The organism is Pseudoalteromonas sp. M8 (assembly GCF_018141365.1).
Lineage (GTDB): Bacteria > Pseudomonadota > Gammaproteobacteria > Enterobacterales > Alteromonadaceae > Pseudoalteromonas.
In genome coordinates this window covers 1-57,671 of sequence record NZ_CP047240.1, presented here as the reverse complement: position 1 = coordinate 57,671, position 57,671 = coordinate 1, and the positions used below count along the sequence as shown (strand labels likewise).

The 57,671-nt window shown below is 44.8% G+C and carries 53 protein-coding genes, 2 tRNA genes and 3 rRNA genes (1 of these 58 running past the window's edge); 27 read left to right on the top strand and 31 right to left on the bottom strand.

The genetic code is table 11. The annotated features are described in order from the left end of the window. The 3 genes from GSF13_RS05520 to GSF13_RS05510 all read left to right on the top strand — a co-directional run. Positions 1 to 229, top strand: the 3' end of a protein-coding gene (locus tag GSF13_RS05520) for a thioredoxin-like domain-containing protein (RefSeq protein WP_206472092.1). It extends 284 nt beyond the left edge of the window; only the last 229 of its 513 coding nucleotides appear in the window; its start codon lies beyond the left edge, outside the window; the stop codon is at positions 227 to 229. 12 nt (positions 230 to 241) lie between these two features. Then, positions 242 to 706 carry a DUF2721 domain-containing protein gene (locus GSF13_RS05515; RefSeq protein ID WP_017219384.1) on the top strand — a complete coding sequence of 155 codons (465 nt, stop codon included), beginning with the start codon at positions 242 to 244 and terminating at the stop codon, positions 704 to 706. 101 nt (positions 707 to 807) lie between these two features. After that, on the top strand, positions 808 to 1,254 hold the full coding sequence (locus GSF13_RS05510; protein WP_206472091.1) for a cytochrome c: 447 nt from the start codon (positions 808 to 810) through the stop codon (positions 1,252 to 1,254). A gap of 178 nt (positions 1,255 to 1,432) precedes the next feature. Here GSF13_RS05510 and GSF13_RS05505 read toward each other — a convergent pair whose 3' ends face one another. After that, positions 1,433 to 1,618 (bottom strand): hypothetical protein, encoded by a 186-nt coding sequence (locus tag GSF13_RS05505; RefSeq protein ID WP_010604204.1) that lies wholly within the window; start codon positions 1,616 to 1,618, stop codon positions 1,433 to 1,435. Positions 1,619 to 1,906: 288 nt separating this feature from the next. On the opposite strand from GSF13_RS05505, the gene GSF13_RS05500 reads away from it, so the two are divergent. Beyond that, positions 1,907 to 2,692, top strand: a complete 786-nt coding sequence (locus GSF13_RS05500) for a YggN family protein (protein ID WP_206472089.1) — start codon at positions 1,907 to 1,909, stop codon at positions 2,690 to 2,692. A 38-nt stretch (positions 2,693 to 2,730) separates the two neighbouring features. On the opposite strand, the gene GSF13_RS05495 is transcribed toward GSF13_RS05500, so the two are convergent. Further along, the gene (locus GSF13_RS05495) at positions 2,731 to 4,182 is read right to left on the bottom strand and encodes a PLP-dependent aminotransferase family protein (protein ID WP_211867414.1); all 1,452 of its coding nucleotides are present in this window, start codon (positions 4,180 to 4,182) and stop codon (positions 2,731 to 2,733) included. Positions 4,183 to 4,288: 106 nt separating this feature from the next. Here GSF13_RS05495 and GSF13_RS05490 point away from each other — a divergent pair, with 106 nt between their 5' ends. Beyond that, positions 4,289 to 5,203, top strand: a complete 915-nt coding sequence (locus GSF13_RS05490; protein WP_039490974.1) for a DMT family transporter — start codon at positions 4,289 to 4,291, stop codon at positions 5,201 to 5,203. Positions 5,204 to 5,244: 41 nt separating this feature from the next. Here GSF13_RS05490 and GSF13_RS05485 read toward each other — a convergent pair whose 3' ends face one another. Further along, a complete protein-coding gene (locus GSF13_RS05485) occupies positions 5,245 to 6,087 on the bottom strand; it encodes a YegS/Rv2252/BmrU family lipid kinase (protein WP_174171010.1) in 843 nt (280 codons plus the stop codon). Between the two features lie 285 nt (positions 6,088 to 6,372). On the opposite strand from GSF13_RS05485, the gene GSF13_RS05480 reads away from it, so the two are divergent. From GSF13_RS05480 to GSF13_RS05465, 4 genes are all read left to right on the top strand, one after another. Then, positions 6,373 to 6,519 carry a hypothetical protein gene (locus GSF13_RS05480; RefSeq protein WP_017219379.1) on the top strand — a complete coding sequence of 49 codons (147 nt, stop codon included), beginning with the start codon at positions 6,373 to 6,375 and terminating at the stop codon, positions 6,517 to 6,519. Positions 6,520 to 6,743: 224 nt separating this feature from the next. Further along, a tRNA-Ser gene (locus GSF13_RS05475) sits at positions 6,744 to 6,834 on the top strand. Between the two features lie 18 nt (positions 6,835 to 6,852). Beyond that, positions 6,853 to 6,945, top strand: a tRNA-Ser gene (locus GSF13_RS05470). Positions 6,946 to 7,072: 127 nt separating this feature from the next. Then, on the top strand, positions 7,073 to 7,822 hold the full coding sequence (locus GSF13_RS05465; RefSeq protein ID WP_206472087.1) for an MBL fold metallo-hydrolase: 750 nt from the start codon (positions 7,073 to 7,075) through the stop codon (positions 7,820 to 7,822). Here the strand turns inward: GSF13_RS05465 and GSF13_RS05460 are convergent. Both GSF13_RS05460 and GSF13_RS05455 read right to left on the bottom strand, forming a co-directional pair. After that, on the bottom strand, positions 7,819 to 8,931 hold the full coding sequence (locus GSF13_RS05460; RefSeq protein WP_206472085.1) for an aminotransferase class V-fold PLP-dependent enzyme: 1,113 nt from the start codon (positions 8,929 to 8,931) through the stop codon (positions 7,819 to 7,821). The genes GSF13_RS05465 and GSF13_RS05460 overlap by 4 nt on opposite strands. Further along, positions 8,918 to 10,105 carry a monodechloroaminopyrrolnitrin synthase PrnB family protein gene (locus tag GSF13_RS05455; RefSeq protein WP_206472083.1) on the bottom strand — a complete coding sequence of 396 codons (1,188 nt, stop codon included), beginning with the start codon at positions 10,103 to 10,105 and terminating at the stop codon, positions 8,918 to 8,920. The genes GSF13_RS05460 and GSF13_RS05455 overlap by 14 nt, the downstream gene beginning before the upstream one ends. A 116-nt stretch (positions 10,106 to 10,221) precedes the next feature. Here GSF13_RS05455 and GSF13_RS05450 point away from each other — a divergent pair, with 116 nt between their 5' ends. The 3 genes from GSF13_RS05450 to GSF13_RS05440 all read left to right on the top strand — a co-directional run bounded on the left by GSF13_RS05450 (position 10,222) and on the right by GSF13_RS05440 (position 13,150). Next, entirely contained in the window at positions 10,222 to 10,689 is a 468-nt protein-coding gene (locus GSF13_RS05450; RefSeq protein ID WP_128725299.1) for an Lrp/AsnC family transcriptional regulator, read from the top strand. Between the two features lie 63 nt (positions 10,690 to 10,752). Next, positions 10,753 to 12,027: an alpha/beta fold hydrolase gene (locus tag GSF13_RS05445; RefSeq protein WP_211867412.1), complete on the top strand. Its 1,275-nt coding sequence runs from the start codon at positions 10,753 to 10,755 to the stop codon at positions 12,025 to 12,027. Continuing rightward, positions 12,020 to 13,150, top strand: coding sequence for a GNAT family N-acetyltransferase (locus GSF13_RS05440; protein WP_211867410.1), 1,131 nt, complete (start codon positions 12,020 to 12,022; stop codon positions 13,148 to 13,150). Before GSF13_RS05445 ends, GSF13_RS05440 begins: the two co-directional genes overlap by 8 nt. Here the strand turns inward: GSF13_RS05440 and GSF13_RS05435 are convergent. Next, positions 13,130 to 13,720 (bottom strand): DUF938 domain-containing protein, encoded by a 591-nt coding sequence (locus tag GSF13_RS05435; protein WP_174171016.1) that lies wholly within the window; start codon positions 13,718 to 13,720, stop codon positions 13,130 to 13,132. The two genes, GSF13_RS05440 and GSF13_RS05435, sit on opposite strands and share 21 nt — an antisense overlap. A 166-nt stretch (positions 13,721 to 13,886) precedes the next feature. On the opposite strand from GSF13_RS05435, the gene GSF13_RS05430 reads away from it, so the two are divergent. The 5 genes from GSF13_RS05430 to GSF13_RS05410 all read left to right on the top strand — a co-directional run bounded on the left by GSF13_RS05430 (position 13,887) and on the right by GSF13_RS05410 (position 17,141). Further along, positions 13,887 to 14,069, top strand: a complete 183-nt coding sequence (locus GSF13_RS05430; protein ID WP_010378070.1) for a hypothetical protein — start codon at positions 13,887 to 13,889, stop codon at positions 14,067 to 14,069. Positions 14,070 to 14,348: 279 nt separating this feature from the next. After that, positions 14,349 to 14,759, top strand: coding sequence for a hypothetical protein (locus tag GSF13_RS05425; protein WP_211867408.1), 411 nt, complete (start codon positions 14,349 to 14,351; stop codon positions 14,757 to 14,759). A gap of 8 nt (positions 14,760 to 14,767) precedes the next feature. Then, positions 14,768 to 16,144 carry a class II fumarate hydratase gene (locus GSF13_RS05420; protein ID WP_211867406.1) on the top strand — a complete coding sequence of 459 codons (1,377 nt, stop codon included), beginning with the start codon at positions 14,768 to 14,770 and terminating at the stop codon, positions 16,142 to 16,144. 107 nt (positions 16,145 to 16,251) lie between these two features. Beyond that, the gene (locus GSF13_RS05415) at positions 16,252 to 16,752 is read left to right on the top strand and encodes a hypothetical protein (protein WP_211867404.1); all 501 of its coding nucleotides are present in this window, start codon (positions 16,252 to 16,254) and stop codon (positions 16,750 to 16,752) included. An 8-nt stretch (positions 16,753 to 16,760) separates the two neighbouring features. Next, positions 16,761 to 17,141, top strand: coding sequence for a hypothetical protein (locus GSF13_RS05410; protein ID WP_206472075.1), 381 nt, complete (start codon positions 16,761 to 16,763; stop codon positions 17,139 to 17,141). Between the two features lie 17 nt (positions 17,142 to 17,158). On the opposite strand, the gene GSF13_RS05405 is transcribed toward GSF13_RS05410, so the two are convergent. From GSF13_RS05405 to GSF13_RS05390, 4 genes are all read right to left on the bottom strand, one after another. Further along, entirely contained in the window at positions 17,159 to 17,344 is a 186-nt protein-coding gene (locus tag GSF13_RS05405; RefSeq protein WP_010378060.1) for a hypothetical protein, read from the bottom strand. Positions 17,345 to 17,924: 580 nt separating this feature from the next. After that, a 5S ribosomal RNA gene (rrf, locus tag GSF13_RS05400) occupies positions 17,925 to 18,038 on the bottom strand. A gap of 239 nt (positions 18,039 to 18,277) precedes the next feature. Continuing rightward, a 23S ribosomal RNA gene (locus GSF13_RS05395) occupies positions 18,278 to 21,256 on the bottom strand. A gap of 266 nt (positions 21,257 to 21,522) precedes the next feature. Next, a 16S ribosomal RNA gene (locus GSF13_RS05390) occupies positions 21,523 to 23,054 on the bottom strand. Together the 16S, 23S and 5S rRNA genes form the textbook arrangement of a ribosomal RNA operon. A gap of 567 nt (positions 23,055 to 23,621) precedes the next feature. Here GSF13_RS05390 and GSF13_RS05385 point away from each other — a divergent pair. Then, positions 23,622 to 24,167, top strand: coding sequence for a gamma carbonic anhydrase family protein (locus tag GSF13_RS05385; protein ID WP_235368482.1), 546 nt, complete (start codon positions 23,622 to 23,624; stop codon positions 24,165 to 24,167). On the opposite strand, the gene GSF13_RS05380 is transcribed toward GSF13_RS05385, so the two are convergent. Together GSF13_RS05380 and aroE are read right to left on the bottom strand one after the other, a co-directional pair. After that, positions 24,153 to 24,386 carry a DUF1488 family protein gene (locus tag GSF13_RS05380; RefSeq protein WP_102055806.1) on the bottom strand — a complete coding sequence of 78 codons (234 nt, stop codon included), beginning with the start codon at positions 24,384 to 24,386 and terminating at the stop codon, positions 24,153 to 24,155. The two genes, GSF13_RS05385 and GSF13_RS05380, sit on opposite strands and share 15 nt — an antisense overlap. A gap of 2 nt (positions 24,387 to 24,388) precedes the next feature. After that, complete coding sequence (gene aroE / locus GSF13_RS05375) at positions 24,389 to 25,201, bottom strand: shikimate dehydrogenase (RefSeq protein ID WP_211867402.1); 813 nt, start codon at positions 25,199 to 25,201, stop codon at positions 24,389 to 24,391. Between the two features lie 29 nt (positions 25,202 to 25,230). Here aroE and GSF13_RS05370 point away from each other — a divergent pair, with 29 nt between their 5' ends. Both GSF13_RS05370 and GSF13_RS05365 read left to right on the top strand, forming a co-directional pair. Next, on the top strand, positions 25,231 to 25,680 hold the full coding sequence (locus GSF13_RS05370) for a group II truncated hemoglobin (protein WP_010379482.1): 450 nt from the start codon (positions 25,231 to 25,233) through the stop codon (positions 25,678 to 25,680). A gap of 105 nt (positions 25,681 to 25,785) precedes the next feature. Continuing rightward, positions 25,786 to 27,393: a methyl-accepting chemotaxis protein gene (locus GSF13_RS05365; protein WP_211867400.1), complete on the top strand. Its 1,608-nt coding sequence runs from the start codon at positions 25,786 to 25,788 to the stop codon at positions 27,391 to 27,393. Positions 27,394 to 27,441: 48 nt separating this feature from the next. Here the strand turns inward: GSF13_RS05365 and hemF are convergent, their stop codons facing one another. The 6 genes from hemF to GSF13_RS05335 form a co-directional block, all read right to left on the bottom strand. Further along, complete coding sequence (gene hemF / locus GSF13_RS05360) at positions 27,442 to 28,353, bottom strand: oxygen-dependent coproporphyrinogen oxidase (protein ID WP_211867398.1); 912 nt, start codon at positions 28,351 to 28,353, stop codon at positions 27,442 to 27,444. 8 nt (positions 28,354 to 28,361) lie between these two features. Next, positions 28,362 to 28,940 carry an L-threonylcarbamoyladenylate synthase gene (locus tag GSF13_RS05355; RefSeq protein ID WP_211868944.1) on the bottom strand — a complete coding sequence of 193 codons (579 nt, stop codon included), beginning with the start codon at positions 28,938 to 28,940 and terminating at the stop codon, positions 28,362 to 28,364. Beyond that, a complete protein-coding gene (locus GSF13_RS05350; protein ID WP_010604181.1) occupies positions 28,937 to 29,503 on the bottom strand; it encodes a type I DNA topoisomerase in 567 nt (188 codons plus the stop codon). Before GSF13_RS05350 ends, GSF13_RS05355 begins: the two co-directional genes overlap by 4 nt. A 197-nt stretch (positions 29,504 to 29,700) precedes the next feature. Then, positions 29,701 to 30,174, bottom strand: coding sequence for a DUF494 family protein (locus GSF13_RS05345; RefSeq protein ID WP_010376797.1), 474 nt, complete (start codon positions 30,172 to 30,174; stop codon positions 29,701 to 29,703). Between the two features lie 4 nt (positions 30,175 to 30,178). Beyond that, a complete protein-coding gene (gene dprA / locus GSF13_RS05340; protein WP_211867396.1) occupies positions 30,179 to 31,261 on the bottom strand; it encodes a DNA-processing protein DprA in 1,083 nt (360 codons plus the stop codon). 47 nt (positions 31,262 to 31,308) lie between these two features. Beyond that, complete coding sequence (locus tag GSF13_RS05335) at positions 31,309 to 32,448, bottom strand: LysM domain-containing protein (protein WP_174170118.1); 1,140 nt, start codon at positions 32,446 to 32,448, stop codon at positions 31,309 to 31,311. 117 nt (positions 32,449 to 32,565) lie between these two features. On the opposite strand from GSF13_RS05335, the gene def reads away from it, so the two are divergent. From def to trkA, 4 genes are read left to right on the top strand one after another with little or no spacing between them, the layout of a single operon-like run. Continuing rightward, entirely contained in the window at positions 32,566 to 33,078 is a 513-nt protein-coding gene (gene def, locus GSF13_RS05330) for a peptide deformylase (RefSeq protein ID WP_102055799.1), read from the top strand. A 33-nt stretch (positions 33,079 to 33,111) separates the two neighbouring features. Then, the gene (gene fmt, locus GSF13_RS05325; RefSeq protein ID WP_174170119.1) at positions 33,112 to 34,059 is read left to right on the top strand and encodes a methionyl-tRNA formyltransferase; all 948 of its coding nucleotides are present in this window, start codon (positions 33,112 to 33,114) and stop codon (positions 34,057 to 34,059) included. Beyond that, positions 34,056 to 35,339, top strand: coding sequence for a 16S rRNA (cytosine(967)-C(5))-methyltransferase RsmB (gene rsmB / locus GSF13_RS05320; protein ID WP_211867394.1), 1,284 nt, complete (start codon positions 34,056 to 34,058; stop codon positions 35,337 to 35,339). The genes fmt and rsmB overlap by 4 nt, the downstream gene beginning before the upstream one ends. A gap of 22 nt (positions 35,340 to 35,361) precedes the next feature. After that, on the top strand, positions 35,362 to 36,738 hold the full coding sequence (gene trkA / locus GSF13_RS05315) for a Trk system potassium transporter TrkA (protein WP_010604175.1): 1,377 nt from the start codon (positions 35,362 to 35,364) through the stop codon (positions 36,736 to 36,738). Positions 36,739 to 36,813: 75 nt separating this feature from the next. On the opposite strand, the gene GSF13_RS05310 is transcribed toward trkA, so the two are convergent. From GSF13_RS05310 to GSF13_RS05285, 6 genes are all read right to left on the bottom strand, one after another. Beyond that, positions 36,814 to 37,497, bottom strand: a complete 684-nt coding sequence (locus tag GSF13_RS05310; RefSeq protein ID WP_010604174.1) for a flagellar brake protein — start codon at positions 37,495 to 37,497, stop codon at positions 36,814 to 36,816. A gap of 128 nt (positions 37,498 to 37,625) precedes the next feature. Beyond that, positions 37,626 to 38,159 (bottom strand): hypothetical protein, encoded by a 534-nt coding sequence (locus GSF13_RS05305; protein ID WP_227387647.1) that lies wholly within the window; start codon positions 38,157 to 38,159, stop codon positions 37,626 to 37,628. Positions 38,160 to 38,316: 157 nt separating this feature from the next. Continuing rightward, positions 38,317 to 39,768 carry a TrkH family potassium uptake protein gene (locus GSF13_RS05300; protein WP_010604172.1) on the bottom strand — a complete coding sequence of 484 codons (1,452 nt, stop codon included), beginning with the start codon at positions 39,766 to 39,768 and terminating at the stop codon, positions 38,317 to 38,319. 63 nt (positions 39,769 to 39,831) lie between these two features. Further along, the gene (locus GSF13_RS05295; RefSeq protein ID WP_095729699.1) at positions 39,832 to 40,449 is read right to left on the bottom strand and encodes a YigZ family protein; all 618 of its coding nucleotides are present in this window, start codon (positions 40,447 to 40,449) and stop codon (positions 39,832 to 39,834) included. A 67-nt stretch (positions 40,450 to 40,516) separates the two neighbouring features. Beyond that, on the bottom strand, positions 40,517 to 41,839 hold the full coding sequence (gene pepQ, locus GSF13_RS05290) for a Xaa-Pro dipeptidase (RefSeq protein ID WP_211867392.1): 1,323 nt from the start codon (positions 41,837 to 41,839) through the stop codon (positions 40,517 to 40,519). 94 nt (positions 41,840 to 41,933) lie between these two features. Further along, the gene (locus GSF13_RS05285) at positions 41,934 to 43,823 is read right to left on the bottom strand and encodes a transglycosylase SLT domain-containing protein (protein ID WP_206473612.1); all 1,890 of its coding nucleotides are present in this window, start codon (positions 43,821 to 43,823) and stop codon (positions 41,934 to 41,936) included. A 280-nt stretch (positions 43,824 to 44,103) separates the two neighbouring features. On the opposite strand from GSF13_RS05285, the gene fadB reads away from it, so the two are divergent. From fadB to tusA, 3 genes are all read left to right on the top strand, one after another. Then, positions 44,104 to 46,266, top strand: coding sequence for a fatty acid oxidation complex subunit alpha FadB (fadB, locus tag GSF13_RS05280; RefSeq protein WP_206473606.1), 2,163 nt, complete (start codon positions 44,104 to 44,106; stop codon positions 46,264 to 46,266). Position 46,267: 1 nt separating this feature from the next. Further along, positions 46,268 to 47,437 (top strand): acetyl-CoA C-acyltransferase FadA, encoded by a 1,170-nt coding sequence (gene fadA, locus GSF13_RS05275; RefSeq protein WP_211867390.1) that lies wholly within the window; start codon positions 46,268 to 46,270, stop codon positions 47,435 to 47,437. 222 nt (positions 47,438 to 47,659) lie between these two features. Further along, positions 47,660 to 47,899: a sulfurtransferase TusA gene (gene tusA, locus GSF13_RS05270; RefSeq protein WP_010376829.1), complete on the top strand. Its 240-nt coding sequence runs from the start codon at positions 47,660 to 47,662 to the stop codon at positions 47,897 to 47,899. Positions 47,900 to 47,967: 68 nt separating this feature from the next. On the opposite strand, the gene GSF13_RS05265 is transcribed toward tusA, so the two are convergent. The 7 genes from GSF13_RS05265 to dnaA all read right to left on the bottom strand — a co-directional run bounded on the left by GSF13_RS05265 (position 47,968) and on the right by dnaA (position 57,671). After that, positions 47,968 to 48,414, bottom strand: a complete 447-nt coding sequence (locus GSF13_RS05265) for a hypothetical protein (protein ID WP_010604165.1) — start codon at positions 48,412 to 48,414, stop codon at positions 47,968 to 47,970. Between the two features lie 71 nt (positions 48,415 to 48,485). Continuing rightward, positions 48,486 to 50,555, bottom strand: a complete 2,070-nt coding sequence (glyS, locus tag GSF13_RS05260) for a glycine--tRNA ligase subunit beta (RefSeq protein ID WP_211867388.1) — start codon at positions 50,553 to 50,555, stop codon at positions 48,486 to 48,488. Then, positions 50,555 to 51,457 carry a glycine--tRNA ligase subunit alpha gene (gene glyQ, locus GSF13_RS05255; protein WP_010376835.1) on the bottom strand — a complete coding sequence of 301 codons (903 nt, stop codon included), beginning with the start codon at positions 51,455 to 51,457 and terminating at the stop codon, positions 50,555 to 50,557. Before glyQ ends, glyS begins: the two co-directional genes overlap by 1 nt. 176 nt (positions 51,458 to 51,633) lie before the next feature. Next, positions 51,634 to 54,051: a DNA topoisomerase (ATP-hydrolyzing) subunit B gene (gene gyrB, locus GSF13_RS05250; RefSeq protein WP_211867386.1), complete on the bottom strand. Its 2,418-nt coding sequence runs from the start codon at positions 54,049 to 54,051 to the stop codon at positions 51,634 to 51,636. Between the two features lie 12 nt (positions 54,052 to 54,063). Next, positions 54,064 to 55,152, bottom strand: a complete 1,089-nt coding sequence (gene recF / locus GSF13_RS05245; RefSeq protein ID WP_010604162.1) for a DNA replication/repair protein RecF — start codon at positions 55,150 to 55,152, stop codon at positions 54,064 to 54,066. Between the two features lie 4 nt (positions 55,153 to 55,156). Continuing rightward, entirely contained in the window at positions 55,157 to 56,260 is a 1,104-nt protein-coding gene (gene dnaN, locus GSF13_RS05240) for a DNA polymerase III subunit beta (protein ID WP_017218529.1), read from the bottom strand. A gap of 10 nt (positions 56,261 to 56,270) precedes the next feature. Next, the gene (gene dnaA / locus GSF13_RS05235) at positions 56,271 to 57,671 is read right to left on the bottom strand and encodes a chromosomal replication initiator protein DnaA (RefSeq protein ID WP_206473599.1); all 1,401 of its coding nucleotides are present in this window, start codon (positions 57,669 to 57,671) and stop codon (positions 56,271 to 56,273) included.

Here is a 57,671-nt window from a genome sequence, read left to right as displayed (position 1 = left end):
GTTAACCATCGTTGCTATTGGCCGAGAAGAAACTAACACTACACTTGAGCAATTCAACGAAACCATGCAATTGCCCATCCATTTTGTTGCCGATCCCAATCGAGATATCTACAGCACGTATGCCAACAAAGGTATTCCTAGAGTCATCTTGCTTGATGAACGCAACCGAGTGATGCAAACCCTCATCGGTGAGCAACCCAACACCTTATCAAAACTAAACTGGAATTAACGAGGTAATTATATGAATCCAGAGGTCGTTAGCATTCTCACGATGGCCAAAGTTATCCAAACCGCCGTTGCCCCTGTATTTTTAATTACGGGTATTGCTGCGACCTTAGGGGTACTATCAAACCGCTTAGCACGGATCACGGATAGGGCGCGTTTACTTGATCGCAAGATCAATACCACGCAAGATGAAGAGCTCAAAATGCACTTTAGCCGTGAAATGCGCGCACTGTTAAAACGGTCTCGTTTTATTCACGTTGCATTTAGCATGAGTGTACTCAGTGCGTTGCTTGTGTGTGCAGTGGTTATGCTGCTGTTCATGTCACACTTGTACAGTATGCCATTGGGCATTACGTTATCGTCTTGTTTTATCGCCGCTATGGTGCTGCTTATTGGCGCATTTGTCTCTTTGCTGGGAGAAATCTTTTTAGCCACCCGCAGTATGCGCAGAGGCATGATATTCAAAGACATCGAGAGTTGATTATTTAAAACTAGTTGCCTCCGTCACAGGGCACTTATCGCAATTGTTTGATTATATTTGTAATTTACATTGAAAATAGGGAAAAATATTAGGGGTTTACTATGAAGAAACTACTTACCGTCACACTATTTAGCTGTCTTGCAGCAACAGCGCAAGCTAACACTATGTTTGAATCGGCTGAAGATGCAATTGAATACCGCCAAGCGTCTTTCCAATTGATCCGTTTCCAGATTGGTAATATGGGCGACATGCTAAAAGGCAAAGTACCATTTGATGCTGAAGTATTTAAGCAACGTGCTCACAACGCTGCGCAATTATCGCAAATGCCTTGGGAAGCATTTATCGACGGTTCTGACAAAGGCAATACTGATGCCCTACCAGCCGTTTGGTCAAACAGAACTGAGTTCGATGGTAAAGCCAAGCAATTTGCCGAGTATGCTCAAGCACTGGCTGTTGCAGCTGACTCTGGCGACAAAAAGCTGATTGCTTCTGCATTTAAAGATTGGGCAAAAGGCTGTAAAGACTGCCATAAATCTTTTAAAGATTAATCAAAACAAAACAGCCGCATATTTGCGGCTGCTTACTATCTGAATATCTCGTCACTTGCTTGGCTATCACCAACGACACAATAACTCAGACATCGCATTGAGTAACCCACAGCCCTGCTTAATCACACAGCCAAATTGAATTACTGTCAGTGCTAGACTCGTAGATGACGTTTAATGATCAGTCATCAATATAGTCGAAATCATCATCGCCTAGATTTCTACGTAGGCGTTTTTGCTCTAAGTAGTCGTCTAGCTTTCTTTTGACTTTACGCTTTTGCTTGTCATGTTGGTTACGACCCAACTTTTCAAATTCATCGTCTGCAAAATCATCATCAAGCGCATCGTAAGAGAATGTCTTACCCACAACTAACTCCAAAATAAAATAGTCATTAATAAAATGAGAGCCGTCTCTCAAGATCACTATTTAGCGCTAAATTGTCATTCTGAAAAGTGAGAGTTTCTTATCCTTACAATAAAAATTTTTTATCGCCTAATTCATTTTGACAAAAACAACTATATTTTAGTCAATTTCATCACTTTTAGAGCACATTAACTTTCAACAATATAACACAATATATTGATTTTACTTGGGTTTATATTTGGCACTGTTCTTGTAACAACAATCATGAAACTGAGCCAATAAGGATCGACCATGAATAAAATTTTACTACTAACAGCAGCAACAATGATGACAACCACCGTCGCTGCACACGAAAAAAATAACATCACGTTTAGCGGTGACAATTGTGAAGTAGAATTTCAGAATGACGTTAGGATCACACCTGATAACTTGGTGATCACAACGGCCAAAAACAAAACAGCTGAGATCAACAACCTTGGCGAACTGACACTCAATGGCGAGCGCATCGCACTTAATACACAGCAAAAAAAGATGCTCACGCAATATGGTGATGAACTAAGAGGCCGCCTACCACAAGTGGCTGATATTGCTTTTGAAGGCATAAAACTAGCGGGCGTCGCCCTTAATGAAGTGGCACACACCTTTAATTTAACCAGTTTAGATAGCATCCATGCTGTGATCGATGATCTTGAAACAGAAGTGCAAAATACGTTTTATCAGCAAGGTGCGTTTGTGATGGGCAAGCAAACCTTTGATGAGTTTGGCCAAAATTTTGATAATCAGTTTGAAGAAAAAATCGAGACCGCAGTACAAGGTGCCATGATGCAATCGATAGGTAGCTTACTGGTTGCGATTGGCAACGAAATGTCAGATGCAAACGGTGATATGAGCAGCTTTGAACAACGTATGGAAAACTTCGCAACACAAATCGAAACCAAAGTTGAACAACAGGCAGAATCTATTGAGAAAAAAGCCGACGCACTGTGTGGCGACTTTGAGCAAATCGCGAAAAACGAAGCCATTGTCGCAAAGTCTATCCCCGCCATGTCAGAGTACCAACTGTTTAAATTTAAATAATCTGACGTTGGCATAACTTACATTTAATTAAGGGTACGTTATGCCAACCCTTTCCTTTGTGCATCAGCCAGCTGCCCCAGCGTTTTAATCGCTTGCTCTACCGACGCATCCCACGGCAAGCCATAACTGATACGTATACAATTTTGATACTTTTTGCTGGCACTAAATAGCGTACCAGGCGTAATACTGATCCCACACTCCAGGGCTTTTTGGAACAACAAGGCACCATCGACGTGCTTACCTAAGTCTAACCACAGCACACAACCGCCTTGCGGGCGACTGACTCTTACCTCACTACCAAATGCAACATTCACCGCTTGGATCATACGGTCTCGATTCTCAATTAACCGTTTACGGACCAACTTTAAATGGCGCTCGTAGCCTCCGGAGCTGAGAAAATCCGCCAGTGCCCATTGATTCATTAAAGATGATGAGCAACTCAACGCACGTTTTATGCGCTTTGCTTTTGCACTAAATTGACTGGCGACCATCCAACCCACCCGATAGCTAGGCGCTGCGGTTTTTGAAAATGACGCACATGTGATCACTAAGCCCTTTTGGCTAAATGCTTGTGCCGGAATGCCACGCTGCTCGGTAAAATATAAATCGCCATACACATCGTCTTCTATCAACACCACGTCACGTTGCTCTAATAGCGCCACCAGCTGCGCACGTCTCGTATCAGGCATAAAACTACCAAGCGGGTTACTAATACTGGTAGAAAACACACACGCTCGAATATCATGCTTTTCAAGTGCCCGTTCAAGGTCGCTCAGCCAAATGCCATCATCTGGGCAAACAGGTATTTCAATGGCCTTTAACCCTAAGTTTTCAGCCAGCTCAACAATGCCAAAATAACAGGGAGATTCAATCGCTATCACGTCTCCGGGCTTGGTTACCGCTTGTAACGCAATCGCCAATGCTTCTTGCGCGCCATTGGTGATCACCACTTCATCCATGTCTATTGCTAAACCCATATCCAAATAACGCCGCACGATTTGCTTTTTTAAGCTATCTAAACCGTCCATAGGGCCATAATTAATGAGTTCGTTCCCTGCTTCTTTCATTGCGCGGCGCATAATTTTGGCAAGAACCTGCTCAGTACCAGCAATGGCGATGGGGTTGGCGATACCTAAGGGGATTGCATGTGGCTGATGGATCCCCTTATACACTTGTTCAATCAACGCCTGCTTGTTCACCACTACAGGTTTGGCGGGCAATCGTGCACGCTTCGGTGAGTCGTTGTGCGAAGCTCTGTGGCATAAAAAGTAGCCGGACTTCTCTTTGGCAATGACTTTTCCTTGATCTTCAAGTGCTTGATAGGCCTGCTTTACCGTTGGGATACTGACATTTAAGTTTTGCGCCATAACACGCAATGAGGGAAGCTTTTCGCCCGGTAAAATAGACTCTTGTTCTGCCATCGACAAGATCATTTGGATCACCTGCTGATAGAGAAAGGCGGAATGTTGGCGTTGAATAACGGTACTCATAAGCAATCATCTGTATAGGTATAAATTAGCAAATTCTGTATATAGCTTATACAGAATAACAGCGTAAACTACAGACTTCCACTGCTGTTTGAATCTAGAGCCGATCATGAAAAATCTATTTCTTTACGCCATCACTGTGTTGATTTGGGGATCAACATGGCTTGCCATTGAATATCAACTTGGCAGCATCAACGAGTTTGTGTCGCTGTTTTACCGCTTTGGCCTCGCCGCGGTTTGTATGTGGGCGTTTGTCATCTATAAGCGTGTGCCAATGCGATTTTCTCGCCGAGATCACGGCTTTTTCATCCTCTTAGCGCTGTGTAATTTTGGTGCTAACTATCTCTTCTTATATTGGGCTCAGGCACATTTAACGTCAGCGATGGCATCAATTGCATTTTCATTATTATTGGTCGTTAACATCGTCAACACTAAGTTGTTTTTTGCCAAACCGATTGCAAAGCGAATTTACTTTGGTGCATCACTGGGCACGCTTGGGATAGTCAGCTTGTTTTGGCACGACTTGGTCGCATTTGATTTGCAAAGCGAGGCCTTCTTGGGATTATCATTAGCTCTATTAGGAACGGTGGTCGCGTCACTCGGTAATATGGTGAGCGTACGCAATTCTAATCAGCAAATTGATGTTATGGCGGGAAATGCGTGGGGCATGCTTTACAGCGCTGTCATGTTAGCAACCTATGTTGCCTTTAGTGAACATCAGTTTATCAACCAAGCGCCGGCATCATATTGGTGGTCTCTGATTTACCTCAGCGTGTTTGGCACCGTCATTGCCTTTGGTTGTTATTTCTCACTACTCAAAAATATTGGGCCTGAGAAAGCGAGTTATTTGATAGTGTTATTTCCTTTTGTTGCCGTGGCCTTGAGCACCTTATTTGAAGGCTTTGAGTGGCAGCAAAACACCTTTATTGGGTTTATTTTGGTCATCCTAGGTAATGCGATTGTACTCACGCCTTTAGATCGCATCTACGCTTGGTTGTCCATTCGGTCCCCAGTTAGAAGTTGAAGTCTTACCAATGCTTTAGCTTCTTACTTTTCAGCGCCATTTTATAATGGCGCTTTTTTTATGTTCAGAGCTCGGCGACAGCAAGTTATCGTCGCAGGCGTGCGCCCAACAATCTCGCCATCAGCCTCAATGTCATACCCCTCTTGTGCGATATAAAGCTCTGCAATGCGGCCGTGGTGCACATTTCTTGTACCCATATGGCGTTTAAGTAGCATATTGACAAACAATACCATCCGCTGCCAATGCGTTTGCGGCGTGAACCATAGTAGCTCCAGCTGACCGTCATCAAGGCAAGCCATAGGAGCAGGAGTTAACCCTGCCCCAAAGTGTTTGCCATTCGCAAGTAACAACATCATACCCTGCTCAGGCCACGTATTGCTGTGATAGCGAATGAGTTTGGCAGTAAATAGCGACATTAATCCCGCATAGGTATAGCTCAGCTTTCCTAGCCGTTTGGTTTGTCCTAAGTTATTCATGACATGCGCGTTAAAGCCAATCCCAGCAACATTGACAAACCAGCGCCCGTCGACTTTACCCAAATCAATACTCGAGATCTTGTCTGAAAATACAGCTGCTCGCCACTGTGCTTTGGAATAATGAAACTGCCGAGCAAAATCGTTGCCCGTCCCCGCTGGCAGCAGCGCAAGCGTGTTATCCCGTTCAGCAATGGCATTGGCGACTAGGTGCAAAGTGCCATCCCCCCCAATCACCACCACGCTCACTCCCGCCGTAGCTGCTTGAGCAATTGTGTCCCTATCTGCGACAAAGTTTCCAGTGGTATTAAACCAAGTTGCCGTCAACTGTTGTTGTGTTAATTGTTGCTTTAACCATGCAATTTGCGCTTTCCCCTCAGCACCCGCTAAAGGGTTGACTACCACCAGCATAAAAACCCTTAAATACAAAAACTCAACTTATATGAATAAAAAACCAAAACTAAAACCAAAAATCAAAAACAAAAACCACAAACACACATATTAATTGGGTTACAGCCTAATCAAGACAATCGCAACCATGCATAAACATGCAAAGAACCCATTAAAACAAAAATGAACAAACCATTAATTCATTAGTTATTTTTATCCGAAAACATCAATTTTTATCGTTTTAAATTTAAACAAGTTGCGTGCAAAATAGCCTTGTTTTCAATCATAGCTTATTAGGAGCCAGACATGCTTAATTCAGCTGCACCTTGCAGCCCATCACAAAACACGTTTAACCAAACACAACCAACTAAACAACGTCGTATCAATTGGACGAAGTGGTTGGCAGTATGTGGTCAACACTTAGCGTTAAAAGACGTGATTATGTATAAGTAAGTCTGCACAGAGCATGGCGCCCCAACCCGCCATGCTCTCGTCAGCATTTGTTTCAATAGACCATAAAAGCACCACTTCAACCAGCATTTTTGTACAAAACCTCTTCGTCAAACCGCTAATTTCTAGCACAATTTTAAAAAAACCTCACTTTTAGCACATTTTTTAAGCAAACAGTTTAAAAACGGTTTACAGCGCCTAAATCGCTAAGTATTATCTTTGCCCATGGAGAGATGGCTGAGTGGTTGAAAGCACCGGTCTTGAAAACCGGCATACGTTAATAGCGTATCTAGGGTTCAAATCCCTATCTCTCCGCCATTTTTAAAGTATTGCGCCGGAGAGGTGGCCGAGTGGCTGAAGGCGCTCCCCTGCTAAGGGAGTATAGGGTTTGTAGCCCTATCGAGGGTTCGAATCCCTCCTTCTCCGCCATCACTTATAAGAAAACCGCTTAATTGCGGTTTTTTTATGTCTGCGATTTATCACTTCCACACACAACTGGTCAGATGTCTTTAACCTATGCTATGTTGAGATCTGATTGGAGAAATGAGTGTGACTAATGAAAATCCATGTCTTAGAAGGCTATATTCAACATATTTATCTGGTTGAGCACGAAACGGATCTGCTGTTACTCGATGGTTGCTGTCGTGCTGATGTTGAGTTGGTCTGCAACTACATCCTACAACTGCAAAAGCCACTAAGCGCACTCAAGCTGATTGTGGTCACGCATATGCACCCAGATCATGCTGGTGGCGCGCATAAACTCAAAAAACTCACGGGCGCAAAGATTGCGGCCGCAAATGCTCCCAGTCAGTGGTATCGTGGTATTGATGGTGTCATGATGCACCTCTCCGATATGGCGCTGGCACTTTGGGTTGCTGGGAGAAAGCGCAAGGCCAAGCGTAACCTTTGGTATCCAAGACAATTATCACCAGATTTTTTCCTAGCCGACGGTGATAGCTTGCCCTACTTTAACGAATGGCAAGCGATACACACACCCGGTCATACGGATAGAGATTTGAGCTTGTATCATCTCCCCAGTAAGCGCATCTATGTAGCGGACTTGACGGTAAAAGTAAAAGGGCAATTTGTTGCGCCTTTTCCGGTATTCTATCCACGCTTGTATCGCCAATCTCTTGCCAAAGTAAAGGCACTACAACCCCACTCCGTGATCTTGGCGCATCAAGGAGAGGTACTTGCAGAAGAAATTGATTTCAACGCATTGATAGCGCGCGCGCCCAAGCAACCAATGACACATTGGCGCTCGGTGAAGAAGAAGACCAAAAAAGCACTAGGGCTAGGAAGCTAACTTTCGTTGATAACCTGCACCAACTGCGCGATGTCCTCCTGACTATTATAAATATGTGGTGAGACGCGAATACCGTAGCGACGATTATCCACAGCAATGCCTGCTCGCTTAAGCTGCTCCATCACTGCCTCATGCCGCGAGCCAAAATGCAGAATAGCGGTCCCAGAGCAAGCACTCTGCGCTGTAGGAGAGCGATAAAATTCAGGCAATGCCGCTTGTAACTCAGATAACAAAGCAAAGTTGTACGCTCTTACTTGCTCAACCCCAAGCTCGGCAAAATAGCCAAGGCTGTGCCCCGCATAGATATAAGGTGCCACACTTGGTGTACCGCCCCAAAAACGCAGCGCACTTTCACTCAGCGCAAAATGGTGAATATCAAACTCGAATGGATTTTGATGCGAAAACCAGCCAACGTCTTTTGGTTCGCAATAAGGCAAGACATCCTCATTCACCCAGATGAAACCGGTGCCAGGGCCACCGCAACTCCATTTCACACAAGAGCCGATAACGCAATCCGCGCCCCACTCGCTTAAATTTATTGGTAATACGCTAAGTGACTGAGCAATATCGATAATACTTCGACAACCATATTGGTTAGCAAGGCTAATGATGTCAGCGACAGGCGCTTGCTGACCGCTGTTCGAATAAACATGACTGACAAATACCCAGTCAATTTGCTCGTCAATATATTGCTGCCACACGCTCAGGTCGTGCATATTCATCGCTTCGGGAATATAAACAATCTCAATATTGTCCAGCGCATTTTGTAACGCAAACCCCATGCTGGGGAAGTCTTGCTCACTCATCAATACGCGTACTTTGCGAATGCCACTTTCGGGCAAACTCATCGCCCATTTCGTTAAACCACTGGAAAGGTTTGTTTGCGGACAAAACAGGCGCGCATCAGTGTGTAATAGAGAGGCTAAGGCTGAGGTAAAGCGATCAATACCGCTTAGCCACTGCTGCCAAGGCTCTTGATTTTGTTGTTGCCACGGCACCATAAATTGCTGATGGAAATCTTCCTCTGCAGATTTCAACATACGACCAACGGAATGACTCAATAAATAGCGACCCGTAGGCAAGTGAAAATCATCCCTATATTGCTTCATGCTTAACCCCTATTGCTTGACGTAATCGTTTTAAATCATGATGTCGAGTAAAGATATCAGCGCGCTCAGCAGCGGCTCGCCTATCTCTTAAGTCTGCGAGTTCTTTGAGTAAGACTTCAATCGGTGGACCACTGGCGGTCACTTTGCTTAAGTGCTGTTGCTGCATCGCCTGCGAAGGTTTGGCGATATACTTTTCGACGAGTTGATTGTGATGTTGTATGGCCGTATCTCCATGCAGCTTACACACTTGTATAAACAAGCTACAGGCAGGGCCAAACCAATCACTTTTCGGTCCTTTCAATGCACTCAGAAACGCATCCATTAAATTAGGCGTACGCATGCATTCACGCAGGGTTGCTTGGTCTTCTGGCATCATATAGAGGAATTTTTCCACCAGCATTTGACCGTAACTAATGTCATTAGCCGGGCATAACCCCAACATCATATCGATAACATTGATACCCGCAAAATCTCCAGCGTTTGCGCCACGATAGACCTCTTTACCAACTCGGTATGGTTTGTAATAGGGTCGTACAACGTAAAAGAATGCCTCGGGATCTAGTTCCTTAAATAACTCTCGATTAGACTCTATCACCTCAAGCAGCGCTTGCTTAACTTGTTTGAGTAGCACCAATGACATGGGATGGGAAATTCCCAAATGATGCACCTTCATTAACGATTCGGACGCGCGTTTATAGGCAAGAATGGCCTGAGTATTGTAGTCGATGAATAAGCGCTCTGCCGGATGAGAAGTAAAGCGCTTATACACGCCGTTGATTGCGCGGTTGTGTGTGGTGAGATGAGCCGTTGCGAAGCGCGGCGTAACTCCCAAAGAGGCACCAATGTGCATGGCCAGTGCCGATGCTTGCGTTAGTGGAGACACCTTTTCACGGCTTGGCTCGGTAATTTCGTGGCGTCTGCATGCAGCCATAAATAGACCAACGTTACCGAGTAAGTCGAATGCTTGCTCAAAGCCCTCGTCGGTATTGCCTTCTTCTAGCAAGGCTTGGACTAGCTGATTACCTTCTTCTAATAACTGTGCTTTTAGCGTTTCACCAACGCCTTCAACATTTGCTTTATCCTGTTGCTGCCAATAAAGATGTTCAAGCTTGTCGTTAAGGTCGACAAACGGACCTCTAATCCAAGCGTCAAATTGTACGGCTAATGGACTCATGATTACTTCTCGTGATTATTCCACAGTTAAGGCTAGCAAATCACCACGAGCATAATTTGCCAATTTTCTCTAAAAGTTTAATACTGATTAGCAAGAATCACTCTTTTATTTGGTTTATGTCGGTAAATCTAGATGCCAAGGACAAATTGCTCCTTAACGCTTTGCAACATAATGCACGTTTGAGTAATGCCTCACTCGCCGAAAAGGCAAACCTTTCCGATACTCCCTGTCTTCGACGCGTAAAACGCTTGCAAGATACAGGAGTAATTTCAGGCTATCATGCGGCACTTGATAGAGCGCAAGTTGACCTAAGTATTTTGGTTTATGCATTTATAAAGCTCAGTGAAAATACCGCAACTGCAGCGCATTTATTCGAACAACACGTGGAATCTGAAGATCAGGTGATCAGCTGTTCGGTGATCTCCGGAAGTTATGATTACCTGTTGGAAATCGTAGCAAAGGATTTGCCCAGCTATGAACAGTTCGCCAAACATCAACTGGGGGCCTGTAAGGTGATTAGCGGGATTGAATCAACGATTGTACTCAAGCAAACTTTTGCAAAACGCATATTACCGATCCGCTAACCATTTTTATCGTCATCCGTTCTCGCTATACTGCATGTGATTTTATGCTCATAAGGACCGACTATGCGCCACTACCTTACCTCCACAGTATTTGCTTTTAGTCTGCTTGGCTCACCTTTGGTCATCGCACAAGACTGTGTTACCCAAGTGAGTGATATGTCGCTATTCACCAAGAGCAAAAAGTCGGGATTATTCCGCGAAGCAATCGATAAAGGCCCCGTCACCGTCGATGTAGGGAATGTAAAAAACTATAACGATTACATTCGTTCGACTAAGCAAATTATTGAAAGCCGCAATCCTCGCGCTACACTGCCGTGCCCGTTAATGACGCCCACTGCAAAAATACTCAACCTGACAAACCCCAAGGTAAGTGACTTAATCGCGCCATTTACACTTAAGCATGACAACAAAGATCACGCCATTTTACTTATCCATGGTCTGACCGATTCTCCTTTTACTTTTCACTACCTTGCGGCAGCACTCTATGAAGCAGGATACAATGTCAGAACCATGTTACTGCCAGGCCACGCGACTGCACCAAGCGATTTAACCGAAGTTGATATTGACGATTGGCAAACCCATACGGATTATGCCATCGTACAGACGAGCCAAGATTTTAAGCATTTTTCCGTACTTGGTTATTCCACGGGTGCCGCCTTGGTGCTGAGTAGCATAGCGAAGCACAAGCCCAATAATTTAGGCTCTGTTGCACTTATCTCACCCGCCACGGAGCCACATAATAAGAACGGCTGGCTAGCCAAATGGATTGATTACGTGCCATTTGTCAATTGGATAGATGAAGACGCAGATTTGGATTTCGCCAAATATGAATCTTTCCCATGGCATGGCGCAACGTTAGCCCATCAGGCTATGGCGCCGCTCAAATCACTCACCACTTTGCCAGATGTACCGATGTTTATCAGCTATAGCGATGTCGATACCACCATAGACAATCATGCAACGGCAAAGCTGCTAGAAAAATGGCAACCTAAATCAACGTTGACCCAATTTATCTACTCGGAAACGCCATCGACTAAGCAAGGTGTGAATTATCGGAGCGTGAAAGCCGACAACATTGTCGATATGTCTCATATTGGTATTTTGCAGCCACCTGAACATATTTTTTACGGCCGCAAAGGGCTCTATCGTAATTGCACCCGTTACCATTTAGAAGACCAAGCCTTCATTAACTGCCGCACAGGTAAAACCGTCCATTTTGGCGAGCGTCACGAGAAAAACATGACGCAATACGCTTTTCTAGCGCGGATCACGTTTAACCCTGATTACAGCAACTTTGAGCAAGCACTGCTCGCATTTTTTGACGGCCACAATGACTGAGTACCAACACAGGTTTATTCATTCTCTAACTGAAGTGACAGAAGCACAGTGGGACTGTGTTTCACCATCACATGTATTTACGAGCTACGCGTGGCTGCTTGCATTAGAGTTGAGCGGCTGCACCAGCAAAGAGACTGGCTGGATACCACATCACCTAATGATTGAACGCCAGAGCGAGTTGATTGCAATTTTACCAGGCTATATTAAATCGCACTCTTATGGCGAGTACGTTTTTGATTGGGCTTTTGCTGAAGCCTACGAGCGCCATGGATTAGATTACTATCCGAAATGGCTCTGTGGCGTCCCCTTTACGCCAACTCAAGGGCCAAGAATATTAACGAAACGTCTATCCTCTTGCTTACTTGAATATATTGACACTACGCTCACGAGCCTCGCCCAACTAGGCATTAGTGGAGTCCATATTAACTTTTGTCGTGAAAGTGACTTTCTCACTCAGAGTCATTTGACGATGCGCCGCAATGTGCAATTTCATTGGCATAATCAAGGTTACGCCGAGTTCGATGATTTTCTCGCTCGACTCACATCAAGAAAGCGTAAAATGGTCATGAAAGAGCGCCAAGCTGTGACAGCCCAGGGTATTAACATAAGTTGGACTGTTGGCAGAGAAATAAGCACAGCACAACTTGATGCGTTTTTTCTTAGTTACCAGCTCACCTATCTTAAGCGATCGCGACACCACGGCTATCTCTCTCGCGACTTTTTTCAGCAAGTTATCACCTCGATGCCAGATAAGTTTCGTCTTTGCTGCGCCTACTTAAACCACGAAATTATTGCCACTAGTTTATATCTTGTGGATGGTGATACCTTGTATGGTCGCTATTGGGGCGCAATTGAGGATAGTTACGACTTTTTGCATTTTGAGCTGTGTTACTATCAAGGCATAGAGTACGCCATTGCTAATCAGCTTGCTGTCTTTGACGCGGGTGCTCAAGGCGAGCACAAGTTAGTGAGGGGTTTTGAGCCGGTGTGGAGGCAATCGTATCACCGCTTATTTCAACCTGACTTTCAACACGCGCTCGAGGATTTTACCAAGCGCGAAGCTGACGCACTCGGGCATTACTTTACCGAGTGCCAAGCAAAACTACCGTTTAAACACCAATAAGCGATTATTAGCCGGCATCGCATAGTCTTGCTGTAGTGTAAGTTCTTGCTCTGCCGCAAGCGCCAATACCCATTCTTGATCGCGAATGCCACTCTCTTTGTCTTGCGATTTTAAATACGCATCAAACTCTCGGTTACTCTCGCTGGTAAATTCACCTTGATAATTAAACGGCCCATAAACTATCAGGTAGCCGCTTTCTTTAAGGTGTCGTCCAACGCCTGCAATTAAACGCTCAACGAGCGTTGATGACACAATGTGCAAGGTATTAGCGGTATAGATCACATCATAACGCTGATTAACAGGCCACCCATGGTGTAAGTCTAGCGCCAATGGCGGTAAAGCATTTTCTAACTCGGCGTCATCAAGCCACGCTTGAATACCTGCGTGATTAACCTCCCTGTCCGCCGTCTGCCACGTTAAATGCGGTAACGCCGCAGCAAAGTGCACCGCATGCTGACCCGTACCAGAACCTACCTCTAGCACTTCCAAAGGTTTATTTAGATAGGGAGTGAGCTTTTCTAATATTGGCTGTTTATTGTTTTCACACGCTTGAGAGTATGGTTTTGTCATCTCGTTTGCACTATTTTGATCGATTTATGCGCCTCATTGAGGCAAGAATTTATCTCAATTGCAAGGCAAATAGCTAAAATTTCCACTAAGCAATTAAAATTAGAAAAGAAATTTATTTTGGTACAACTTCTGCTAAGTTTAAAGAGTACTAAGAGGAGAAACGAGCATGAAAATTTCAGAGATCACCCAAATGCCAAGCCAACTTAAAAGCGAAGGACTTGTTCTGAAGAAGCGTAAAAATACCTTCACGAAAAGTCGTGCTTACCGACAAGAAGTCGCTAACCTGATGCAACTCGAAGAACAAGAGAAAGAGCATTCAGAGCAGCAATATCTCCTCGGCTATAATTAATACCAATTGTATTAGGTAAATGAGCTATTTGAAGCGGAGAAATAACTTTAGTAGCTAGGCAAAAATTTTGCTATTTAGTTGTTCTAAATGAGAAATTTTTAACGACGCTAATATGGTATTTCACCCTTCAAATTGATTGGAGACTTAGTGCAATTGGTATAAGCTCAATCACACTTTCTTAAATTCATTTCAGACTCATAGTGAGCTGCTATGGTGAATGCTAAACAAATCGTTTGGCAGTGCGAATACTAAAGCTTGAATTGCCAACCAAACGATGTAATGATAACCATTATCATTACATCGTTTGGTTTTGTATTTATGCAGCTAGCTACTTTATTACAAACTTATCGTGCGAAGCTTAATCGCCACTACCAGCGACCACAACTTGAGGCGCCGCTCTTGGTTGCGGAATATATTTCGGCAGGCATAGGCATGGCGAAATGGTACGAGCGCCATAATAACCCGCTGCTGCAAGAGCTTTATCTTAAAAATACATTGTCCGAACTGTTAGAACAGATTGCCGATCCACTCGTTGATACAGCCATACGTAAACAATGCATGGATCAATTATTTAAACCTTTGTTGGCACTAAAACGGTTTTATAAACATCACCATACTTCGTCACGGCAATTTTTGAAGCTCCAGCGAGATGCGTGCCAAACCTGCCAGCAGTTTAACCCTTTTTATTAGGAGCAACGATGACTACATTTCGTCAAGAATCCGATAGTATGGGAACATTAGATGTTCCTGAGCATGCGCTCTACAAGGCGCAAACACAACGCGCTGTAAATAACTTTCCTATTAGCGGGATCACAATGCCAAGTAGCTTTATCAAAGCCTTGGCCTATATCAAACAAGCCGCAGCAGAAACCAATCAATCCCTTGACCATCTATCAAGTGATAAAGCAAAAGCAATTGTGAGTGCCTGTCAGCAGCTAATTGATGGCAAACACTTAGATCAATTTCCGGTAGATGTCTTTCAGACTGGCTCTGGTACCAGTTCAAATATGAATGCCAACGAGGTGATCGCCACGTTGGCGACTGAGTTAAGCGGTGTCGCAATTCATCCTAATGATGACGTTAACATGGGCCAAAGCTCAAACGATGTGATCCCAACAGCGATTCACGTGAGTAGTGCAATCACAGCAGTGTATGACCTTCTGCCAGCACTAAAACACTTATCTAGTAGTATTGAACAAAAAGCAGAGCAAGTTGGTCATCACGTCAAAACTGGCCGGACGCACTTGATGGATGCAATGCCAGTGACCTTTGCACAAACATTAAGTGGCTGGCAAGCGCAAATAGATAATGCCTGTCAGGGCATTGTTCATTCCTTAGAAAAAGTCTACGAGTTAGGTCAAGGTGGAACAGCGGTAGGCACAGGTATTAATGCCGATCCTCAGTTCGCTAAATTATTTAGCCAAAACCTGAGCACTAACATCGGGATCCGTTTCAGTAAAGGCAATAACTTTTTCTATCATATCGGCTCACAAGACGCGATTGTGGGACTTTCAGGCCAACTTAAAACCTTTGCAGTAGCACAAATGAAGATAGCCAATGACTTGCGCTGGATGAATTCAGGACCGCTTGCTGGCCTAGGTGAAATCGAGCTTGAGGCGCTACAACCAGGCTCTTCAATCATGCCAGGTAAAGTAAACCCAGTTATTCCAGAAGCGGCTGCAATGGCCAGTGCTCAAGTGATAGGTAATGACGCAACGATTAGTGTTGCAGGCCAGTCTGGCAATTTTGAGCTGAATGTTATGCTGCCAGTGATTGCATTAAATATTTTGCAAAGCATTGAGATCCTCTCAAATACCGCGAGGTTACTTGCGGACAAAGCTATTTCAAGCTTTAAGGTGAATGAGCTGAATATTCAAAAGGCACTGGCTAAAAACCCGATTTTAGTTACCGCATTAAATCCTGTGATCGGGTATGAAAAAGCAGCACAAATTGCCAAGCTTGCCTACAAAGAAGGACGCCCAATCATAGAGGTCGCTGCTGAGCAAACCGATCTGAGTGAACACGAGCTCCAATCATTACTCGATCCGCAAAAACTCACCAAAGGCGGTCTATAGCGCTGTCCCTCACAGCCTGCGATCACATATAGTGTATGCAGGCTGCAGAGCTTGCTATTCCTTAAGGACTTGCGTAGTTTAATTAGCAAACATTAGGAGAGCATATAATGAACAAGATGATCCCCACTTTACTTGCAACTTTTTTGCTGTTTGGTTGCCAAGAAGAAGTAACTAAAGAAGATGCTGTAGAACAAAAAGCACAAGAGACCAAGCCTGTAAGCGAAAAGCGCACCGAAATTAAAGAATCAAAAGAAGCAAGCTTACCTATTCAACAAGATGGTAAAAAGCTCGATACCTCTGACATCAAAACCCATAAACAGTCATTGGAAAGCGTCGTGGCCGACAAAAGCTGTGATAACGATACCCAGTGTAAAGTCATTGCCGTTGGCGATCGTGCCTGTGGTGGCCCTTCTTCTTATCTAGTGTATTCAACAAGATCAGCAGATGAGGCCCAAGTTAAGCAGTTAGCGGAGCAAATTACTACATTAGAGCGCGCCTATAATATGCAAAATCAGATGATGAGTATCTGTCAGCATTTAATTGAACCCGCAACACAATGCGTTGAAAATAAGTGTGTTAAACTAGAAAATAGTCGTCCTACATACTAGAGGCAATAATGAAGTTAGCTATTTCTCTCGCTTGCATCGGCACGCTAATTGCAGCGTTATCTGGCTGTGAAATGACACCAAGCGATGCAACAAGTCGCTCGAATGCTACGTATACACTCAGCGATATAAGAGCAAATATAGGATGTGATGCAAGCTATCAGTGTAAAGTAATTGGAGTAGGTGAGCGATTAACCTGTGGTGGACCAAGAGAATACCTGATCTATTCAACGAAGCATACTGATGAGCAAGATGTAGAAGCAGCCGTTAGCGCCATTACAGAGCAAGAAAAGCTGAATAACAAAGGAAAAGCGCCAGCGGTTAGTTGTGAACCTGTGATGCCAATACAAACCCTATGTATTGCCCATACCTGTCAGGCTGTGCCTCTATAGACTGATGAGCACTCAGGTTATCGGATAAGCTCATTGATCACTGAGATCACCATCACTAACAGCGCACAAATACTCGCATTAATAATGTACTTCACTTCAAGCTGCTTCTTAATCCAATAGCTATACATAAAGCGAATTAAGTAAGTGGCTGAAGTACCAAACAATGCAAATATTACCAACAGTGCAATTAAATGAAATGACACGCTAAATCCCCGCTTTTTAGCCCATCATATCGTTAATTGACCCTTCCTTATAGCCCTTATTGCATAAAACCATATAGCAGCTTCTCGCTTACAAATGCTCGGTGGATAAACCACCTCCTACCATGTTGCACTGTGCCTATACTGTGGTAGGAGCGCATTTACTTAGGTTTAGAAAACCTCGCGAGATTTTTCCGGAACTTCATTGCAAGCCATCGGCGGGTAAACCGCCTCCTACCATGTTGTACTGTGCTTATAATACTATGGTAGGAGCGAGTTTACCTCGCGAGATTTTTAAATCACACATAGCAAAAAAACCGTCGCATTACTGCAACGGGTTTTTCTTATAAGGCCCTGACGATGTTCTACTTTCACATGGGAAGCCCACACTATCATTGACCGGGGCCGACCCTTCAGCTGTTTTGTTTCACTTCTGAGTTTGGGTGACGAGAAACCGAAGCACCGCTTCGCAGTTCGAGGAAGTGAGCGCAAGGACGCGCGAAGGGGAGATGCTACATGGAAGTACTTTACCCCAAACAGCAAAAAACCCGTCGCATTGCTGCAACGGGTTTCTCTTATTTGGCCCTGGCGATGTTCTACTTTCACATGGGTAATCCACACTATCATCGACGCTGTTTTGTTTCACTTCTGAGTTCGGCATGGGGTCAGGTGGGTCCAAAACGCTATAGTCACCAGGAAAACTGGGTGCAAATGTCTAATGACATCGTGCCTCGCACGAGCATTCCATTTGCGCAAGGTGAACCGATTTCGCGATACCGCTTAGGTTGGTCACCTTGTTTAATTCTTAAATCCGGAAAAGCTATTAAATTCTTTTGTCTACTTTAGTCTATTAACTTCTGTTAGCTAAGGCCTCCATGGATGGAGGTCATGCTAGGAATTGTCTGGAACAATTCTAGTAAACCACTTTGGCGTTGTATGGTTAAGCCTCACGGGTAATTAGTACGAGTTAGCTTAATGCCTCACAGCACTTCCACATCTCGCCTATCAACGTTGTAGTCTTCAACGGCCCTTCAGTTGACTCTAAGTCAAAGTGAGAACTCATCTCGAGGCCTGCTTCCCGCTTAGATGCTTTCAGCGGTTATCAGTTCCGAACGTAGCTACCGGGCAATGCAATTGGCATCACAACCCGAACACCAGCGGTTCGTCCACTCCGGTCCTCTCGTACTAGGAGCAGCCCCTCTCAATTCTCAAACGCCCACGGCAGATAGGGACCGAACTGTCTCACGACGTTCTAAACCCAGCTCGCGTACCACTTTAAATGGCGAACAGCCATACCCTTGGGACCGACTTCAGCCCCAGGATGTGATGAGCCGACATCGAGGTGCCAAACACCGCCGTCGATATGAACTCTTGGGCGGTATCAGCCTGTTATCCCCGGAGTACCTTTTATCCGTTGAGCGATGGCCCTTCCATTCAGAACCACCGGATCACTATGACCTACTTTCGTACCTGCTCGACGTGTCTGTCTCGCAGTTAAGCTTGCTTCTACCATTACACTAACCGTACGATGTCCGACCGTACTTAGCAAACCTTCGTGCTCCTCCGTTACTCTTTGGGAGGAGACCGCCCCAGTCAAACTACCCACCAGGCACTGTCCTCAACCCCGATTCAGGGGCCTAAGTTAGAACATCAACACTACAAGGGTGGTATTTCAAGGTCGGCTCCACAGAAACTAGCGTTCCTGCTTCAAAGCCTCCCACCTATCCTACACATGTAGGGTCAATGTTCAGTGCCAAGCTGTAGTAAAGGTTCACGGGGTCTTTCCGTCTAGCCGCGGGTACACAGCATCTTCACTGCGATTTCAATTTCACTGAGTCTCGGGTGGAGACAGCGTGGCCATGGTTACACCATTCGTGCAGGTCGGAACTTACCCGACAAGGAATTTCGCTACCTTAGGACCGTTATAGTTACGGCCGCCGTTTACCGGGGCTTCGATCAAGAGCTTCGCCTAAGCTAACCCCATCAATTAACCTTCCGGCACCGGGCAGGTGTCACACCGTATACGTCATCTTACGATTTTGCACAGTGCTGTGTTTTTAATAAACAGTCCCAGCCACCTGGTCACTGCGGCTCTCGTTTGCTTACAGAGCAAGTCTTTCACAAACAAGAGCGTACCTTCTCCCGAAGTTACGGTACAATTTTGCCTAGTTCCTTCACCCGAGTTCTCTCAAGCGCCTTAGTATTCTCTACCTGACCACCTGTGTCGGTTTAGGGTACGATTCAGTATGAACTGAAGCTTAGAGGCTTTTCCTGGAAGTAGGGCATCAACAACTTCACCACCTTAGTGGCTCGTCTCGACTCTCAGCCTTAGCAACCCGGATTTTCCTAAGTCACCAGCCTACAGCCTTTCACATGGACAACCAACGCCATGCTTGCCTAGCCTGCTCCGTCCCCCCATCGCATTCATACCGAGTACGGGAATATTAACCCGTTTCCCATCGACTACGCTCTTCAGCCTCGCCTTAGGGGTCGACTCACCCTACCCTGATTAACATGGGATAGGAACCCTTGGTCTTCCGGCGGAGGAGTTTTTCACTCCTCTTGTCGTTACTCATGTCAGCATTCGCACTTCTGATATGTCCAGCATGCCTCCCGGCACACCTTCAGCCACTTACAGAACGCTCCCCTACCCCGCGAATATACCCCGAAACTATCTCTTGCCAACTCAACGTGTTGGTCGCTTGACCGTTGGGCACTTCGTGCGTCAACGTTAATCTTAAAATAGTTTGGGTGGTATATTCGCAGCCGTAGCTTCGGTGGTATGTTTAGCCCCGTTACATCTTCCGCGCAGGCCGACTCGACTAGTGAGCTATTACGCTTTCTTTAAAGGGTGGCTGCTTCTAAGCCAACCTCCTAGCTGTTTTAGCCTTCCCACATCGTTTCCCACTTAACATACACTTTGGGACCTTAGCTGACGGTCTGGGTTGTTTCCCTCTCCACGACGGACGTTAGCACCCGCCGTGTGTCTCCCGGATATTACTTTACGGTATTCGGAGTTTGCAAAGGGTTGGTAAGTCGGGATGACCCCCTAGCCTTAACAGTGCTCTACCCCCGTAAGTATTCGTCCGAGGCTCTACCTAAATAGATTTCGGGGAGAACCAGCTATCTCCCGGTTTGATTAGCCTTTCACTCCTAGCCACAGGTCATCCCCTAACTTTTCAACGTTAGTGGGTTCGGTCCTCCAGTTGATGTTACTCAACCTTCAACCTGCCCATGGCTAGATCACCGGGTTTCGGGTCTATACCCTGCAACTTAAGCGCCCAGTTAAGACTCGCTTTCGCTACGGCTCCCCTAAATGGTTAACCTCGCTACAGAATATAAGTCGCTGACCCATTATACAAAAGGTACGCAGTCACCCAACAAGTAGGCTCCTACTGCTTGTACGTACACGGTTTCAGGTTCTATTTCACTCCCCTCACAGGGGTTCTTTTCGCCTTTCCCTCACGGTACTGGTTCACTATCGGTCAGTTGGGAGTATTTAGCCTTGGAGGATGGTCCCCCCATATTCAGTCAAAGTTTCACGTGCTCCGACCTACTCGATTTCACTTTAGATAAGTTTTTGTGTACGGGACTATCACCCTGTTTCGTCATGCTTTCCAGCATCTTCCACTAACTACACTAAAGCTTAAGGGCTGCTCCGATTTCGCTCGCCGCTACTTTCGGAATCTCGGTTGATTTCTTTTCCTACGGGTACTTAGATGTTTCAGTTCTCCGCGTTCGCCTCGTTAACCTATGTATTCAGTTAACGATACCTGCAAGCAGGTGGGTTTCCCCATTCGGAAATCCTAGTCTCAAGCGCCTCTTACTGGCTTGACTAGGCTTATCGCAAGTTAGTACGTCCTTCATCGCCTCCAACTGCCAAGGCATCCACCGTGTACGCTTAGTCACTTAACCATACAACCCAAAATAGTTTTAAGTTGTACTGCTAAAGACAGTTTAACTTCGCCAGAAGTTAATATTGAATACTAAAGTAGACGCTAATTAATCATCGAAATGATTAATCGGCATTTTCTTTCGAAAACTCGATAAATAACTTTCGTTATCTATCAGAATTTAATTTTTCAGCTTTTCCAAATTTTTAAAGAGCAATATCACTTAGCCATCAGGCCAAGCAACAATCATCTGTGTGGACACTTCGAACAAATAAGTTCTAAATCGTATAAGGAGGTGATCCAGCCCCAGGTTCCCCTAGGGCTACCTTGTTACGACTTCACCCCAGTCATGAATCACTCCGTGGTGAACGTCCCCCGAAGGTTAGACTATCCACTTCTGGAGCAACCCACTCCCATGGTGTGACGGGCGGTGTGTACAAGGCCCGGGAACGTATTCACCGCAACATTCTGATTTGCGATTACTAGCGATTCCGACTTCATGGAGTCGAGTTGCAGACTCCAATCCGGACTACGACAGGCTTTAAGGGATTCGCTCACTATCGCTAGCTCGCTGCTCTCTGTACCTGCCATTGTAGCACGTGTGTAGCCCTACACGTAAGGGCCATGATGACTTGACGTCGTCCCCACCTTCCTCCGGTTTATCACCGGCAGTCTCCTTAGAGTTCCCGACCGAATCGCTGGCAACTAAGGATAGGGGTTGCGCTCGTTGCGGGACTTAACCCAACATCTCACAACACGAGCTGACGACAGCCATGCAGCACCTGTATCAGAGTTCCCGAAGGCACCAAACCATCTCTGGTAAGTTCTCTGTATGTCAAGTGTAGGTAAGGTTCTTCGCGTTGCATCGAATTAAACCACATGCTCCACCGCTTGTGCGGGCCCCCGTCAATTCATTTGAGTTTTAACCTTGCGGCCGTACTCCCCAGGCGGTCTACTTAATGCGTTAGCTTTGGAAAAGTTGTCCGAAGACCCCAGCTCCTAGTAGACATCGTTTACGGCGTGGACTACCAGGGTATCTAATCCTGTTTGCTCCCCACGCTTTCGTACATGAGCGTCAGTGTTGACCCAGGTGGCTGCCTTCGCCATCGGTATTCCTTCAGATCTCTACGCATTTCACCGCTACACCTGAAATTCTACCACCCTCTATCACACTCTAGTTTGCCAGTTCGAAATGCAGTTCCCAGGTTAAGCCCGGGGCTTTCACATCTCGCTTAACAAACCGCCTGCGTACGCTTTACGCCCAGTAATTCCGATTAACGCTCGCACCCTCCGTATTACCGCGGCTGCTGGCACGGAGTTAGCCGGTGCTTCTTCTGTCAGTAACGTCACAGCTAGCAGGTATTAACTACTAACCTTTCCTCCTGACTGAAAGTGCTTTACAACCCGAAGGCCTTCTTCACACACGCGGCATGGCTGCATCAGGCTTGCGCCCATTGTGCAATATTCCCCACTGCTGCCTCCCGTAGGAGTCTGGACCGTGTCTCAGTTCCAGTGTGGCTGATCATCCTCTCAAACCAGCTAGGGATCGTCGCCTTGGTGAGCCTTTACCTCACCAACTAGCTAATCCCACTTGGGCCAATCTAAAGGCGAGAGCCGAAGCCCCCTTTGGTCCGTAGACATTATGCGGTATTAGCCATCGTTTCCAATGGTTGTCCCCCACCTCAAGGCATGTTCCCAAGCATTACTCACCCGTCCGCCGCTCGTCATCTTCTAGCAAGCTAGAAATGTTACCGCTCGACTTGCATGTGTTAGGCCTGCCGCCAGCGTTCAATCTGAGCCATGATCAAACTCTTCAATTAAAAGTTTTTTCGAAACCTAAGCTTCGTGCTCATTGAATTCTGATTGTTTGTTTCTACTTTTCAAAAAAGTAAAATCAAAACGAATTGACTATATAGTCACTCAGTTACAATTGAGACTCTAAATTTGTTTGCGTCATCTAGCGAACTAGAATCTGCTGTTAGAACTCAATCTGTACGAGTGCCCACACAGATGATTGCTTCATATTTTTAAAGAACGTTTCGAAACATTTCGCCGTTTCGAGGGATGTGCATTCTAAGCATTCCCAACTTTTTGTCAACACTTAATTTTGAATTTCTTGAGAAGAAGTTTCGAACTTAAGTTTTACTTGACGCTAACTCGTTGCTGCTTTGCTTTTCAGCGTAGCGCCCCGTGTCAGTGGGGTCGCATTATAGGGCGATCCGATTTTAGTGCAACTCTTTTTTTAAAGAAAATTGCGAAAAAACGTTTTTTCGAGCAAAAATGAAGCGAAGCGCTTATTTTTGACACTTTTACTTATCTTTTTGCAGTTTTTTCGTACTAGAGTTTTACAATTCAACACTCTACACTAGTGACACAAGACACGAGAGATGAGTAATCTAGACATGCTTAGAAGTTATAAAGGTAAATCCCCGCGCTTGGCACAAGGCGTTTATATTGATGAATCATCCGTTTTGGTCGGTGATATAGAAATTGGCGAAGACAGCAGCGTTTGGCCATTGGTTGCAGCCAGAGGCGATGTGAACTACATCAAGATAGGGAAACGAACTAATGTTCAAGACGGCAGCGTACTGCATTTAACAAGAAAGAGCACTTCAGTACCTGACGGTTACCCGCTTATTATTGGTGATGATGTGACTGTTGGCCATAAAGTCATGTTGCATGGTTGCAAACTTGGTAATCGTATTCTCGTAGGTATGGGTGCAATTATTATGGATAACGTCACCGTAGGAGATGACGTTATTATTGGTGGTGGTGCACTTGTCCCGCCTAATAAAAATCTTGAGTCCGGTTTTTTATATGTCGGTAGTCCGGTAAAACAAGCCAGACCCCTCACCGAACAAGAGTTACAATTTTTAAAAGTGTCCGCCCAAAATTACGTGGAACTCAAAGATGAATATTTAGAGGAAAGCTAAACTTATCTCTCCCGCCTCATTAAACGCTTCATCCTCTATTAATTGCTCAGCCTGCATTTCATAATCGAATTGGTGCTGAGCAAAGTGTGCTATTGCAGCTTCCTGCTCAAGCTTGGTTGCAATTTTACAGCGGATCAGCTGACCATTGGCCATCGCCGTAAACGTCAATTCTCCCTGTTGATAACTGATGTCATCATTAAACAGTATTGCTTGGTTCATATTTACCCTCTAATAAGCCTAAATATTTCGGACGTATCAGGTCTCACCCCTCGCCATTGGTAAAACGCTTCTGCGGCCTGCTCAACTAACATACCTATGCCATCAATCAATTGCGTTTGTTGATTATGTTGCGCCACCCAGTCTAAGAAACTTGTTTGCTGGTCGCTGTAGAACATATCGTAGGCAACTACGCAGGATGTAATAACAGTAGGGCTAACATCTGGCACTTGCCCTGTGATGCTCGATGAGGTGGAGTTAATCACAATATCGAAACCAATGTCGGGGGTATTGTTTAAGCCACACCCTGTAACCTCTCCATACGAGGAAAATTGCTCTGCTAGTTGCAATGCCTTTGACTCCGTACGATTGGTCATGACGATCCGTTTTGCTCCGGCCTGGAGGAGCGGATAGATACAGCCTTTGGCGGCGCCACCTGCACCAATCAATAGTACGTTAGCTCCCTCAAGTTTAGTTTGGTGTTTCATGAGATCTCGTACCAGACCTGCACCATCAGTATTATCGCCTGTAATACTGCCATCTTGCTGTTTGATTAGGGTATTGACGGCACCAGCGAGCTTAGCTCGTTCGGTGAGGGTATCTGCAAAGGCAAATGCCTGCTCTTTAAAAGGTAAAGTCACATTCGCACCACAACCACCTTGAGCAAAAAATGTCGATGCAGTTTGAATAAAGGCATCTTCTGGTGCCAAAATAGCCTCGTATTCTAATTGCTGCTGGCATTGCTGTGCGAATTGCGCATGGATTGCTGGCGATTTAGAATGTTTTATCGGATTACCGAATACCGCGTATTTGTCCATCGTTATAAGAGCGCCTTGAAAGAGTCATTATGAAGCAGTTAATTAAACGTATCTTTAATAAAGATGCAACCGTAGAACAAACAAATAGTGCCCCCACGCCAGAAAAAACACCTTATGAAATCATTGGTGGAGAACAAGGCGCCCGCGATCTTGCCAACCGCTTTTACGATATTATGGCAACCGACCCCTATGCAAAGCCGCTTTACGATATGCATCCACAGCCATTAGATAGGATCAGACAGGTATTTTTTGAATTTCTTTCTGGTTGGTTAGGCGGGCCCGATTTATTTGCAGAGAAATATGGTCACCCACGCCTAAGAATGCGCCATATGCCCTTCCCTATCGACCAAGATTTACGAGATCAATGGATGCACTGCATGAATAAAGCATTAGACTTAGAGGTAGGAAATCCATTATTAAGAGAAGGATTAAGGCAGTCCCTCGCTCAGCTTGCGACACATATGATTAATCAGGAATAAAACTAAAGTACTAGTTAATTAAAATTACACGGCTATTTTGCGCTAGGTCAAATCTCGCTCTTGAGTAGAGATGCATAATCACTGTTCTAATTGTGTACAGGTGCGATGCGTGTGAAATCTATTCAACATAAAATTTATGCGTTACTGGCTGTGACGGGCGTGCTCGTCTTGATTGCCAGTATCCTTAGTAGCAGCAGTCAACAAAAGACGCTCGCTGAAGAAACAGTCGAAAGTAATATTAAGCTACTGGCAGATAATTACTTTGATTCTATCAATACTATGATGCTGACCGGCACCATGGCAAACCGTGAAATTCTGAGTGATAAAATTCGCAATCATCCAAATATCGAAGATGCGCATATTATCCGCTCCGAGCAAGTTAATAAGCTTTACGGTCCAGGTAATGCAAATCAAGCACCTAACTCTGAGGCTGAGTTTGATGCGTTAAACGGAAAAGAGATCTTAGTTATTGAACAGCGCGACGGTAGTCGCATCATGACTTATTTAAAGCCGATGGTGGCCAAAGAAAGCTATAAAGGAACAAATTGCTTGGGTTGTCATCAGGCAAAGGAAGGCGATGTGCTCGGTGTTGTGCGGATCAGCTACTCTTTGGATGATATTGATAATACGGTACAGACTAATACATGGTTTAGCACTGCGCTTCTCTCTGCTATCTTTATTACCACCTTTGTAATTTTAGGCGTACTTTTCAGGAAGCTCTTTATAGTACGACTAAAAACGCTAGGCCGAACCATGCGCCTCGCAACGACGAACAAAGACTTATCATTACGAGTAAACGACCAAGTCGATGACGAGCTTGGACGCTTGGCGATTAACTTCAATAAAATGATGGATAGCTTTAAAGACAATATTGCGCAGTTATCCAACTCTTCGAAAATACTTATTCACTCAGCAGAATCTATATATGCTTCAGCGGAAACTACCGAGCTGGCCATTCAAGAGCAAAAACAAGGGACGGACTCTGTTGCAGCCGCAATTAATGAGCTTGAAAGCTCTTCAAGTGAAGTAAAAAATACCACCCACTTTGCATCAGAAAAGTCTGATAGCAGCAATCACCTCGCGGAGGAAAGCATGGCTGTTGCTAATCATACTGAGCAAAGTATCAACCAATTAGCACAAGATGTAAGGCAAGCTGCAGAACAAGTTTCTCAGCTTCAAGCACAAACACTAGAAGTGGGTAAAGTACTCGAAGTGATCAGTAGTATCGCGGAGCAAACCAACCTCTTAGCGCTCAATGCAGCAATAGAGGCCGCACGAGCCGGGGAAGCAGGAAGAGGGTTTGCGGTTGTTGCGGACGAAGTCAGAACACTTGCGACACGAACACATGACTCAACCGATGAAATCAAACGTACTATCGATAAGCTACAGTCCGAGGCACAGCAAACCGTGGCAGCAATGAGTGCTTCTTGCGAAGAAGCAGATGACCGCGCACATCAGGTCAAGAAAGTGGCACAAGCGCTTAAAGACATCTCGACACAGATGCACGAAATTAATGCCTTAAACCTGCAAATTGCCGATGCCACTGAGCAGCAAAACTTGGCCGCTGAAGAAATCAATCGTAGCGTAGTGGCGATTAGCGATAATGCTGAGCGCTCGCTAGTTGATGCCCATGGCTCTAAACAGATCAGTGAAGAGTTGCTCACCCTTGCGCGCGATTTGGATGAGCAAGTGCGCGGATTTAAATTAAACTAAGTGAACCGCTAAAAGTAAAAAAGGAGCTTCGGCTCCTTTTTTACTCTATTACATCGCCAACCAATTCTTTGGCGTAAGATAATTATAAAGCTCAGCTTCTTTCGATCCTAGCTCTGGCTGGAAGTCATACTCCCAACGTGCCAATGGTGGCATCGACATTAAAATAGACTCGGTACGTCCACCTGTTTGTAGACCAAACAATGTGCCTCTATCCCATACCAGATTAAATTCAACGTAACGGCCTCGGCGATATAGCTGGAATTGACGCTCTTGTTCGCTATACGGTGTATCTTTGCGTTTTTCAATAATAGGCAGGTAAGCATCAAGGAAGCCATTACCAACAGCTTGCATAAATGCAAAGCTCTTTTCAAAGCCCCATTGGTTTAAGTCATCAAAGAATAAACCACCCACACCTCGAGTCTCATCTCGATGTTTTAAATAGAAATATTCATCACACCACTTTTTGTAGTCACCGTATACCGCGTCACCAAATGGTGCGCACAAATCCTTTGCTACTTGGTGCCAGTGCTTCACATCATCAAGAACTGGATAAAATGGGGTTAAATCAAAACCGCCACCAAACCACCAAATCGGCTCTTCACCTTCTTTCTCAGCAATAAAAAAACGCACATTGGCGTGGCTAGTTGGAATATTGGGATTCTTCGGGTGGATCACTAAAGATACCCCACAGGCATGGAAGCTTCTGCCTGCTAACTCTGGACGGTGTGCCGTCGCAGAGGCTGGCATGGAAGCGCCAAAAACATGTGAATAGTTTACCCCGCCTTGCTCAATAACATCGCCATTACGGATCACGCGAGTGCGACCGCCACCACCTTCAGCACGCTCCCAGGCATCTTCAACAAACTGAGCGTTACCATCGGCAGCCTCTAAGCCTTGGCAGATATTATCTTGTAGTTGTAATAAAAAGGCTTTTACGGTCTCTAGGTTTATTTTACTCATGGTACTTTTTATCCTCGGATCACTTGGCCAGTCATTGCATTTTTGATGACGCTTGGGGTCGTATTACCGCCTAACTCACCTTCAACATAATAGCCAACTTGCGAGCCAAACTGGCTACGAGCTTCCGACAACGAAACAACTGGAGTTTGACCCGTTACATTGGCACTGGTAGATACAATCGGCTTACCAAAACGTTGACACAACTGCTTTACAATGAGATGGCTAGTAACACGAATAGCGATAGTGTCGTGTCCCCCTGTTAACCAATGCGGCGTACTGGCTTTCGCTGGCAATAACCAAGTAATAGCGCCTGGCCATGACGAAAAAATATCAGCGCGCTTATCCATCGGGATTTTATTGTCATCCACGTAGGGCAAACATTGACCATAATTGTCGGCAATTAAGATTAACCCTTTTTCTATGGGTCGAGATTTGATTGTTAGCAACTTAGTGACCGCATCTTGGTTATCAGGATCACAACCTAAACCATAAATGGCTTCCGTTGGATAACAGATCACTTTGCCAGCTTGAAGTGCCGACTCGGGCGTTGTTATTGTCGCAGCATCCGCTTTATTGTCATTACTCACGGTATTTCCACTATCTTTTGACATGATTTCTGCGGGCATTGTAGCACAGCTTTACCCGCTCGGGTTTTCTCCACCAGCACGGGCCAATGACACTCAGGACAAGCCTGCTCTACAGGCTTGGCGTTCAAGGTATACTTACAACTTGGGTAAGTGTCACAGCTATAAAAGTGTTTACCAAACTTATTTTTACGCTGAATTAGGTTGCCTTTTTGGCATTTTGGACACGCAGGCAACGCCGCTGTGGGTGGCGCATCTTCATGACCAATATAGTGGCAATCAGGATACCCAGTACAGCCAATAAACATGCCGTAGCGGCCATTTTTTATCACTAGATCTTTGCCACATTCAGGACAAGCCACATCTTCTAGTACTTTAATTACATGGCTATCATGATGTGCGAGCGGGCGAATATAATCACAAGTCGGGTAGCTAGCGCAGCCAATAAATGGACCATTTTTACTGTTTTTGATTACCAGCTCAGAGCCACATTCTGGGCATACTTCATACTCTTTTTCTAATGCATGTTTGTCTGCATTAAATAATGCATGGTCTATTTTACTCATCGCTTTACCACCGCCCCTTGTGCAAGTATGCGCCTAATATAATAGCCTCGTTTTTAGGGTCAAGGAAATGATGGAAATTCCCCCTTGCAAGTATTTGATATCAGTGTTTTCAACTAAGCAGGAACATTATTTGAAAGGCGGTAAGCTGAAGTCAGAACCTCAACTTACCGAAGGAAACTTGCCATGCTAGAGCAGAGTTAATGAACTACAGATGCAGGCTCGGTAAAAATCAGATCTTCCATCTGCGCATAAGCATGTTCTTTACCCGGCACATTAAATAGCACCATTAGTATCACCCATTTTAAATCATCTAGGCTGATATAGGTTTTATCCAACGCGAATAAACGATCCATCACCATTTCTCTGGTGGTACTGTCAATCACTCCGACTTGTTCCACAAACATTAAAAAACCACGGCTTTCAACGTCTAGCATATTGCATTCGCTATCGGTGTAGATCCGTGTCGCATGGTCCGGTTTAGCATTTAAATAGGGGTTTTCGTCACTGTGTTGTAAATCTGCAAGTTGCTCAAGCCAATCAAGCGCTTTGTATATTTCGCCTTGATTAAAGCCGGCGCGAAGGAGTTCATCGGTGAGTTCGTTTTGTTCGACAAAGATTTCTGCCTCACTGTGAATATAGTTCTCAAATAAATACATTAAAATATCAAACATCTTCTTAACCCCTCGCGAGTTTTATGTAGCCGTCGAGTACACGCTCTACTTTATCTTCGAGTTCTAGGTCCAATAGTCTGGCAATCACCTGTTCTACTGGCCACTGGGTCCTTTGCGTTAAAGTGTCGACTGACGTCACCTCAAAGCCAAGGTTTTCTAATACGGGACATTGCTCCTCTTTTTGCTCCCCTATTTCTATACTATATAGACTGTTTTCACAAAAAAAGCTCACTTCTTCCAAAATATCCTCAATATTTTCGGTGAGTTTTGCCCCTTGCTTAATCAAGTAATGACAACCGCTACTTAATCGATTTTTAATTGAGCCAGGGATCGCAAATACTTCCTTGTTTTGCTCCAGTGCATAGCGTGCAGTAATCAGCGAGCCACTTTTTACTTCGGCTTCAACCAACAAAACACCCAAAGATAAACCTGAAATTATGCGATTACGCCGCGGAAAGTGATTACTATTTGCTTGAGTATTTGGTAAGAATTCACTCACCACCAAACCATGCTGCACGATGTCTTCATAAAGCCGTTGATGGCGTTTGGGGTAAACAACATCAACACCAGTCCCTAGCACAGCAATGGTTCCTCCTTGAACATCAAGTGCACCTTGGTGCGCTGCGCCATCAATCCCTCTTGCCATACCCGACGTCACCACCAACCCCGAGCGACTTAAGCCCTGTGCAAATTCATGTGCAAGCCCAAGCCCAGTTCTCGTTGAACTACGACTACCGACAACCGCAATTTGTGGTTGTTTTAATAACGCAATGTTCCCTCTGCAAAAGAGCACTAAGGGAGGGTTACAGATCTCTTTTAGTTGCTCGGAGTACTCAGGAGAAAACAAAGATACAACATGAATTTGCTGACATTGACAATAAGCCAATATGTGCTCGATACGAGACCAATCTGTGCTCGCTAAATTGGCAGCAACATTTTCTTGTAGCCCAAGCTGACAAAGCTCAACTTGGCTTAATGTGAATAATTGCGCAAGGGGGACGTGATTAAGTAATGCAGTGATGGTTTTGATACCCAGCCCTTGGCAAAGGGTTAATGCCAAAGCTTGAGCTAGTTTAGCTTGTTTCATACTCTCTCCTTGAGTTTACTGACTCACTCAAGGAGAAATTCTACCACCTAGTTACTGGCAGTTTCCTTGAATGCTTGTACATGATCACCAACGCGGATCGGCTCCGAAGTTTCAACAACCATAGCGTAGCTTAAGTCTTCATACACTTTAAAGACCATCAGCTCACCGACTTTTTCCTTTGGCATATGCCATACCACACTATCGTCATCGTTTTCCTCACCAAACCAAGATCCCATTTCGGTGATCAGTTTGTCAAGTCGTGATGCATCTTCAATATAGCGCGGACCGTGTTGACTTTCTATAACTGTAGGTGATTGCCTTATAATATCAAGGACATGTCCCTCTTTTAGCCGTGCTTTACTACCCACATCTAGTACCACAACACTCATGGTACTAAACTCTCTGAGCTTATTATCGCTCGCAATAATACGGCCCAAAGTTTGCTCCTCAGGACGAGACATAGAAAACTGTGCCGGAAAGCTTTGTCCGGTAGATATGGGTAGTACAATATCCCCAGCTCTAACCTCTTGTTTGGCAACCTCTAACTGTAGCTTTGCCGGACGCCCCGCAGCTAGGTCACCTTGCTCAACCACGTGGCCAGAACCAACTAACACAGCTTCCAAGCCAAGCAATTGTTGGCTATCTATTGCACGATAGATTTCACCGCGACGATAGATGGCATAGTGCCCACCTTTTACTAAATCAGCTTTAACATACAAAAGATGACCCGGAGTCGCATTTTTAATATTTCGATTAGCTCCCAGTACAATTGGGCTATCAGAAAACTCCGACTCAGAAAGTGCTTGCTCGAAACGCAAAAACGGTTCCATGATGGGTAGTGGCAAGGTAGGAATAGCAGCCACTTTTTGGTTAACAATACGTGTATGCGGTGACAGCTTCTTCACACCTTTGTCTAACACCAGTATTGGATTGCCATTTTCATCGTAAAGTAGCTTAAGACTGTCTCCTGGATAAATCAGATCTGGGTTTTGAATACTAGGATTCCACTGCCACAATTGCTTCCACTTCCATGGAGAACGTAGGTACATTTTTGAAATATCCCACAAGGTATCGCCTTTTTTCACCACATAACGCTGTGGTGCATCTGCTTTTACAGCCAAAGTGTCCGCTTTCACAGAGAAAACAGAGCAGCTAGCGAGTATTAATGCAGCAATCGGATATTTCATGATGGCTTCCTTGTGGTTATTTTTGGTTATTATCCACCAAAACCTGTTAAAGGGGAACTTGAATGGCTAAAATAAGACCATACACTAGCTTACACGATAAATTGATTTAGGGTAATCATGGCTATATTAGAAGTTTTAAAGTTTCCAGACGAGCGTTTACGCACTGTTGCACAGCCTGTAGCAGAGGTTAATGACGAAGTACGTCAAATAGTTAAAGACATGCTGGAAACAATGTATGATGAAAATGGTATCGGCCTTGCGGCTACGCAAGTTGATATTCATCAGCGTATCGTCGTTATTGACGTTTCTGAAGAGCGCGATGAGCCACGCGTATTAATCAACCCAGAAATAACCAAACGCGATGGTACTACAGTGAGCGAAGAAGGCTGCTTGTCAGTACCATATTCATACGCAAAAGTAGATCGCGCTGAAACGGTCACGGTAAAGGCAACGAACGAACGTGGTGAAACATATGAGCTGGACGCTGATGGTTTGCTTGCCGTTTGTATTCAACACGAATTAGACCACTTAGTTGGTAAGCTATTTATCGATTACCTATCACCACTTAAACGTGACCGTATTCGTAAGAAGCTTGAAAAAGAAGCTAAGTTCGCTGCAAAGCAAGCTTAACCAATCTCCAACCAACTGATTTTAGGGTATTTCGTGAGTAATCCTTTGCGTATCGTTTTCGCAGGCACGCCTGATTTTGCAGCGCGCCACCTTGACGCACTTATTCAATCACAACATGACGTCGTGGCAGTGTACTGCCCACCCGACCGTCCAGCTGGACGTGGTAAAAAGCTCAAAGCATGTGAAGTAAAAGTATTAGCACAAGAACACAACCTGCCAGTGCTACAACCGCAATCATTAAAAACATCGGACGCACAGGCAGAGCTAGCCGCGCTTGATGCCGATGTCATGATTGTTGTTGCCTACGGAGTATTATTACCAAAAACTATTTTAGATACTCCTCGACTTGGGTGCCTGAATGTTCATGGCTCAATTTTACCACGATGGCGAGGCGCAGCGCCTATTCAGCGTGCTATTTGGGCTGGCGACAATGAAACTGGCGTAACCATCATGCAAATGGATGAGGGCCTAGATACCGGTGATATGTTGCACATCGCCCGCTGCCCTATTACAGCTACTGATACCAGTGCAGATCTCTACAACAAGCTTGCTGAACTTGGCCCTGATGCACTGATCGATACGCTAGCACGCTTATCTGCGGGCGAGATCACGCCAGAAAAGCAAGACGATACGCTAGCGAATTATGCTAAGAAACTAAGCAAAGAAGAAGCCGAGATTGACTGGCAGATGGAAGCCGCGCAAATTGAACGTAACATCCGCGCATTTAATCCATGGCCGGTTTGCTTTACCAATATGGCGGGTAACAGCGTCAAGATTTGGCAAGCGAAGGTAGTTGACGAACAAGGTGATGCAGGACATGTGCTACGTGCGGACAAGCACGGTATTGTAATTGCCTGTGGCACACAGTCATTAGAAATTCACACCTTGCAACCACAAGGTAAAAAGCCCATGTCTGCACAAGACTTTTTGAATGGTCGAGCTGACTGGGTAGCAATTGGTGCTAAGGTTGGTGAAGCGTGAGTAATGTTCGCGCACTTGCCGCCCAAACCCTATTTCAAGTCGTCGATAAAGGCGCATCGTTAAGTGCTCAATTACCACTTGCCACCAGCCAGTTAGACGGTAAAGACAAAGCCTTGCTACAGCAAATTTGCTATGGCGTATTAAGGTACTTGCCTTCGCTTGAACATTATTGCCAGCAATTACTTGAGCAACCACTTAAAGGTAAGCGCCGTGTTTTCCAGTTTTTGCTGTATGTGGGTATTTACCAACTGCAACATATGCGTGTACCAGCTCATGCTGCAGTAGCCGAAACGGTAAACGCACTTACGCCACTAAGAGCGCCCGGCATGAAAGGCTTAGTTAATGCAATTTTACGCAGCTTCCAACGTCATCAGGTCGAATTAGAAACCAGCGCTGCCGAAATCCCAGCTTGTTTATACAACCACCCAGGCTGGTTTATCAATCAACTAAAAGCAGCTTACCCAACTCAATGGCAAGCTATTTTAGAAGCGAACCAACAACAAGCACCAATGTGGCTGCGTGTTAACCAATCGCAATTCTCTACTGCCGATTATGCAGCTCTGCTAGACCAAGAAGGGGTAGCCTATCAGCTTCATAGCGAATACCCTGACGGGATCTTACTTGATAGCCCAATCGACGTTTACGCACTACCACAATTTGCTGCTGGCGCTTGCTCAGTGCAAGACGCCGCTGCCCAAAAAGCCGCGAGATTATTAGCACCACAAGCAGGTGAAAATATCCTTGATGCTTGTGCCGCCCCTGGCGGTAAGACTTGCCATATTTTGGAGTTGGTAGATGCCAAAGTGACTGCAATTGATGCTGATGGTGACCGCTTGCTACGTGTAGAGCAAAACCTTGAGCGGATTGGATTGTCGGCCAAATGCCTTGAGGGCGATGCAAGTGACCCCGAAGCATGGTGGGATGACGAGCAATATGATCGCATCTTATTGGATGTACCTTGCTCTGCAACTGGCGTTATTAGAAGACACCCGGACATCAAATGGCTAAGACGTGCTTCTGATATTGATAACTTGGTGACGTTACAGGCACAAATTATTGATAAAATCTGGCCATTGCTTAAGCCCGGTGGCACACTAGTTTATGCTACCTGCTCGGTACTGCCACAAGAGAACCAGCAACAGATCGCACGCTTTCTTTCTGCGACCCCTGATGCAACGCTTGTACCTTTGCACGATGCAGACACACAAACACAACCAGGCTTGCAGCTATTACCCGGATTGAGTGATGGGTTTTACTACGCAAAGTTGACAAAACAATAATAGAAAATCGACCATAACCAATATGAAAATCATCATCTTAGGCGCCGGCCAAGTCGGCGGGACACTGGCAGAAAACCTCGTCGGTGAAGAAAATGAAATTACCGTTGTCGACATCGATGGCGAGCGCTTAAGAGAGCTGCAAGACAAATACGATCTACAGGGAGTCACTGGCCACAGTGCTCACCCTGAGATCTTACGTCAAGCAGGTGCTGAGGACGCCGACATGATAATCGCCGTAACCAGCTCGGATGAGGTTAATATGGTTGCGTGCCAGGTTGCCTATAGTATTTTCAATACGCCAACCAAAATTGCGCGGATCCGCTCTGAGCAATACTTAAAGTACAAAGAAAAGCTGTTTCACAATGACGACCTACCGGTCGACCATTACATCGCACCGGAGCAGCTAGTAACGCAATATATCCGCAGGCTAATAGATTACCCAGGCGCTTTGCAGGTGTTGCAATTTGCAGAGGGCATGCTGTCACTCGTGGCGGTTAAAGCTTATTACGGCGGTTTACTCGTTGGCTATGCACTTTCTGCATTAAAAGAGCATATTCCAAACGTCGACACCCGCGTTGCCGCTATTTATCGCCAAGGCAAAGCCATCAAGCCACTCGGCACCACCGTAATTGAAGCCGATGATGAAGTCTTCTTTATCGCCGCAACCAAGCATATTCGTGCGGTCATGAACGAGCTACAAAAGCTCGAACGCTCTTACAAGAAAATTATGATTGCCGGTGGCGGTAACATAGGTGCGGGATTGGCAAGTTCATTAGACAAGAACCATAGCGTCAAGCTTATTGAACGCAATCAAGCTCGTGCCACACAACTATCTGAAACGCTTGATAATACAGTAGTTTTTTGTGGCGATGCCTCAGACCAAGAACTGCTATCAGAAGAACATATAGAGCAAGTAGACGTGTTCATCGCGGTGACGAACGACGACGAAGCCAATATTATGGCTGCGATGCTTGCAAAACGTATGGGCGTACAAAAGACCATGGCGCTTATTCAACGTGGTGCCTATGTCGACCTCGTGCAAGGTGGCGACATTGATATTGCCATCTCACCACAGCAAGCGACTATATCAGCGCTACTCACCCATGTTCGTCGTGGAGATATCGTTAACGTTTATTCATTGCGTAAAGGTGCTGCAGAGGCCATTGAAGCTGTAGCACATGGCGATGAAAACACCTCTAAGGTTGTCGGTCGTGCTATTCGCGATATCAAATTACCACCGGGTGCGACTATCGGTGCCATTGTCCGTGATGAAGATGTACTGATCGCACATGACGATACTATAATTCTCTCTGGCGACCATGTGATCATGTTCCTAATCGATAAAAAGCAAATCGGTGTTGTGGAAAAACTCTTCCAGGTAAGCGCTTTATTCGTTTAATGCCAATTGAGTTAATTCTCCAATCAATTTTAAGGGTGAATTATCTCATTTAAATGGTGTAAAGCGCCGTACTCACTAGGTATCTTGTTGGTCTTGAAAAATAGATAAATCGATTAAATAGTCTTTTAATACGCTGCGGATTATTTCTGGTTCTGAGGTTAAGTGAATGCCTAGAGAGACGATTTGCTCATGACTTTTTATACGCCGAATATCCCCTTCTAGCGAGATCTGATTCCCTTCTTTACCTTCGATAAACACTTCGCACTTTAAACCTTCTTCCATATGTTCAGCATCAATTGACGTTAAGTCGAGCTGTAAACCAGCAAGTGAGATGTCCTTTATTACCCCAACATCTTTGCTGCCATGACAGTGAAACTTAGCGGGGATTAAGGTTGGCACCCGGTTTTGCGAGCGGAGTTTGTATGTTTGTACCTTTTCGGGTAAATAGAGAAAAATAAGCCGCGCGGGATGGACTGAAACCGCTTTGATTTGCGATTTGAATGCAATGACTTGGCCATCACCATTTTCGAGCAAAGCCCGAACGATAACCGAAGTCCCTTCCATAACAAAGTCCAGCGCCGCGCCTAATCGCTTAGGGTTGGGATGGTTAAGAATTAAAAACGCCCCTTGTAGCATACCGACATATTCTGTTTTTATTCTTTTACTATTTGCCGGTAAACAAATTTCTAAATCAACAATACTTCCAGCGCTGATTGCGGTGAGCAAAGTTTCTTGCCCAACCTCTTGAGTTTTTAACATGGATCCAACCCTTCCTGAGTTCACTCTACTACTTTTTTATTGTAGCAGTTTTAGCGGAAGGCCATTTAAAACTGAATTCAGATTAATTACAACTCCCCGATCATCAGCAATACCTAACAAAGATCCGTTTATTTGACTAAAAAATGGCTTTTTAATACTATCGCACCATCTCTTAACGTCATCATTTTACTTTGTACCTCAAGCGAACTTTGTGGCATACCAAGCTCGTTATCCTCAATAAACAACATCATAGGTTCGCCGTTACGCTTAGCAACAAATAATATACCCGAGACATCATGCTTGAATAAGCAGCCTGCTCCCTCCGTCTCGAAGTCATCGACAATCGCTGGTATTTGGCGCTTTTGCCAGAGCTCATTTTCTGAAATCACTTGAACAACAAACCGTATACCACTCTCACAGCCAATTTGATGAAACAAGTCATATGATTGAGCACTACCTAATGTGGGCTGGTTATGTTGCAAGTAACCGACCTCATTGATTAAGCTATTTAACTGTATTACGCTTCGTTCTATAAGCTGCATACCCAAGTCCTGCTCATGGCTAGCAGCAAATCCCTCAATCACTTTAAACCCTTTATCTGAAAAGCGTGTGGCAAGCAATATCGTCGCCTCCAAGTTAAATCGTTGTAAAAATACTGACACTTGAAAACCCCGAAAATCCGAGTTTTTGAAATTTTTATTAACTTTTTCTTTGCGAAGTTCAAAAGGAAGATGACAACTTGTCACAAAGTGGCAGAAACAAGGTAGTGATACTGTCAGTTGTAGGCTCCTAGCAAAAGAGCCCACAACTTAAGCACAGTTACCCACGCCAGAAGGTAGGAGTAAATAAGACTAACAACGTGAAGATCTCTAAGCGGCCAAAGACCATAGCAAGAGTAAGGATCCACTTTGCTGCATCGCTAATGTCGCCGTAGTGCGCTGCAACACTTCCCAATCCTGGGCCCAAGTTATTTAGACAGGCCGCAGTTGCTGAAAATGCAGTAATGTTATCGAGTCCCGTCCCCAGTAATGCAATCATAATAATCACAAACACCAGCGCATAAGCCGAGAAGAACCCCCACACCGCTTCCACCACTTTATCAGGCAATGCCTTGCGGCCTAATTTTATCGAGTAAATAGCGCGTGGATGCACTAAACGATTAAGCTCGCGGATCCCCTGTAAATAGAGTAAGAAGACACGCACAACCTTCATCCCACCACCCGTAGAACCAGCACAGCCACCAATGAAGCTAGAGAAAATCAAGAGAATAGGTAGAAACAGCGGCCACGTTGAGAAGCTATCGGTCGCAAACCCAGCAGTTGTACTAATTGACACAGCCTGAAACATCGCTTGATCTAAGGTTTCATCACCCGTTTCATAGACATTGCTTGACGATAATACCGCAAAACAAATCACTACCAACGCTAACTGGATAAATAGAAAGACTTTAAACTCAGGATCTCGCAAATAGGCTTTAATATTGCGGCTCGACACAGCAGCATAATGTAGCGAGAAGTTAATGGCAGCAATCAGCAAGAAGATGACGCAAATAACGTTAATGAGCGGGTTATCGAAGTAGCCCATAGAAGCGTCATAAGTCGAGAAGCCACCGATAGCTATCGTAGCAAACGCATGACAGATAGCATCAAACCAATTCATTCCTGCTATCCAGTAAGCCAGCGTACAAGCTGCTGTTAGAGACACATAGATATACCAAAGGTGCTTGGCGGTATCGGCAATACGCGGTGTCATCTTTGAGTCTTTAACTGGACCTGGTGTTTCGGCACGATATAACTGCATGCCACCAACCCCAAGCATAGGAAGAACGGCTACGGCCAATACGATGATCCCCATACCACCAAGCCACTGCAACTGCTGGCGATAGAATAATACCGCTTTGGGTAAATGTTCTATACCCGTCAATACCGTAGCCCCAGTAGTTGTCAGCCCAGAAAAAGCTTCAAACACGGCATCTGCTAAAGATAGATTCGGTTTATCTAAGAAAATGAGCGGCAATGATGCAAACGACCCCAGTACCAGCCAGAATAAAACAACGATTAAGAAGCCCTCTCTGGCTTTAAGATCGCCGTTTTCCTTGCGGTTTGGGTAGTACGCAAACAAACCCATCAGCACACTAAAAATGAAAGCTAAAACAAAAGGTACACCACCACCATCTTTGTATATCAAAGATACAATGGCTGGTGGCACCATAGTGATACTAAATAGAGCGACTAACTGCCCGAGTATTTTTATTATGGTACGAAATTGCATTTTGTACGCTGCGCTTTTTGTTATTTAACCAGAGGTTAATTAGTGAATGTAAAGAAGTAGAACCTACTCCTTGAGTTGCTTAAATAATACAACACCATTGGTTAATTCATAAATAGCATCAATGATTTGTTGTGTTTCACGACTATCTACTGCTATTTGCCAGGTAATATTAGCCGTGTATTCTTTATCTAAATTTAGCACTGTAAACTGGCTTTGTAATAGCTGCTCTATCACACCTTGGAGATGGTAATCACTGTGGCCAACAATAATAGAAGCCGGTACCTTTTTAGTCGTGCTTAGCTGTGCTAAAGCGTTATTTAGCGTGCCTCCATAGGCTCTAACCAACCCCCCGGTGCCAAGTTTTATACCGCCAAAATAACGCGTCGTCACCGCGGTTATTTCACCAATCCCTGATCCCATTAGCACATTGAGCATTGGCTTACCAGCGGTCCCGTTAGGCTCACCATCATCAGAAAACCCTAACACATGGCTGCCACCTGGTGCCCCTGCAATGTGTGCCCAACAATTGTGCCGTGCATCAGGATACGCGTCATTAATCTGCTTAATAAACGCTTTAGCATCTTCGATGGTTGGCGTGTGAGCCAAATGTACGATAAACGTGCTTTTCTTAATTTCCTCATGATGACTAATTGATTCACTCGGAATGAAATATTCAGACATAATGTTCCAAACTAAAAGGGAGCCAATCGGCCCCCAAATATACTTACTTTTAGCGCTAGAAGTCAGCTTACTCGAGACCGAAATCTCGCGTCATATTTTCTAGTCTATCTTCATGCACAATGATGTTATCTTCAATACGGATACCACCGTAAGGCTTCAGTGCGTCAACCTTATCCCAATTGATATACTGTTTGTTTTCTGTTTGCGCCAAGTCTTCCAACAATGAATCGATGAAGTACAACCCAGGCTCAATAGTGAACACCTGATTAGCCTCTATCTTACGAGTACAACGCAAGAACGGGTGACCTTCAGGCGGTGCTTGGTGCGTGCCGGCTTCATCAGCCATGAATCCGCCCATATCATGTACCTGTAGACCAATATGGTGACCGAGACCATGAGGGAAGAAAGTGGAAGAAATCCCCTTCTCGACGATGGCCTGAGCACCAAGCTTAACAATACCAAAGTCACTCAACACTTGCGCCACACGATTATGACAATCGATATGCAGCTCACCGTATAGTTTGCCCGGTTGTAATGCTCTGCCCAATTCAATTTGGTGATCGTTCATGACTTTCACCAACTCGGCAAACTCACCTTGTTTAGCAAAATCATAAGTACGGGTAATATCTGACGCATAACCGTTAAAGTTTGCACCGGCATCAATCAAAAATGATAAGTGCTTACTCGGTGCTTTACGCTCAAAATGGGTATAGTGCAAAATCGCACAATTTTCATTCAAGGCGACAATATTGCCATATGGCGTATCGTTTTCCATATGCTGAGTTGCATTAAGATAAGCTTGTTGAATTTCAAACTCGGAACCACCAGCAAAGAAGGCATCGCGCGCCGCCATGTGGCCAAGCACGCCAAGACGGCTTGCTTCACGTAAACATGCCATTTCATACTGAGTTTTATATGCACGATGATAATGCAAGAAGTTCATCACCGGCTCTGGATTCACTTGAGTAAAGCCAAGCGCTTGTGCAACCTCTAAATATTCACCGATATAGGCATAGTTTGCTTTGTCGTATGGCAGTAACTGTTCAACCTGATCTGGCTTAACCAGCAGTTGAATATCAAAATACTCTGCCCAAAAATCTCTCGGCTCGTCAGGCACTTTATGCCAAAAATCAACCGGACGATAAAAAATGAGTTTCGGCTTGTCACTGCCATTAACCACAATCCAGCAATGCGGATTATCGATAACAGGCAACCAAGCTTTAAATTGCGGGTTAACTTTAAACGGATAGTACATATCATCAAGGAATTGACGCTTTGCTTGCCCCGAATGGATCACAAGTCCATCCAGTCCTTCTCGTTCTACTATCGTTCTTGTACGCTGTTGCAACGTGGCAATGTGCTCTGCGTATAAATTTGCTAACTTATCCATGGTGTACCCATTTTCAAAAATTCACATACTATCGAGTCTATCATAGCTGCTACCTAAAAACGACGAACTGAGTCTAAGCACCAGCCATCTGCGGTTATTTCACAATTTTCATATCCAAGATACTTGCCAATATGTTGCCATCACGACCAAGGCGGGTATGGTAAACCTGTCGATATGCCATCACATTTTTTACGTAGTCACGTGTTTCTCGGTACGGGATCAGCTCAATCCAAAGCTCAGCAGGCATAGCCTCTGACGGCAGCCAACGCTTAATTCTATGATAACCCGCGTTGTACGATGCTGTCGCCAAAACCTCATTTCCAGCATTTTTACGCTTCAAATACTCTAAATAACTGGTCCCCAAGCGAATGTTTGTGGCCGGATGATATAGGCGATTTTTTGCCACGCGTTTGCGGTTGTTGACGTATTTGGCTGTGCTTGGCAGCAGCTGCATTAAACCGTGAGCATCCGCACTCGAGCGTGCATCCGGTGCGAAAGAGCTTTCCCGGCGAGCAATCGCAATGCTCCATGCAACATCGACTCGATTACGCTCACTATATTTAGTGAACAGCTCTTTAAACGCTATCGGGAAACGCAAATCAACGTAATTCCAAGCTTTGATCTGTGCAAGAGTAAAAATAGTGCTGTCGTACCAATCAAAGTCAGCAGCCAATATGGATGCTGCAAGCTTTTCCTCTTTGCTTGAGGTGTTAGTAAGGTAGTTCCACTCTCGACGTGCTTGAGTATACCTTTCCAGTTCGTATAAAGCCTTTGCTCGCTTAAAACCAGGCGCATGAGATACTCGTTCGACAATGCTGGGGTCAACATTTAACGGCTCTTCATTCAGTGAGACTGGTAATCCTAAACGCGCAGCAGCCAAAAAACCGTAGTAATCACGCTCTTGCGCTAATTGCTGCCAAATCTCGTTAGCCTTAGCTAACTCGTCACGCTTCGCGAGGCTATATGCAAGCCAGTATTGTTGACCATTGCTTAGTTGCTCATGACCCACGAATAAGGCCGAAATCCCTTCCCAATCTTGCTCTTTCAGCATGTTACTCATCAGCCACTGTAGTAGCTTTCTGTCCTGCAACGATTTGGGCACTTTATTAAGCCAAAACCGTGCGTCTTCATGCCCTTTAGACGCAAGCGCTAGAGCGAAACGATAAGCAACACTATCCTTTTGCCGCTGAGTAAAGGTAAACATATCCTGCATCTTCTGCCAGGCACGCAGCGCTAAATCAGGATCGCGCCAAACGAGGCGTCTTATACCATATACCGCAATTTCGGCTTCTTTTTCGGTGCGTTTACTAAACCGATAAAGCCCAGCAGCGGCACTCGGATCTTGGCGAACCTTTTTATATAGCTCGGCAAGGTATGCCTCATTTTTTGGTAACAGCTTCTCAAGATAGTCTAGCAGTGACGTTTGACCAGATTGCGCAGCATTAGAAATTCGCTGCCAGACTAGCTCAGGCGTTCTATACCCCGCTTTTTGCCATTGGTTAAAAAGACCATCACAAGCTCTGGGCTGAGACTTTCCCACCGTCCAAATATCGGCTACCTGATCAAGAATGGCTTTTTTCGGTGCACCCAAGTCCAACTGATACACCAAATACGTACACTTGAGTTCAACATCACTGGTTTCACGATAGAACTCGATGAATCGTGCTTTCTTTTTATACCGCTTTAAATAATCGAGCCAAGCTGAACGTACAGGCCATTCTAATGGGGTGTGTTCGTATACCGTTAAAAAGTGCTGAATTTCCTGCTGGTACTTGAGTTTAGGGTGACGCTTGTAAAATGCCATTTCAACGTATGGCTTAAGTGGATGATCGAGCTGCGCTGTTGCAGCTTTAAAATTATTATAATTACCAGACCAAGCGACACGCTCAGCCTCTTTAAATTCGTCGTGAGTGCTATCGGCTGCACAGAGCCAGCTCACCATACATAAGCTGCCTGCAGCTAAGCGGGGTAACCAATATGTCATGCAAACCCTTTTTTATCTGCCAAAAGAATACACACCTAAATTGAAATACAGCCAAATTATGCTTATCTAAAGATGGCGCTGAAGACCAAAACTCGGCTTGTCACTTGCGAGCATGCTCATAAATGACACTAAATGCGAGGTGCGTTAAGCCACCATAGCAAACCGACTCAGGTATTTCAGTAAATGTGCGGTAAATTTTTCATTGCAATTTGCCGCCAAAGGATCCACACTGATTGAAATTACAACTCATCGTACCAGTGTAAAGCACGGGAGAACATGTATGTTAATCAAACGCGAGTCCTTTGTAGTTGATTTTTGCAAAGGCAATATCGCTGAGTTTAAGTTTTGCCTACCAGGCTCAGTAAACAAACTATCTCAGCAAGTACTAAAGGAAAGCCACGAAGCACTTATCGAATTGAGCCAGCGCGACGACATCGACGGCTTAATTTTTACCAGCGATAAAGACCACTTTATTGTTGGCGCTGATATTTTTGAATTCCTTCCGACTTTCCAACGCTCAGAAGAAGAACTTGTTGGTTGGATTAAAACCGCAACCGATGTCTTCGACGCAATAGAAGATTTACCTTTCCCTACACTATCGGCAGTAAATGGCCTTGCGCTTGGCGGTGGTTGCGAGTGGTTGCTCGCCACGGATTACCGTATTGCAACTGACAACGCAAAAATTGGCCTACCAGAAGTTAAGCTTGGCATTATGCCGGGCTTTGGTGGTACCGTAAGACTTCCTCGCTTAATCGGCGCTGACAACGCAATGACGTGGATAACCACAGGTCAAGAAAACCGAGCGAATGACGCACTAAAAGTGGGTGCGGTTGACGGTGTAGTACCTGCTGACAAACTCATGGCTGCCGCTATTCGTACCTTGGAGCAAGCCATTGCAGGTAAATTAGATTGGCGCGCGAAACGCCAAATCAAGCTTGACCCATTGAAGATGAATCGTGTTGAGCAAGGTATGAGCTTTGGTATGGCCGAAGGCTTAGTCATGGCAAAAACCAAAGGTCATTACCCAGCACCAATGATGGCGGTACAAACGCTTAAAGCGGCAGCTAACCTTAGCCGCAGCGAAGCGATGGCACTCGAAAACCAAAACTTTGCTAAACTTGCCAAAACGGCAGAAGCCGCAGCGCAAACCGGTATTTTCTTAGCGGATCAATACATCAAAACGGTTGCCAAGAAACAAGCAAAACAAAGTAAAACAGAGATCAAACAAGCAGCGGTACTTGGTGCTGGTATTATGGGTGGCGGTATCGCTTACCAATCGGCCTACAAAGGTACGCCAATTGTCATGAAAGACATCCAGCAAGGTGCCCTAGACCTTGGTATGGGTGAGGCTGCAAAACTACTTGGTAAAAAAGTACAGCGCGGCCACATGTCAATGGACAAGATGGTTGCCACTTTAGGTAAAATCAAAGCAACGCTCAACGATCACGATCTACAAGGCTCAGACATCATCGTAGAAGCCGTTGTTGAAAACCCTAAAGTCAAGAAAACGGTATTGGCGAGTTTAGAGTCGCAATTACCAGAAGGTACGATCCTGACTTCAAACACATCAACTATTCGTATTGATGAGTTAGCCACGGCACTTGAGAAGCCAGAAAACTTCTGTGGTATGCACTTCTTTAACCCAGTGCCAAAAATGCCATTGGTAGAAATCATTCGTGGCGAGCAAACATCGGATGAAACCGTTGCTGCAGTGGTAGATTATGCCTTAAAGCTTGGCAAGTCTCCTATCGTTGTTAACGATTGCCCAGGTTTCTTCGTGAACCGTGTTCTATTCCCTTACTTTGCAGGCTTCAGCCAACTTGTTGTAGAAGGTGCTGACTTCGCAAAAGTAGATAAGGTTATGGAAAATGTCTTCGGCTGGCCAATGGGTCCAGCGTACCTACTAGACGTAGTGGGTATCGATACGGCAAACCATTGTACTGGTGTAATGGCTGATGGCTTCCCTACTCGCATGGCACGTAAAGACAAAGACCCTGTCGCAGTACTTGCGGGGGCTGAGCGCTTTGGTCAGAAGAACCAAAAAGGCTTCTACCAATACGCACCAGATCGCAAAGGTCGTTTGAAGAAGAGTAAAGACGACAGCGCGCTTGAGCTGCTGAGCGGTATTTGTGACGCACCAACTGAATTTGATAAACAAACGATTATTGAGCGTTGTATGGTGCCAATGATCAATGAAGTGTTACTGTGTCTGCAAGAAAACATTGTTGCTTCACCGCAAGAAGCAGACATGGCACTGATCTACGGTATCGGCTTCCCTCCATTCAGAGGTGGTGCATTCCGCTATCTAGACCAAATCGGCCTCGCAAACTTTGTAGCTATGGCTGATAAGTACGCTCATCTTGGTGAAATTTATCGAGTTTCTGAGCAAACTAGACAGTGGGCAGATGAAGGTAAAGTGTTCTATCAAGTGGAGGGCCAGTAACATGGAAAACGCGGTAATCGTAGATTGTATTCGTACCCCAATGGGCCGTTCAAAAGGCGGTGTATTTAAGCATAAACGTGCCGAAGACCTCAGCGCACACTTGATGAAAGGCCTACTTGAGCGTAACCCTCAAGTAGCACCAGACTCAATTGATGATATTTACTGGGGCTGTGTACAGCAAACTTTAGAGCAAGGCTTTAACGTTGGTCGTAATGCTGCACTCTTAGCTGGCATTCCTCACACCGTACCGGCGGTAACCGTGAACCGCCTATGCGGTTCCTCAATGCAGGCATTGCATGACGCAGCTCGCGCTATCATGACAGGTGCTGGTGACACTTACCTTATCGGTGGTGTTGAGCACATGGGTCACGTACCAATGACACATGGTAATGACTTTCACCCAGGCCTTGCGACATCAGTTGCGCAAGCTGCTGGCGTGATGGGGTTAACAGCTGAGTACTTAGCGCTAATGCATGGTATCAGTCGTGAGCAGCAAGATGAATTTGCCGTACGTTCACACCAGCGCGCACATGCCGCAACCCTTGAAGGGCGTTTTGCAAAAGAAATCCTGCCAATGGAAGGTCATGATGCCGATGGTACACCTGTACTTGTCGAGCATGACGAAGTTATCCGCCCTGAGACAAGCCTAGAAGGTCTAGGACAGCTACGTCCTGTATTTAACCCAGCATCGGGTACGGTAACTGCAGGTACCTCTTCAGCGCTTTCTGACGGTGCTTCAGCTATGTTGGTCATGAGCGAGTCTAAAGCAAGAGAACTCGGTCTTCCAATTCGTGCTCGTGTTAAGTCAATGGCAGTCGCAGGTTGCGATCCTTCCATCATGGGTTATGGTCCAGTTCCAGCATCACAAAAAGCCTTGAAGCAGGCGGGCATTACTATCGATGATATTGATGTTGCTGAACTAAACGAAGCCTTTGCAGCACAATCACTACCAGTGCTAAAAGATCTAGGTCTACTAGACAAGGTAGATGAGAAAGTGAACCTCAACGGTGGTGCAATTGCACTCGGTCACCCACTTGGTTGCTCAGGCTCACGTATTAGCACGACGCTTATCAATCTAATGGAAGAGAAAGACGCGAAGTATGGTCTTGCAACTATGTGTATTGGTTTAGGCCAAGGCATTGCTACCGTATTCGAGCGCGTAGAGAACTAATTCCAACCAGCTGGTACTGGGCTTTTATAAGACAATACCAGCACACAACTTCAACTTGGTGACCAAGGCAAAACGGCACAGCTGTTTTGCCTTTTTTATTACCTGCATTTACCTCACCTCGGTTGGCTAAGACTTGAGTTATCCAAACTTGAGCTTACTTACAACATGCGGTTAAAATAGCAGTTTTCGTCACTAACAACGTAACTAACAAGGCCACCCACAATGAGTTTTGATAATACCGACCACACCTTAGATGCAGTAGGCTTACGTTGTCCGGAGCCGGTAATGATGATTAGAGGCATGGTGAGACGGATGAACTTAGGTGAGACGTTGTTAGTTATCGCAGATGATCCATCAACGACAAGGGACATTCCGAGCTTCTGTGAATTTATGGATCACACTTTGGTTGCCAAAGCAGTGGCCGAATCTCCTTACAAATATGTGATTAAGAAAGGTCAGTGATCTCCTCTTTAACACACTGTTTGAACTCATGAGTCATAGACAATAAAAAAGCGGCTGATGCCGCTTTTTTAAGATTTTACAATCACCACCTTTGGTGAGCGAGGATTACGATAATCTAAGCGGATTTCGTACCAACCTTTTTTACTTGGCTTAAAGCTAAAGTAGTTATACACCGTGTTACAATCCGCAACCAGCGGTTGTCCTAGCGTTAACTGCCCTTCACTCTTATAGCCACAGTTGTAGCCTTCACTCCACTGCTCATCAGCAATTTTAAATTCATACACTTTACCTGGGCTCATGAATCTTGCTTTTGTTGCGTAGATCCCCGGTTGTGTTTCTTCAAAGCGATACTGAGGTTCGGCATCCCACAGAGTGAAGTCACCGCGTAAATACATTGTCTTATCCAACTCACCAGCAACTACCGGTGAAGTTGACGTTGTTGGCAATTGAAAGTTACTACTACAAGCGGTAAGTGCTAATAGCGCAATCGCCATTGCCCCTTGTTTTTTAATCATAGCTAGACTGCCTTTTACTTGCTTTTACCAATCAGCAAAAAGCCAGCAATTGCTGGCTTTTGTATCAGCAATTAGTTTTGTAACACTGAAATATCTGCAGTATTAAGGAATAACTTACTTAACTGACCAAGTAGCGCTAAACGATTGGCTTTAACCGCTTCATCGTCCGCCATTACCATAACATTATCAAAGAAGTTATCTACTGCTTCACGTAAACTTGCTAAACGCGTCAGTGCAGTTTGATAATCACCTTCAGCGTAAACAGGTGCAAGCTCAGCAGTTAACGCAGCAACTTGTGCAGCCAATGTTTGCTCAGCTTCTTCTTGCAGGAGTGAACTCTCCACCGCAGCTTCTGACGCGACGTTATTCTTCGCTAAAATGTTGTTTACACGCTTATTGGCAGCAGCTAACGCTTCAGCTTCCGCCAACGTTCTAAAGTGACTAACCGCTTTTACTCGGCGATCAAAATCAACAGGGCTCGTTGGACGTCTTGCAAGTACTGCTTGGATCACATCCACGCTGATACCTTCATCTTGGTACCAGGCACGGAAACGACCTAACATAAACTCAACCACTTCATCGGCAACATTTGCATTGTTTAGCTTATCACCGAATAACGTCATTGCTTTGGCAACGATATCCTGAATGTCTAATGGTAGTTCTTTTTCTACCATGATACGCAATGCGCCGATGGCAGCACGACGAAGTGCAAACGGGTCTTTATCGCCTTTTGGTGTCTGGCCGATACCAAAAATGCCAACCAAAGTATCAAACTTATCCGCAAGCGCCACGGCAAAACTAACTGGGTTAGACGGTAGGTTATCACCAGCAAAACGCGGCATATATTGCTCATTTTGTGCTAATGCGACTTCTTCCGCTTCACCATCAATACGCGCGTAATGCATACCCATCACGCCCTGAACGTCAGTAAATTCCATGACCATTTCAGTCATTAGGTCCGTTTTACTTAGTAAACCTGCACGCTCTGCTAGCGCCTTATCAGCACCAAGCTGCTCCGCAATAAAACCTGCGAGTGCCGAGATACGCTCTGACTTGTCTTTTAGTGTGCCAAGCTGCTTCTGAAATAACACTGAATCAAGTGACTCAAGACGGCTTTCCAGCGTTTTCTTCTTATCCGTTTCAAAGAAGAACTGAGCATCTGCCAGACGCGGGCGAACCACTTTCTCGTTACCCGAGATCACCACACTTGGGTCTTTACTTTCAATGTTAGAAACAAACAAGAACTTGTTGATCAAGTTGCCTTGCTTATCTAACAGTGGAAAGTACTTTTGGTCGTCTTTCATGGTGTAGATAAGTGCTTCATCTGGCACTTGCAAGAAGGCTTCTTCAAAAGAAGCAACTAAAGTGACTGGCCACTCGACTAGCGATGTAACTTCTTCAAGAAGGTCTTCATCCATCGCGACTTGCGCGCCGAGCTTTTCAGCTTCAGCTTCAATTTGGCCTCGAATTAACGCTTTACGTGCTTCGTAATCCGCAATAACGTATGCACCTTTTAGCACTGCATGACTATCATCCGCATGTTCAACACGAACACGCTCAGGGTGATGGAAGCGATGTCCTTGCAGCTCATTGCTGATAGCTTTACCTAGCACTTCACCTTCAACTTGTTGACTACCAAGTAGTGCAGCCACAGTATGCACAGGACGGATAAATTGCGTCTTGTTCGCACCCCAGCGCATCGGCTTTGGAATAGGTAACTTAGCCAGTGCTTTGTTGATCACATCGCTTAGTAACGCTAAGGTCTGTTGCCCCTCTACTTTCGCTTTGTGTAGCAGCCAAGTACCCTTGTCAGTTTCTAAACGCTCAGCATCATTAATATCAATACCACAACCACGCGCCCAACCTAGCGCCGCTTTAGTCGCGTTACCATCCGCGTCAAATGCCGCCTGAATAGCTGGACCACGCTTTTCAACCACTTTATCGGCCTGTTGCGTTTGCAATGCTTTAACTTGAATGCCTAAGCGACGAGGTGATGCATACCAGCTCACGCCTTCATGACTAAGTTCTAATGCTTCAAGTTCTTGCCTAGTATTTTCTGCGAATGACTCAGCAAGGTTGCGTAACGCCTTTGGTGGTAACTCTTCGGTACCAATTTCTACGAGTAAGTTTTCAATCGACATTATTTATCCTTACAAAGCGGGAAGCCAAGTGCTTCACGTGCGTCATAGTAAGCCTGTGCACAGGCTTTTGATAAAGCACGAACTCTTAATATATAGCGCTGACGCTCAGTTACTGAGATAGCATGACGTGCGTCTAACAGGTTAAATGCATGAGATGCCTTCATTACCTGCTCATAAGCTGGCAATGGAAGCCCCGCTTCGATTAGCTTTTCACTTTCTTTTTCACACTGGTCAAACTGCTTGAATAATGCCTCTACATCCGCATATTCAAAGTTATATGTCGACTGTTCGATCTCGTTTTGCATGAACACGTCACCATAAGTTACGCGCCCCATTGGACCATCTGTCCAAACGAGATCATAAATGCTATCTACACCTTGTATATACATCGCAAGGCGCTCTAAACCATAAGTAATTTCACCCGTTACCGGTGAGCATTCAATACCGCCAACTTGCTGGAAGTAAGTAAACTGAGTCACTTCCATGCCATTCAACCATACTTCCCAACCTAATCCCCAAGCACCTAGCGTTGGTGACTCCCAGTTATCTTCAACAAAGCGCACTTCGTGCGTTAATGTATCAATGCCCAACGCTTCTAGAGAGCCTAGGTAGAGCTCCTGAATATTCTCAGGCGATGGCTTCAAAACAACTTGGAATTGGTAGTAATGCTGAAGACGGTTAGGGTTTTCACCATAGCGACCATCCGTCGGGCGGCGACAAGGTTGTACGTATGCGCTCGACATTGGCTCAGGACCAATGGACTTAAGGAAGGTCATCGGGTGGAATGTACCCGCACCAACTTCCATATCTAAAGGTTGAGCTACAACACAGCCTTGCTGCGCCCAGTAATCCTGTAAAGCCAGGATCAAACCTTGGAAGGTTTTGATATCGTATTTTTGCATAGTTGGCTTATTTTTATCTGGTACTTATCGTATGTAAACGCCTGCAGTAATTTGGCGCTTACGCTAGATTCAATGATTGAAAATTATGCTCAGTATACCGCGAGCGCAGGAGGGTTTTAAGCTTTAAAGCATAAAAAAAGGAGGGAAAATCCCTCCTTTTTACTAGATGTTTGAGTTTACACGTCTAAGTTAACAACTCTCAGTGCATTTGTTTCGATAAACTCTCGACGAGGTTCAACTTGGTCACCCATCAAGGTTGCAAACAATTGGTCTGCAGCAATAGCATCTTCAATAGTCACACGTAGCATACGGCGAGCATCTGGATCCATCGTTGTTTCCCAAAGTTGGTCAGGGTTCATCTCACCCAATCCTTTATAGCGTTGTGTATACAAGCCACGCTTAGACTCTGAGATAAGCCATTCAAGACCAGCCTCAAAATATTCGATTGCTTGTGTCTTCTCACCACGCTGTACATAACCGCCTTCGCTGATCAAACTACCAATCTGACGACCCGTGTTCGCAATGCGAACATAATCTTTAGATGTAATAAAATCGAAGTTCAAAGTATGCGCTTTATCAACACCGTGCTGACGAATATTGATCACCGGATAATACATATGGCGCTCTTCATCAAATGCAACTTCTGCGTTGAAGATAGTGGCGTCTTCATCTTTCTTCACAAGATCAGCAACCAAGTTTTCAGTCCACGCCGTTACTTTTGCTTCATCAGATAAGTCTGACTCGGTTAGTTCTGGGTGGTAAAGCAAACGGTTCATGATTGAAGACGGATACTTACGCTTTAAACGCTCAATAATATCTATCGTATTCTGATAGTCATGCACTAGGTTTTCTAACTTGTTGCCAGTAATTGGCTCAGCACCTTCTGCTGGGTATAACGCAGCATCGTTTAGAGCTAATGTCGTTAAATATGAAGTTAGCGCATTATCATCTTTAATATAACGTTCTTGCTTACCTTTCTTCACTTTGTATAGCGGTGGCTGAGCAATATAGACATAACCGCGTTCGATGATCTCTGGCATCTGACGATAGAAGAAAGTCAGTAGCAGCGTACGGATGTGTGACCCATCCACGTCCGCATCGGTCATGATGATGATGCGGTGATATCTTAGCTTTTCAGGGTTATATTCATCACGGCCAATACCACAGCCTAATGCAGTAATTAGTGTTGCCACTTCCTGAGAAGAAAGCATCTTATCAAAGCGTGCTTTTTCTACGTTCAGGATTTTACCTTTGAGCGGCAGAATTGCTTGGTTCTTACGATTACGACCTTGCTTAGCAGAACCACCCGCTGAGTCACCCTCCACTATATATAGTTCAGAAAGTGCAGGATCTCGTTCTTGGCAGTCAGCGAGTTTACCCGGTAGACCAGCTAAATCCATAACGCCCTTACGACGAGTCATTTCACGGGCCTTACGTGCAGCTTCACGTGCGCGCGCAGCATCAACGATTTTGTTTACAACGGTTTTTGCATCGCCTGGGTTTTCTAGCAAGAATTCCGTTAGCTTTTCAGCCATCATTTGCTCAACAGCCCCTTTCACTTCACTAGAAACGAGCTTATCTTTTGTCTGTGAAGAGAATTTAGGATCAGGAACTTTAACACTAACAACAGCGGTCAAACCTTCACGGGCATCGTCACCCGTAGCACTGGTTTTATACTTTTTATTAAAGCCTTCTTTTTCCATGTATGTGTTAAGCGTACGCGTAAGTGCTGCACGGAAACCCGCTAAGTGAGTACCACCATCGCGTTGAGGAATGTTATTGGTAAAACAGTAGATGTTTTCTTGGAAACCATCATTCCATTGCATAGAGACTTCTACGCTAATGCCATCATCACGCTCAGTCGAAAAGTGGAAAACGCTTTGATGAACTGGCGTCTTCTTACGATTTAGATATGCAACGAATGCTTGAATACCGCCTTCGTATTTGAAGTGATCTTGTTTATTCTCTTCGCGCTCATCACTCAAAATGATGCTTACACCAGAGTTAAGGAAAGATAGTTCACGTAGGCGCTTGGCTAGAATATCGTAGTGGAAATTTGTATCTGAGAAAGTTTCAGCACTTGGCCAGAATCTCAATTCTGTACCAGTAGATTCCGCTTCACCGATAATACCTAGCGGCGCATCTGGAACACCCATTGTGTATTTTTGCTGATGCACTTTGCCATCACGGCGGATTGTTAATTGTAGTTTTTCAGAAAGTGCATTTACAACAGAAACACCTACACCGTGCAGACCGCCAGATACTTTATATGAGTTATCATCAAATTTACCACCGGCATGTAGTACAGTCATGATAACTTCCGCCGCAGAAACCCCTTCTTCTTCGTGAATTGAAGTTGGGATACCACGACCATTATCTCGAACAGATACAGAGCCATCGGTATGAATTGTTACGAAAATATCGTCACAATATCCTGCTAGTGCTTCGTCGATTGAGTTATCAACGACCTCAAACACCATGTGATGTAAACCAGTACCATCGTCTGTGTCACCGATATACATTCCCGGACGCTTTCTTACAGCATCCAATCCTTTAAGTACTTTAATACTCGACGAATCGTAATTTTCCGACATGGTTTCTTCCAATTATTTTGTTATTAAGCTGCCATGTTCCACGTGGAACATTTTAATTTCACGTTCCATTGGTTCAATAACGGCGGCAATACTTTCTGGAGTAATAGCAGTGATAAACAGCTGTGACTGACATTGCGCCAACAGACGCGATACCGCCACCTTAGTATCTTCACTAAGCTCCGAAGGTAAATCATCAATAAGCAGAATTGACTGCTTATTACTCTCTTGGTCAATCAAACTGTTTTGCATTACTTTAAGTGCATACAGTAAGAGCTTGAGTTGCCCACGAGAAAAAATATGTTCTACGCTGTTTCCTTGAGTATAAAAGTTAAAGTCAGCCTTATGCGGCCCTTTACTTGTATAGCCAAGTTTTACATCTCGCTCTAACTGATTCGTTAATACCTCAGCGAGTTCCCCCTTCCAGCCCGCTTGAAAGCGAATTTCAAGGCCTTTAAATATAGGGCTTATATCCCCTATCTTATCAAAAAAATGCGTCTGAAACCTACCTATATAAGCCTCTCTAAACATATTTATTTGCTCAGCAAGGCGTACAAACTCCTTATCCCAATAACTTAGCTGGGATTGGAGATCTCTCGGTTTAGATTTCAATAAAGCGTTACGTTGCTTGAGCACCTGATTAAACATTTTCCATGTGGAATAGAACTGATGTTCCACGTGGAACACACCTAAATCAAGAAACTTACGACGCTCTTTTGGACCACCAAAAAACAGCTCATAGCTTTCTGGTGTAATAACTTGAACAGGTAAAACCTGTGCTAATTCTGCCACTTTCCGGCTTGCTTGCCCCTGAATTCGAAGCTTAGTTTCACCACTGGTATATTTACTAATACCAAGCGGTATAGACAAGTTATGTAGTTGTTTTTTAGCATGAACAACGCAATGAGAAGCCTCATGCTTGATCATTAATTTTTGCAGATTGGTACGGAAAGATTTACCACTGGAGAGAAAGTAAATGGCTTCGAGCAGACTGGTTTTACCGCTACCATTTTCACCGAGAATGACATTAACGGCATTGCTAGGTGAAAGCGCCATCGCCTCAATGTTTCGAAACGCATTGAGGCTAAGGTGAGTTAAACTCATAACTCTATAAACGCATCGGCATAACTACATACATTGCATGTTCGTCACCAGCGGCTTCAATAAGCGCACTGCTGTTCGCATCAGAAAGCGTAAACTGTACATCTTCAGACTTTATTGTATTTAACACGTCTAATAAGTAAGAAACGTTAAAACCAACTTCAAGATCATCGCCTTGGTAACCTACCTCAACAATTTCTTCAGCTTGCTCCTGCTCTGGGTTATTGGCACTAATTTTTAATTGCCCATTACTCAGATTCAATCGCACACCACGAAACTTCTCGTTAGAAAGAATAGATACGCGCTGAAATGCACTACGTAGCCAATCGCGATTTGCGGTAACCAACTTGTCCCCGCCACGAGGTAATACGCGACGATAATCAGGGAATCGCCCATCCACCAGCTTACTCGTAAAAGTAAATTCGCTGTCGATGATACGCACATGATTAGCGCCAAATTGAATGGTGATAGTTTCATCATCCGCAGGCAGTAAGCGCATGATCTCTTGCACGCCCTTACGAGGAATGATCAATTGACGTTGCGTTTGCAATGACTCTGGTAATTTTTGCTGCGCAATTGCCAAACGGTGACCGTCAGTGGCTACCGTTTTAATTTCATTATTATCTACTTCGAAAGACATACCATTTAAATAGTAACGTACGTCTTGGTTAGCCATAGAGAAATGCGTTGCTTCTAGCAATTTTCTAAGCTCTAAACGCGTTATGGCAAACTCAACCTCACCGTCCCACTCTTCAAGATTAGGGAAGTCTTCAGCGGCTAAGGTTGTCAAAGAAAAGCGACTTTGACCGCTAGTCAGTAGCAATTGATGCTCTTGGCTACTCAGCACTAAATCCGAGTTATCAGGCAAGCTCTTACAAATATCTAGGAGCTTTTTCGCCGGTAAAGTGATCTTGGCGTCTGGCACATTGGTTTCAAGGGCAACAGATGCAACAAGCTCTATCTCTAAATCTGTACCTGTCATATGTAACGCGCCATTTTTCACTTCTAGCAATACATTAGACAAAATAGGCAGTGTATGTTTGCGCTCAATGGCACCCGACACCTGTACCAGTGGCTTTAAAAATAGTTCTCTTGGAATCGTTATTTGCATCATTTAACCCTTAAGAAGACAGCGTTCTAATTAAGTTTTGATAATCTTCTTTTACCTCATGACTTTCATCACGAAGTGCTTTTACTTTTCTACACGCGTGTAACACGGTGGTATGGTCGCGCCCACCAAATGCATCACCTATTTCTGGTAAGCTGTGGTTTGTCAGTTCTTTAGACAATGCCATGGCAACTTGTCTTGGTCTTGCAACTGAACGGCTACGACGTTTTGACAATAAGTCAGAAACACGAATTCGATAATATTCCGCCACGGTGCGCTGGATATTATCGATGGTAACGAGTTTGTCTTGTAGCGCTAATAAATCGCGTAGCGCTTCTTTAACAAAATCGATAGAAATTGGACGACCAGTGAAGTTGGCATTAGCTATCACGCGGTTTAACGCACCTTCTAACTCTCGCACATTAGAGCGTAATTTCTTCGCAATAAAAAAGGCAACTTCGTGTGGCAAGTTAATATTACTTTGCTGCGCTTTCTTCATTAAGATAGCAACGCGAGTCTCTAATTCTGGTGGCTCAATAGCAATAGTTAACCCCCAACCAAAACGCGACTTCAGTCGGTCCTCAACCCCTTCTATTTCTTTAGGGTAACGGTCAGAAGTTAGAATAATTTGTTGGTTGCCTTCAAGCAGCGCATTAAAAGTATGGAAGAACTCTTCTTGCGAACGCTCTTTGTTTGCAAAGAATTGGATATCATCAATCATCAATGCATCAACGCTGCGGTAGTAACGCTTGAATTCTTCAATGGCATTATTCTGCAGTGCTTTAACCATGTCCTGAACAAAACGCTCTGAATGCATATAAACAATTTTTGCATCCGGTTTTTGTTCAATGATGCCATTACCTACGGCGTGTAACAGGTGCGTCTTACCCAAACCTGTACCACCATAAATAAATACGGGGTTGAATGCAGAACCTGGATTATCAGCAACTTGTGTTGCAGCAGCTTTAGCCAATTGGTTAGATTTACCTTCTACAAAGTTATCAAAGGTGTAATTCTCTTTAATATTAGACTTGTGCGAAGATTTAGGAGCAGGCTCAACTTTTTCTGCCATTTTTGGCTGAGTGCCTTGCAGCATTGACATGTTATCAGCGGCATGACCTACACTTGAGGCCTTTTCGTTAGATACACTTGGTTGTGCAGCTAACACAGGTTTGCTACCCACATCAAAGCGCAGCTCTGGTGCTTCATCACCACAGATCTCAATCAGCAGTTCATTGATGCGGTGGAGATACTTTTCTCGTACCCAATCCAATACAAAACGATTCGGCGCATAGATAGTTAGCGTATCATCAGTACTTTCTGCCTGTAGTGGTCTTACCCACATGCTAAATTGCTGAGATGGCAATTCATCTTGCAAAACATATAAACAACTTTGCCAAACCGACAGATACAC

Coding starts and splice junctions, on each gene's coding strand:
- fadA (WP_211867390.1), top strand. CDS start 46,268: ATGGAAAACGCGGTAATCGTAGATTGTATTCGTACCCCAATGGGCCGT.
- glyS (WP_211867388.1), bottom strand. CDS start 50,555: ATGTCGATTGAAAACTTACTCGTAGAAATTGGTACCGAAGAGTTACCA.
- glyQ (WP_010376835.1), bottom strand. CDS start 51,457: ATGCAAAAATACGATATCAAAACCTTCCAAGGTTTGATCCTGGCTTTA.
- GSF13_RS05455 (WP_206472083.1), bottom strand. CDS start 10,105: ATGAGTCCATTAGCCGTACAATTTGACGCTTGGATTAGAGGTCCGTTT.
- dnaN (WP_017218529.1), bottom strand. CDS start 56,260: ATGCAAATAACGATTCCAAGAGAACTATTTTTAAAGCCACTGGTACAG.
- GSF13_RS05385 (WP_235368482.1), top strand. CDS start 23,622: ATGAGTAATCTAGACATGCTTAGAAGTTATAAAGGTAAATCCCCGCGC.
- GSF13_RS05415 (WP_211867404.1), top strand. CDS start 16,252: ATGAACAAGATGATCCCCACTTTACTTGCAACTTTTTTGCTGTTTGGT.
- GSF13_RS05335 (WP_174170118.1), bottom strand. CDS start 32,448: ATGAAATATCCGATTGCTGCATTAATACTCGCTAGCTGCTCTGTTTTC.
- GSF13_RS05265 (WP_010604165.1), bottom strand. CDS start 48,414: ATGATTAAAAAACAAGGGGCAATGGCGATTGCGCTATTAGCACTTACC.
- GSF13_RS05490 (WP_039490974.1), top strand. CDS start 4,289: ATGAAAAATCTATTTCTTTACGCCATCACTGTGTTGATTTGGGGATCA.
- aroE (WP_211867402.1), bottom strand. CDS start 25,201: ATGGACAAATACGCGGTATTCGGTAATCCGATAAAACATTCTAAATCG.
- GSF13_RS05425 (WP_211867408.1), top strand. CDS start 14,349: ATGATAACCATTATCATTACATCGTTTGGTTTTGTATTTATGCAGCTA.
- GSF13_RS05295 (WP_095729699.1), bottom strand. CDS start 40,449: ATGTCTGAATATTTCATTCCGAGTGAATCAATTAGTCATCATGAGGAA.
- GSF13_RS05300 (WP_010604172.1), bottom strand. CDS start 39,768: ATGCAATTTCGTACCATAATAAAAATACTCGGGCAGTTAGTCGCTCTA.
- trkA (WP_010604175.1), top strand. CDS start 35,362: ATGAAAATCATCATCTTAGGCGCCGGCCAAGTCGGCGGGACACTGGCA.
- GSF13_RS05310 (WP_010604174.1), bottom strand. CDS start 37,497: ATGTTAAAAACTCAAGAGGTTGGGCAAGAAACTTTGCTCACCGCAATC.
- hemF (WP_211867398.1), bottom strand. CDS start 28,353: ATGAGTAAAATAAACCTAGAGACCGTAAAAGCCTTTTTATTACAACTA.
- GSF13_RS05370 (WP_010379482.1), top strand. CDS start 25,231: ATGAAGCAGTTAATTAAACGTATCTTTAATAAAGATGCAACCGTAGAA.
- gyrB (WP_211867386.1), bottom strand. CDS start 54,051: ATGTCGGAAAATTACGATTCGTCGAGTATTAAAGTACTTAAAGGATTG.
- GSF13_RS05515 (WP_017219384.1), top strand. CDS start 242: ATGAATCCAGAGGTCGTTAGCATTCTCACGATGGCCAAAGTTATCCAA.
- pepQ (WP_211867392.1), bottom strand. CDS start 41,839: ATGGATAAGTTAGCAAATTTATACGCAGAGCACATTGCCACGTTGCAA.
- def (WP_102055799.1), top strand. CDS start 32,566: ATGGCTATATTAGAAGTTTTAAAGTTTCCAGACGAGCGTTTACGCACT.
- GSF13_RS05420 (WP_211867406.1), top strand. CDS start 14,768: ATGACTACATTTCGTCAAGAATCCGATAGTATGGGAACATTAGATGTT.
- GSF13_RS05510 (WP_206472091.1), top strand. CDS start 808: ATGAAGAAACTACTTACCGTCACACTATTTAGCTGTCTTGCAGCAACA.
- recF (WP_010604162.1), bottom strand. CDS start 55,152: ATGAGTTTAACTCACCTTAGCCTCAATGCGTTTCGAAACATTGAGGCG.
- GSF13_RS05500 (WP_206472089.1), top strand. CDS start 1,907: ATGAATAAAATTTTACTACTAACAGCAGCAACAATGATGACAACCACC.
- GSF13_RS05460 (WP_206472085.1), bottom strand. CDS start 8,931: ATGAAGCAATATAGGGATGATTTTCACTTGCCTACGGGTCGCTATTTA.
- GSF13_RS05440 (WP_211867410.1), top strand. CDS start 12,020: ATGACTGAGTACCAACACAGGTTTATTCATTCTCTAACTGAAGTGACA.
- GSF13_RS05435 (WP_174171016.1), bottom strand. CDS start 13,720: ATGACAAAACCATACTCTCAAGCGTGTGAAAACAATAAACAGCCAATA.
- GSF13_RS05445 (WP_211867412.1), top strand. CDS start 10,753: ATGCGCCACTACCTTACCTCCACAGTATTTGCTTTTAGTCTGCTTGGC.
- GSF13_RS05380 (WP_102055806.1), bottom strand. CDS start 24,386: ATGAACCAAGCAATACTGTTTAATGATGACATCAGTTATCAACAGGGA.
- GSF13_RS05365 (WP_211867400.1), top strand. CDS start 25,786: ATGCGTGTGAAATCTATTCAACATAAAATTTATGCGTTACTGGCTGTG.
- GSF13_RS05450 (WP_128725299.1), top strand. CDS start 10,222: ATGTCGGTAAATCTAGATGCCAAGGACAAATTGCTCCTTAACGCTTTG.
- GSF13_RS05350 (WP_010604181.1), bottom strand. CDS start 29,503: ATGAGTAAAATAGACCATGCATTATTTAATGCAGACAAACATGCATTA.
- tusA (WP_010376829.1), top strand. CDS start 47,660: ATGAGTTTTGATAATACCGACCACACCTTAGATGCAGTAGGCTTACGT.
- GSF13_RS05495 (WP_211867414.1), bottom strand. CDS start 4,182: ATGAGTACCGTTATTCAACGCCAACATTCCGCCTTTCTCTATCAGCAG.
- GSF13_RS05480 (WP_017219379.1), top strand. CDS start 6,373: ATGCTTAATTCAGCTGCACCTTGCAGCCCATCACAAAACACGTTTAAC.
- GSF13_RS05430 (WP_010378070.1), top strand. CDS start 13,887: ATGAAAATTTCAGAGATCACCCAAATGCCAAGCCAACTTAAAAGCGAA.
- GSF13_RS05345 (WP_010376797.1), bottom strand. CDS start 30,174: ATGTTTGATATTTTAATGTATTTATTTGAGAACTATATTCACAGTGAG.
- GSF13_RS05285 (WP_206473612.1), bottom strand. CDS start 43,823: ATGACATATTGGTTACCCCGCTTAGCTGCAGGCAGCTTATGTATGGTG.
- GSF13_RS05465 (WP_206472087.1), top strand. CDS start 7,073: ATGAAAATCCATGTCTTAGAAGGCTATATTCAACATATTTATCTGGTT.
- GSF13_RS05410 (WP_206472075.1), top strand. CDS start 16,761: ATGAAGTTAGCTATTTCTCTCGCTTGCATCGGCACGCTAATTGCAGCG.
- fadB (WP_206473606.1), top strand. CDS start 44,104: ATGTTAATCAAACGCGAGTCCTTTGTAGTTGATTTTTGCAAAGGCAAT.
- dprA (WP_211867396.1), bottom strand. CDS start 31,261: ATGAAACAAGCTAAACTAGCTCAAGCTTTGGCATTAACCCTTTGCCAA.
- GSF13_RS05485 (WP_174171010.1), bottom strand. CDS start 6,087: ATGCTGGTGGTAGTCAACCCTTTAGCGGGTGCTGAGGGGAAAGCGCAA.